The following is a 55,285-nucleotide window of genomic DNA, read 5'->3' on the forward strand; positions in this document are numbered from 1 at the left end:
CACCTGCGGGCCACCGCCGCGGTCGTGCAGTTGCGGGGGGCCAACAGCCTCGCGCTGGCCGAACGTGTGCTGGCCGCACTGGCGGCCGCGGGCTTCAGCGCCGAGGACGGCGGCCACATCCTGTCCATGGTCTCGGGGGTGGCCTATACCGCGGCGCGCGACCTGCTCGGCGGTGATCACTCGCGCAGTCATCACACCTCCGAGGTGACGCGCGTGCTCGGTGAGGTGGCCGCCGGACGGTTCCCTCTGCTCGGCGACGTGATCGCCAACCGGGCGGTCGCCGGAACGGCCGATGACTTCGAGTTCAGCCTCGACGTCGTGATCGACGGACTGCAATTGCGGCTGAGCAGGCAGCAGGGCACCACCTGAGCGGTGGCAACACCGGCGCCGTTGCTGGCCCGATCGCTTTCGTTGCGACCGCGCAAGAAGTCGACCAACCGGACCGCCTGGGCGGCTTTGCCCAGCACATTTCTTGCCGGTGACCTGCGGATCCGCGATTGGCGCCGATCACGAAGCCGCACTAACTTTCTCGTTGTGAAGTCCTCAGCTGCTGGCGCCGCCGTCCGGTGGCTGGCCCCCTTCGTTGCCCTCGCCACCTTTGCCGGGTTCGCCGCGTCCCCGTCGCCGCAGGTCCGCCTCGCCAGTGAGGCCAACCCGTTGGCGGGCAAGCCGTTCTACGTCGACCCCATCTCGAAGGCGATGCGGGCCTCCAAGAGCGCCAACCCGCCGAACCCGCAACTGGACTATGTGGCGAACACCCCGCAGGCCTACTGGCTGGACCAGGCGTTCCCGGCGGGCACGGTCAACAGCACCGTGAGCAGGCTCGTCGGCGACGCTCAGGGTGCGGGCGCCACGCCCGTCCTGGTCATCTATGCGCTGCCGCACCGCGATTGCTACAGCTACGCCGCCGGCGGATTCGGGTCCGCCGACGCCTACCGGCAGTGGATCGACTCCATCGCCGCCGGGCTGGGAGGCGCGCCGGCCGCCATCATCCTCGAACCCGACGCCCTGGCGATGGCCGACTGCCTGTCCGCCGACCAGCGCCAGGAACGTTTCGATCTGATCCGCTACGCGGTGGACACCCTGACCCGCGATCCGGCCGCCGCCGTCTACATCGACGCCGGCCATTCCCGCTGGGTTCCCGCCGACAAGATGGCCGCCATGCTCAACGACGTCGGCGTCGCCAAGGCCCGCGGCTTCAGCCTCAACACCACGAACTACTACACCACCGAAGAGCAGGCCGGCTACGGCGAGGCCATCTCCGGCATGACCGGCGGCGCGCACTATGTCATCGACACCTCGCGCAACGGGCTCGGCCCCGAACACGACGGCGACCTCAACTGGTGCAATCCGAAGGGGCGCGCGTTGGGCACCCCGCCCACCACCGCCACCGCCAGCCCGCACGCCGACGCCTACCTGTGGGTGAAGCGGGTGGGCGAGTCCGACGGGTCGTGCGGTCGCGGGGAACCCGGCGCCGGCACCTTCGTCAACCAGTACGCCATCGATCTGGCGCTCAACGCCGGGAAGTAGCCCGCGAGCGTCAGCGTGCGACGGGTCCGCCGAACCGCCCGTTGGTGGCATCCCGGACCGCACGGTCGATCAGGCCGAGCACTTCTTCCAGGCTCACCGTCTCCTTCTCCAGGATGACCCGGCGGCCGACATCCTCGTCGACGACGCGGAACGCGCCGGTGACCGCGGCGGCGCAGAGCCGGACGGTGAGATCGTCCTCGGGCAGGCCCAGCCGTTTTGCGGCCACGGGTATCAAGCCGCGCTCCATCTCGTCGTGCACCATCAGGTACGCGGCCCGCAACGCGGGCTCGTCGGTCGACATCGTCGCGATCCGCAGCGCGCGGACCTCGTCGGCGATCTCATCCTCGCCGAGGGGATGCGCGGCCATGTCCGCCGCCAGGTGATCGGCCAGTGACAACTCGGCCGGCCAGCGGTCCGTCACCGCGAGGAACCGCTGCACCGACAGCGACAGCACCGGCTCGACACAGCTTTCCTTGCTGCGGAAGTAGCGCCTAATCGTACGGGTGGAAAGGCCTGCGGCGGCGGCGATGTCGTCGCCGCTGGTGGCGGAGACACCGCGCTCACAGAACAGCGCGCAGGCGTATCGGGAGACCGCGAGCCGGGCCTGCTCCTGCTTCGGTTTGTGCGTGCCGCGCTTATCCTGGGTGGCGATGATCAAGGTCTCCTGACACTCAGTGACAACATAGTCTGTCGCCGAGTGGCAGTCGGCGCAAGCTTCGGGGAGGGAGCGGATGGCGGCATCGCAGGACCCGGTCCTTGTCCCCGGTCAGACCTGCCGGGAGTTGGCCCACGCCGACCGCTTCGCCTGCATCGTCGACGGGGCGGATTACCTGCGGTACGTCAAAGCAGCGTTGCTGCGGGCCCGGCACCGAATCATCCTGATCGGGTGGGACTTCGACGCCGGCACCACCTTCGAACCCGGCGGACCCACCATGCCGGGACCGAACCAGTTGGGGGCCTTTCTCTATTGGCTGCTCTGGAAGCGGGCCGGCCTGCGGATCCACGTCCTGAAATCCAACCTGCGACTGCTGTCGGTGTTCGACGACGTGTGGTACGGCATCACACCGGTCTCCATCCTGAATCGCGTCAGCGGTCGCCGCATCCGCTTCGCGGTGGACGGTGCGCACCCCACCGGGGCGGTCCACCACCAGAAGATCATCAGCATCGACGACGCCGTCGCCTTCTGCGGCGGTATCGACCTGACCCTCGGCCGATGGGACACCTGCGAGCACCGGGACAACGACCCGCTGCGCCCGAACGTCACGCCCCGCCACGAAGTTGCCGCCGTGGTGGACGGTGCAGCCGCCCGCGCCCTGGGCAAGGTGGCCCGGGAAAGGTGGGAAGGCGCGACCGGACAGTCGCTGCGCGAAGTCGAGGCGGCGCACACGGCCTGGCCGCGCGGCCTGGAACCCGACCTGCGCGACATCGGAGTGGGGATCGCCCGCACCATCCCGGCGTTACCGGACAACGAGGAAGCGCGCGAGGTCGAGGCGCTCGACCTCGCCGCGATCGCCGCCGCCAGGCAGGTCATCTATCTGGAGAACCAGTACCTGGCCTCGCGCACGCTGGCCGAGGCGTTGATCGACCGGCTGCGCGAGCCCGACGGCCCGGAGGTCGTCGTCATCCTGCCCCGTCGCTCGGAAAGCCGCCTGGAGCAACAGTCCATGGACAGCGCGCGCAGCCTGCTCATCGCCGAACTCTGGGCGGCCGACGAACACCGGCGCCTCGGCGTCTACTGGCCGGTCACCGAACAGGGCACACCGATCTACGTGCACTCGAAGGTCATCGTCGTCGATGACCGGCTGCTGCGGATCGGATCCTCCAACCTGAACAATCGGTCATTGGGATTCGACAGCGAATGCGATCTGGCCCTCGAAGCCACTGAAACGGGCAGTGCGGTCGGGAAATTCATCGCCGGTATCGGGCAGCGGCTGATCGGTGAGCACCTCGGGGTGTCCGCCGACGACTTCCGGGGCGCCGTCGCGGACCACGGATCGTTCCTGCGCGCCCTGGAGGCGCTGCGCGGGCACGGTCGCACCGTCGAGCCGATGACCGCCGAGCTGGTCGCCGGCGAGGCCGGCCCGCTGGCCGAGAACGAACTCATGGATCCCGACCACGTGCCGAGTTCGTTGACCGGCAGCGTGCGGAGGATGCTCAACGAGTTGGCCGGCTGGCCATGATGCGGAGTATCACGATCCTGGCCCGATAATGTGTCCATGACGAAACCGACCGGCACGCTGTGGATCTGCGTGGTGGCGACGTTGGCCGGTGTGGGGATCGGATTCGTCGGCGGTGCTTTCCGTTGGTGTCTGCACGTCGCCGAGCGCTGGCGGGTCGAACTGGTCGAGTGGGTGCACCAACTTGCCGATCCCGGCTGGGTGGTACCGATCGCGTTCGCCGCGGCCGGCGCGACCGCCGCCGCGCTCGTGGTCCGGTGGGTACCGTTGGCCGCCGGCAGCGGAATCCAGCACGTGGAGGCGGTCTACCGCGGCACGGCGCAGCCACCGGGACTGTTGCTGTTGCCCGCCAAGTTCATCGGTGGCGTGCTCGCGATCGGTTCGGGGCTGGTGCTGGGACGCGAGGGGCCGACCGTCCACATGGGAGCGGTGATCGGGACCCAGGCGGCGCGACGAGCCGGACTGGCCGAGCCGGACGTGCGGATGATGCAGACCGTGCTGGGCGGGGCGGGGCTGGCCGTGGCCTTCAATGCGCCGATCGGCGGGGTGCTGTTCACCCTCGAGGAAGCCACCAAGTCGGTTCGGATGCGGACGGTGTTGCCGACGATCTTCGCGGCCGGCACCGCGGTGGCCTGTTCCCGGTGGCTGTTCGGCGATCATCCGGACTTCGGCGTCGAACCGGTTGCGGCACCCGCTCTGGCGCTGCTTCCGGTGTTCGTCGTCTTCGGGCTGGCCACCGGAGGGCTGGGGGTCCTGTACAGCCGGATGGTGCTCACCGTCCTCGACGGCGTGGCCGCGGTTCCCCGGGTCCCGATGATCGCGAAGGCGACGGTGATCGGCGGTCTCGTCGGGTTGGTGATGTTGCTCGACCCGCGCGCGGTCGGCGGCGGCGACACGGTCACGCAGTTGATCGTGGGAGGCGGCGCGCTGGCGTTGCCGGTGGTCTTGTTTCTCCTGGCGGCCCGGCTGGTGGCCGGCCCGCTGTCCTACGCGTCCGCGGTGCCGGGTGGCCTGTTCGCCCCACTGCTGGCGGTCGGTGCGTTGTGGGGCATGCTGTTTGTCGGCGGCCTGAACATCTTGTGGCCCAACGATGGTGCCTCCCTGGTGGTGCCGATGGCGATCGCGGGCATGGCGGCATTCTTCGGCGCGGTGGTGCGAGCGCCCTTGACGGCGGTCGTGTTGGTCATCGAGATGACGGCCACCACGTCGTTGACGGTGCCGATGCTGGCCGCGACCGCCGCCGCGGTTCTGGTCGCCGAACTGCTCAAGTCACCGCCCATCTACGACAGCCTGCGGGCCAAGTTGCCCGTGCGACGGTAGGCCCACGACCGCAACGCTCGTCGCCGAGAATGTCGGCCGGTTGCAACGTCGTCGAAACAGAAACCGGCTACAGTCGGTCCAGCGCGGAGACCGTGGGGGTCAAGGAAAGGGCACCGGCGCCACGTGGTCGACGAATCCAGCCAGGCAAGGACCGTCGTCTTCGCCCTGTACGACAAGGTAACCCTGCAGGACGTGGCGGCGCCGCTGGAGATCTTTGCGCGTGCCAACGATTTCGGCGCGAATTACCGCGTCTTGCTCGCCTCTCCGACCGGTGCTCCGGTGGGCACCACGGCCTACGCGCGGCTGGACGTGGATATCGCCCTGGCCGACGCTCCGGCCGCAATCGACACACTGTTGGTACCCGGCGGGGTGCCGGCTGGGTTTTCCTTCACCCCTGGGTTGCACGACATCCCGGAGGAGCCCACTCCCGACTCGGTCCCGGATGCACTGGAGATGGTCCGCCGGCTCGCACCCCGGTCCCGTCGGGTCGCCTCGGTGTGTACGGGTGCGTTCGTACTCGCCGCCCTCGGGCTGCTCGAAGGCAGACGAGCCACCACGCACTGGGCGCACTGCCAGAAGCTCGAGCGCACGTACCCCAATGTGCGCGTGGACCCGGACTCGTTGTTCGTCCAGGACGGTCCGTTCATCACCGGAGCCGGGATCACCGCCGGCATCGACCTCGCACTGGCGATGGTGGAAAGTGACTACGGACCGGCGGTGGCGCGGCGGGTGGCCCGTTGGATGGTGGTCTTCCTCCAACGCCCGGGCGGGCAGGCACAATTCAGTGTGTGGGCGGAATCCGCGCTACCGGTGTCGGGCGGGCTGCGGGAGATCGTGGACTCCGTCATCGCGGATCCCGGTGCCGACCACTCCCTCACGGCGATGGCCGGCCGGGCCGCGGTGAGTGAGCGGCATCTGGCCCGGATGTTCCACGAACAGGTCAAGATGACTCCGGCCCGTTTCGTCGAGCAGGCCCGCCTCGAGGCCGCCAAAGTGCTCCTCGCAACCGGCGATCAGAGCCAGGAGACCGTCGCCAGGCGGGTGGGCTTCGGAACCACCGACACCATGCGTCGGACCTTCCGCCGAAACCTCGGCGTTTCACCCGGCGTATACCGGAACCGATTTCGTACCACCGGGATCCACCAGTAACGTTCCGGTCTGCAACGGCATCCGGTGTGCCTCCAGATGATCGCGGATGCGTGCTCCGTACCGTAACCCGCTCCGTTGTGCCGCAGCATGGAAGGATTCGCCGGCCAGCACCAGACTCACTGCGTTCTCCAGTCGGATCTCGTGCACGTACTGGCGCAGCGTCATGCCGGTCTGGGCCTTGAACAGCCGGGCCAGGTGCCGTGGACTCATCCCGACCCGCGCCGCGACGACGTCGAGCTCGTACTGTCCGGCCGGATCGACCGCGATGGTAGCCAACAAACGCTCCAGGACAGCATGTTTGGGACGAGGTGTTCGTGCCGCCACGGACAGCTGTGGGTGCCCCTCCATCCTGCGACTGATCATCACCAGGTCCTTCGAAATCTGATGTGCCAGGTCGGCGCCGTAATCGTCGGCCACCAGTGCGAGCGCCAGATCGATGCCGGCGCCGGCACCGGCAGACGTCCAGACCTCACCGTCGCGGACGAACACCGATTCGCGGTCGACGATCGTGTCCGCGCACATCGCTGCGAACGCATCGAGGTGACGCCAGTGCGTGGTGGCCCGCCGGCCGGCGAGCAATCCTGCAGCGCCCAGCGCGAAAGCACCCACACCGACGGCCGCCACTCTGCGTGATCGGGACACATGATCGCGCACCACCTGCTGCAGCTGGACCGGGACACCCTCGGAAACAAGGCTTTCCCCACCCGTGATGACCAGTGTGTCCACGTCGGGCGCCGGCCGGGCGGCTGGCGTGGCGTCGAAAGTCAGTCCCGACGAGCAGCGGATCGTGCTGGCTTCGCCCCAGGTGTGCAGCGCCACCGAGTAGTCGTACCCGAAGGTGCGCGCTTGGTCGAACACCTCCAATGGGCCGGTGACGTCCAGGGTGCGGGCGCCGTCGAAAACCAGCATCGCGATGCGGCGCGATCGCTGCTCGGCATAGTGGCACATGCGATAAGGCTGCGCGGGATGACGCCGACCCGGTGGTGCGATGTCCGGATTTTCGCCCCTCCTGTCCGTCTCGGTCGGTCCACGCATGCGGCGTCCTGTTTCGCGCATCAGATGTCCACCCGGGCGGGCGATCGACAACCGGAGTTAACCGGCCGGAAACACAGCAGTCCGAACGTTGGTGCAGGGCAGGATATCTCGACTGACAAGGCGGACTTGTATGGATTCACGATCGGCTCTGACACTGAGTATCGGTGTGCTCGGCGGGGTCGCGGTGGCCTTCACCGCGTCCGTGATCACCGTTCCCATCTGGGTGGTCTTTCTGGCCTGGGCCTCGTTCTTCTTCGTAGGAGGAGGGCCGACCGGGTGGGTGCGTTCAGTGACCTCGAACCTGGCGGGAGTCCTGATCGCCACCGCGAGCCTGTACGCCGCCTACCTGCTCGGCGGCGGTCTGACCGCCACCGCCATCGCTGTCGGTATCGGCAGCGCGGTCATGGTGCAGGCGTCCTGGATCGGACTGCTCTCGACGACGCCCGCGGTGGTGGTCGGCTTCGCCTCGACCGTGTCGACGGTCGCCGGCACCGGGCAGCTGGTCACAGCCACGAGCATCTCCCACCCGGGGTTGGTCGCCGCCTGTGCGTGCGTACTGGGCGCGACCTTCGGGATCGCCTCGGAATACCTGGCCGATGTCATGACACGTACGGCTCCGGCCGGCCGTACCGGAAAGGAAGGCGCACCCGCATGAAACTGCAGCACTATCTGGGAGGCCTGGAGGGCCTGCCCGAACCGCTGAGCCTGGAGAAGCGGGTGTTCGTCGAGGACTGGGAGAAGCGCATCTTCGGCATCCATGTCGCGATGATGGGGCTGAGCAAGCATCTGGACTCGGCACTGCCGGCATATCCGATTGCCGACGTTCCGACGACGTTCAAGGACGAGTGGACGTGGGCGTCGCTGCGGACCGGCGCGGAAGCGATGAATCCCTTCGACTACTTCAAGTTCCGGTACTACGAGAAATGGCTCGGCGGGATCAGCCAGTTCTTCGTCGATCAGGGCTACGTGACCGAGGAGGAGATCGCGGCGATCATCGCCGATCCCAAGGACGCGCCCGGCGGTGGCGACCCGGCGATCGACGATCAGGTGATCGACTACCTTCGCCGCGGGGACAGCCCGCGCCGCGATGTGGCACACCCGGCGTTCAGCGTGGGCCAGCAGGTCCGAATCGCCGATCTCCCCGCCGGCGCGCATACCCGGCTGCCGGGCTACCTGCGCGCACGCACCGGCACCGTCACCAGGATCTTCGAAGGTGACTACGGCTACTTCGTACACACCGGTGATGGCATAGGCGACCCGATGCCCATCTACATCGTCGAGTTCACCCCCGAAGAGCTGTGGGGAGTGCGCGCCGAACCCGGCGCCAACTCGCTGTACGCGGAACTGTTCGAGGCCTACCTGCAACCCATCGAGGAGGACAAGTGAGTGACCAGTTTTCGTACCCCACCGACCGCGAGGAGTCGAGCGCGGACCGGGTCGGAGCGCTGGAACGGCTGCTGATCGAGAAAGGCGTCATCACCGGCGAGACCGTTGACAAGGTGCTGGCCTACTTCGAATCCGAGATGACTCCGCTCAACGGACAGAAGATCGTCGTAAAGGCCTGGACCGACCCGGATTTCGCGGCACGGGTCGTCGTGGACACCCCCGCCGCACTGGCCGAACTGGACCTGCCCGAAGGCATGGCCGGCGCCGAAGGTGAGCATCTGCAGGCGGTCGCCAATGCGCCCGGCGTGCACAACCTGGTCATCTGCACGCTGTGTTCCTGCTTCCCCTGGCCGGTGCTCGGCCTGCCGCCCTACTGGTACAAGGACCCGGTGTTCCGGGCGCGTGCCGCCCGGGAACCGCGCACCGTTCTCACCGAGATCGGCGTCGAACTCTCCGAGGACACCGAGATCAAGGTCTGGGATTCCAGCGGGCACTCGCGGTGGTTCGTCATCCCGGAACGCCCGGCGGGTACCGACGGGTTCAGCGAGGAACAGCTCATGGGTCTGGTCACCACCGAATCGATGATGGGCGTCGCCCTGGCGGGACAGCCGTCATGAAACTCCACCAGACCTGCACCACCGATCAGGCGGCCCCGTCCTTCGACCACGACTGGCAGCGGCGTGCCTTCGGGCTCGCGTTGGCACTGTCCGAGTTCGGGCACTACCCCTGGAGCGAGTTTCAGCAGAGCCTCATCGACACCATCGGGGCCTGGGAATCCGCGCCCGAACCCGCCCGCGGGGACTGGGAGTACTACGATCACTGGGTGGCGGCGCTCGAACATGTTGTGGATCACCGGAAGATCCTCACCGCGCCGTTGATGACCGACGACGGTGACCACGCCGTCCATGACGACCACCACTGATCTACGAGAAGGGAACACGCGATGCATATCGAGCCAGGGATCGTCGACGGCGCGAAGATCGTTCTGAGTTATGCGACGGCCGGTGGAGCCGGCGTCTACGCCGGCACGCTGGCCTGGAAACACCTCAAGGAACGCGGCCCGGGGTCCATGCTGCTGGGCACCTCCATCACCACTGCGATGACGTTGGCGTTCTTCGAGATCCTGCCGCACTTTCCGGTGGGCGTGTCCGAGGTGCACCTCATCCTCGGTTCCACGCTCTTCCTGTTGTTCGGTGTCGCGCCGGCCGCCTTCGGCCTGGCACTGGGGTTGCTCATCCAGGGTGTGTTCCTCGCGCCGTTCGACCTTCCGCAGTACGGGATGAACCTCACCACCCTGCTCGTCCCACTGTTCGCACTGCAGTATGTGGCCGGTCGTACGATTGCGCCCCAGACTCCCTATACGCGGCTGAAGTACCGTCAGGCGCTGACGCTTTCGACGACGTACCAGGCCGGGATCGTTTCCTGGGTGACCTTCTGGGCCCTCTACGGTGAAGGCTTCAGCGGCCAGACCGTGGCCGGCATCGCGACCTTCGGCGTGGCATACCTGCTCGTCATCGTGGTGGAACCACTGGCTGACCTGGCGGTGCTGGCGGGCGCGAAGTCGCTCGACCGGAACATCAGTGGGTCGTGGCTGGAGCCCCGTCTGTTCAGGCCGGCGATGGTGTGACAATGAACCCATGACCGCAACGCTCGTCGCCAAGGATGTGGCCGGCGGATACGCCCACCGCGTCCTGTTCGAGAACGTCGACCTGACCGTGGCGCCGGGTGATGTGATCGGCGTCGTCGGCGCCAACGGTGCCGGCAAGAGCACCCTGTTGCGGATCCTGGCCGGCGAACTCGCCCCACTCGGCGGCACGGTCAACGTGGCACCCCCGGACGCGTTCGTCGGCTGGCTGCCCCAGGAACACGAGCGGGTGCCGGGGGAGACCATCGCCGGCTACATCGCCCGGCGTACCGGTTGTGCGGCCGCCACCCGGGAGATGGAGGCGACCGCCGCGGCCCTGGACGACACCGCGGCCGGCGCGGACGCCTACTCCATCGCACTGGAGCACTGGTTGGCCACCGGCGCAGCCGATCTCGATGAACGGCTACCCGCCGTGCTCGCCGATGTCGGACTGGACGGCGTCACGCCCGACGAGACCCCGATGACCGCCCTCTCGGGTGGGCAGGCGGCCCGGGTCGGGTTGGCGGCACTGCTGCTGTCCCGCTTCGACATCGTCCTGCTCGACGAGCCGACCAACGACCTGGACCTCGACGGCCTGGACCGCCTGGAACGCTTCGTCGGTGAACTGCGCGGCGGCGTGGTTCTGGTGAGCCACGACCGGGAGTTTCTCGCGCGCAGCGTGACTCGTGTCCTGGAACTGGATCTCGCGCAGCACACCAGCACGGTCTTCGGCGGCGGCTACGAGAGTTACCTGGAGGAACGCGAGGTCAACCGGCGCCACCGCCGCGAACAGTATGAGGAGTTCGCCGACAAGAAGGCCGACCTGGTCGCCCGCGCCCGCACCCAGCGGGAGTGGTCCAGCCAGGGGGTGCGTAACGCCATGCGCAAATCCCCCGACAACGACAAGATCCGCCGCCGTGCGCAGAGCGAGTCCAGTGAGAAACAGGCGCAGAAGGTCCGGCAGATGGAGAGTCGGATCGCCCGTCTCGAAGAGGTCGAGGAACCACGCAAGGAATGGACCCTGCAGTTCACCATCGGTTCCGCGCCGCGGTCGAGCTCGGTGGTCGCGACCCTCGACAATGCCGTGGTGCGACAGGGCGACTTCGTACTCGGCCCGCTGTCCCTGCAGGTGGACGCCGGCGAGCGGATCGGTATCACCGGGCCGAACGGGGCGGGCAAGTCGACGCTGCTGGCCACCCTGCTGGGACGGCGTACACCCGACTCCGGGCGGGCGAGTCTGGGCGCCAGCGTCGCCATCGGCGAAATCGACCAGGCCCGAGCCGAATTCGCCGGCCCGGGGCGTCTGGTCGATCGTTTCGAACAGCATGTGCCGGACTGGTCGACCGCCGAGGTGCGGACGTTGCTGGCGAAGTTCGGGCTGACCTCCGATCACGTGGAACGCGCGGTCGAGGAACTCTCGCCCGGGGAGCGGACCCGCGCCGGCCTGGCTCTGCTGCAGGCCCGCGGCGTCAACGTGCTCGTCCTCGACGAACCGACCAACCACCTGGACCTGCCCGCCATCGAACAGCTCGAGCAGGCCCTGGAGAGCTACGACGGCGCGCTGCTACTCGTCACGCACGACCGCCGGATGCTGCAGAACGTGCGGCTGGACCGGATCTGGCGCGTGGAGAATGGTCAGGTCGTCGAATAGCGGGTCACCTTCTCCGGGTGGATGACCACCCGCAGCAGATCCGCGCCCAGCATGGCCTCCAGTTCGGCGGCCCGGGTCGCATCGCCCAGATCCCAGTAGCGCGCCGCCAGGCGATTCGTAAGTTCATGTGCGCCTTCGGATTCGATGCTGGTCCTACCCGCAACCGACACCCAGCGCTCCCGCTCGCCCACCTCGGTGGTGACCACCAGCGACGCCCGAGGATCGGTCCGCAGGCGCCGGACCTTCGCCGCGCCGGGTTCGGTGATCAACTCGACGGTGCGGCCGGCGGTCACCTCGAACCACACCGGGCGAGGCTGCGGCGGAACCGCACCCGTTGCGACGGTGAAGAATCCATACAGCGGGCGCCCGAGGAACTCGATGTCCTCGGGCGTCAGCGCCGTCACCGCGACCACACTCCGGCGGCGGCGGTGCGCAGCACATAGTCCTCGAATGACCGGGGGGCGCGCCCCAGTACCGACGCCACGGTGTCGGTGGTGGTGGCGATCGGCCCGCCGGACATCAGCACGAACATCTCGGCGACGTGCTGTGCCTCCTGCTCGCCGACGCCCTGCTCGATCAGCAGCGCGGTGTACTCCTGCGGCGAGATCTGCTTGTAGGTGATCTGCCGCCCGGAGGCCTTCGCGATCATGTCGACCGCCACGCCGAAGGTGATGGGTGCGGGTCCGGTCAGCTCGTAGACCTGCCCGGCGTGCCTGCCGGGCTCCGACAGCACTGTTACCGCCACGTCGGCGACATCCTCGATGTCGATGAACGGTTCGGGAACCTCCCCGGCGGGCAGGGCGATCTCACCGGCCAGCAGCGGGGCGTGGAACAGGTCCTCGTCGAAGTTCTGCGCGAAGTTGTTCGGCCGCAGGATGGTCCATTCCAGTCTTGAGCCGCGGACCGCGTCCTCGGCCGACCGCATGTCCAGACCGAAGGGGGAGTCGCCCCACCGGTCGGCCCCGCGGCCGGACAGCAGCACCGCCCGCCGCACGCCGGCCGCCTCGGCCCTGGCGACGAAATCGTGCGCCGGCCCGGGGACCGCGGGTGCGATCAGGTAGAGCGCGGTGATGCCGTCCAGCGCCGCATCCCAGCTATCGGGATCGGACCAGTCGAAGGGGGTCTCGCTGGTTCGCGACGCCGGCCGGGTGGGCGTGCCGCGCAGGCGCAGCCGGGCGGCCACGCGACGCCCGGTCTTACCGCTGGCGCCGAGGACAAGGGTGGTTTCGTTGCTCATGCACTCCAGTGAACGGCGGAAGGCTGGACGATTCCATGGTTCAGGCACCGGTATGCCTGTGAATTCGTCTAATCTCGTGGGGTGGATGTGTTCGGCGACCTGTGCCGCGGTGTGCGTGCCCACGGCTCGCTCTTCGGCAGCTCGCAGCTGACCGCACCGTGGGCGCTGCGCTTCATCGACGGCGCCCCGCTCACCCTGTGCGCGGTCGTCGGTGGGCAGGGTTGGCTGCTGCCGCAGCACGGTGAGCCCATCCGGATGCGGGACCGCGACACCGTCGTGGTGAAGGGTCCGGAGACGTTCACCTTCGTCGATGATGTCGACACCAATGCGGAGCCGGTGGACTGTGGGGAGTTCTGCGCGGTACCGGAACTCGGCGGCACCCGGCACCGGCTCGGATGGAGCGACTGCGCCGGCCCGGCGTCCGGGGGCACCACACTGGTCGTCGGCGCCTACCCGGTGCGCGGTGAGATCAGCCGCCGGCTGCTGGACACGCTGCCGGCCGTGCTGCACCTGCCCGGGGGAGACACCGGCGACGCGGTGCTCGACCATCTGGCCGCCGAGGCGGCGCTGGACGTCCCGGGGCAGCAGGTCGTGCTGGACCGGCTGCTGGACTGGATGCTGGTCTGCACGCTGCGCACCTGGTTCGACCGGCCCGACGGCAGGCCGCCGGCCTGGTGGAGCGCGCAGCGGGACCCGGTGGTGGGCGACGCGCTGCGGTTCTTGCACGCCGACCCGGCGGCGCCGTGGACGGTGTCGTCGCTGGCCGCCGAGATCGGTGTGTCCCGGTCGACCCTGGCGAAACGGTTCAGCGAGCTGGTGGGTGAGCCGCCGTTGACGTACCTCACCGGCTGGCGGATGACGCTGGCGATGGATCTGCTGATCGAGCAGCAGGAAGCCACGGTCCGGGAAGTCGCCCGCGCGGTGGGGTACTCGGACCCGTTCACCTTCAGTGCGGCGTTCAAACGGTACCGGGGGGTGAACCCCAGCGAGTTCCGGCGAATCAACACCGCGTAGAGATGTGCCCCGCGGCCGTCAAGAATGCGTCTGGACGCGGGCCGGGAAGTGCGGGCCGCCGTAGACCTGAAGGCATGACTCTCGCTCTGGATCCCGTCATACCGCAGACCGTCATCAACGTCGGGCACAGTGTGCCCGCCGCCGCGTTGACCGATCGCAGGCTGGCCGAGTGGGCTCGCGCCCATGGTGTTTCGGTCACGGTGTGTGACGACGAGGGCTTGAATGCGGTGCAGCGCCACCGCATCCGCCCGTTCCAGGTGGTGTGCCGATGTGGACCGGTCACCGCCATCAGCCGCCGCGCCGTCGGCCTCGGGGTGCGGCGCTTCATCGTCGACACCGCGCACCAGATGGCCCGCCTCGACGAATGCGCTGCCAAAACTCTGTATCTCTACCTCGACGATCGGGCGCCGCTGATGTTGGGGGACCGGCGGTTGAAGGTCATCGGCCTGCACGCCGACGTGGAAGACGGTGGCACCGGTGCGGACTTCGCGACCGCCGCTCGTGCACTCGTGCGCCGCGCCGCGATCCTGCAGGCCTGCGGGTCGAGTGTGCAGCGCATCGCACTCAGCGGCGGACCGACCGGCGGGTTGCGCGAGGACTGGCTGCGCGCCCTCGACCGGTCCATCTGTGAGGAGTGCCAGGAGCAGCGGATACCCCTGCCGCGCGTGACGGTTCTCACCCGCCCGTAACGGGGAGCAGCCCCGGCGACGATGTACCGCGTAGTGCCGTGGGGAGGGGCTCACATGATCTTTCGTCTGGGAATGGCGGTCGCGGTGGCCGCGACGACGCTGGCCGGACTGTCCGCAGGAACCGCCGCCGCGGCGCCGGCCTGCGCGGACTTCCACTGGATCGGCGCCGCCGGTTCGGGGCAGCGTGACGGCGCGGCGCTCGCCGCCAACGGTGGCATGGGCGATGTCGTCTACCGGTCCTACCGGCAACTGGCCACCGAACTGGCCGCCGGCGGACAGACCATGACGGCCGAGGCCGTGCAGTACCCGGCCGCGCCCGTCCCGCTCGGCGGCGGTCTGGGCGGCTGGATGGACTTCATGGACAGCGTCGAGGACGGCACCGACGCCGCCGCCGAACAACTCGAGGCCTTCGCCGAGCGCTGCCCGCAGACCAAGGTGGTGCTCGCCGGGTACTCGCAGGGCGCGATGGTGATCCACCGCAATCTGCACGACCTGGCCGACACCGGGCACGTGGTGGCCGCGTTGTTGGTCGCCGACGGGGATCGGTTGCCCACCGACACCACCATCAACATGGGATCGACGGCCGTGGTGCCCGGCATGGGCAAGGGGGTCGCCCAGGAACACTCCTTCCTGGCGTCGACCGACACATCGCCGCTGCCGCCGCAGATCGGAGCCCGCACCGTCAGCGTCTGCGATGTGGGCGACCCGGTGTGCGATTACGACGCCGAAGCCGAGGAGATCCCCGCCGCGGCGATCGCGATCCACACCGCCTACGCGCCGGCCACCAGCGGCGCGCACGCCTGGGGTACGCCGCTGTACAACCTGGTGATGAATTCGGCCCATACACCGCTCTGATCTCCGGCGACCCGGATAGGGTCTAGTGCAGCATGGATATCTCAGATGTGTTGCGCCGCTTCAGCAAATTCGGTGTCGCCGGAGTGGCCGCCGCGGTCCTCGTGGCATGCGGCGGGACCGATGATTCGGCAACCACCGAAACGAACCCGGCGATGGCGACGACCACGGAGCCGCCCGTCGTGAGCCCCGCCGCCCTCGACGCCGGCGGCTATCCGACCGCGCGCCGGCCGCCGCTGGGAAATGCGGGCGACCCGACCATCGGCGCGATCGTCGAGGCCCAGCGCATGGCCGACCATGTCGTCGGCCCGTGGGAGGCCGATGCCGATCTGAGCACCCCGTATCTGTCCACCTACTACCTGCTCGACACCGCCCTCGCGCTGGCGCAGTTCGCGCCGGACGGCGTCGCACAGCAGGCGGACCGGCACGGGTTCGTCAACGGGTTCGCCTCGGCCCGGCAGAGCACCGACAAGGCGGTGATGATCAATGCGGTGTTCCGGTTCCCCGACCCCGCGGCGGCGACCGCCGCGGCCGCGGACATGAACGCCGCCGCAGCTGACCAAGCCATCCGCGGGGTCACCCCGGCGCCCGCGACGATTCCGGGCCATCCCGAAGCGGCGGCATCCACGTACCCGTTCACCCCGCACGAATCGGGCCGGGAATGGGCGGTGGTCCGATCGTTCGCGCCGCACGGCCCGTTCGTGTTCATGCAACTCGTGCAGTCCGTGGACGGACTCGACGCGGCCACCGCGCTGGTCCAGAAGGCGATCGACGTCCAGGGCCCGCGCATCGACGACTTCGACCCGGCCCCCGTCGACGCCCTCGCCGAAGTCCCGCTGGACCCGACCGGTCTGCTGGCCAAGACCCTGCCCGCGGCGAACAGCGCGGCCAAGACAAAGAACGCCGTCTACACCCGGCGGGGCGCCATGCATTTCCAGAGCAATCCCACCGCGTCCAAGACGTTGTTCACCGACACCGGTGTATCGACCGTCGCGATGGCGTTGACGAATGTGTACGAGGCGAAAAGCCCCGGGCTGGCATCGATGGTGGTCGGCTCGTTCGACAAGGAGGTCACCGCCCAGGGCGCCACGGCGGCCGCGGCGGTGCCGGGGTTGCCCGACAGCCGTTGCACCGCACGCGGTAAGGGCTTCTACTGTGTCGCTGTCGCCGGCCGGTACGCGGTCGAGGTCAACGCCGAGACCCTGTCCGACGCCCACCAACAGATGTCGGCGCAGTACATCCTGTTGACGGCGGGCTGATCGAGACATTCCCCCGATCGGGGGAAACGTGTTTCACCTGGTGCGCGGCCCGGATGGCCGATATCGGTGGCCTGCGCCGCCAATGTCGGGCCCGGGCCGTCGACTTCCCAGATCGCCGACGCCGGCTACAGCCACACCGCGAAGGCCGGGCTCACCAACGTACGCAACCGCCACCACCACGGCTACCACCACCGCCGCCGCTGATACCCAGCCGGCGCATGCTCACCGGCAGCCCGTCCGCGGGCGTGGGGCCGGTTCCCCACCCCATGCGCGGGTGGTAGCCCTTCGGTACCGTCCACTCGAAGGTTCGGAGTAGTTGGTGCATCACGGCTTTGACGTTCATATCGGCGAACTGTTGGCCGAGGCATTTGTGCACACCGCCGCCGAACGGCGCGAAGGCGTACCGGCCGACCGCGCCGAAATCGGCTCCCGCGGTGAACCGGTCGGGGTTGAACCGGTCCGGCTCGGGCCACCAGTCGGCCAGCCGCATGGAGGCGTACACGTTGATCGCCACCTGCGCTTTGCGGGGGATGTAGTGCCCGGCGACCTCGGTGTCCTTGATCGCCTGCCGGAACAACGTGCCGGCCGGGGCGTACATGCGCAGGGTCTCCTTGAAGGCGCAGTCCAACAGGGGATAGTTCCGGTCGATAGCGTCGAGTCCGAGTTCGTCGGCCGGCTCGGTGTGGGCCTCGTCCCGGAGCGCCTGCTGCCAATCCCGATGGCGGCCGAGTTCGTAGGCCAGCATGGAGATCGCGATGGCACTGGTGTCGTGCGCGGCCATCAGCAGGAAGATCATGTGGTTGACGATGTCCTCGTCGGCGAACCGGTCACCGTCCTCGCTTCTGCTGCGGCACAGCATCGAGAACAGGTCGGTACCCGCGCCGGCACGACGCGCCGGGATCTGCACGGCGAAATAGCGTTCGAGGCGTTCCCGCGCACGCAGACCGCGGGCCCAGGCCCCACCGGGGACATCGGCCCGGATGATTGCCTGCCCGCCGTACACCGTGTGGTGGAAGTCCTCGGACAACCGGTCGGACTCGGCGCCCAGCCGCGCGCCGACGAACACCTCGGCCGCCTGGTCGAGCAACAGCTTCTTGACCCCGTCGTAAAGCGGGAAGCGCCGCGTGGTGGGCCAGCCGCGGACCGTCCGGGCGATGCCGGGCCGCATCAGATCCAGGTAGCCCTCCAGCGCCGAGCGGGTGAACGCCTGCTGCATGATGCGCCGGTGGTCGCGGTGCTCCTCGAAGTCCAGCAGCATGATTCCGCGGTGGAAGAACGGCCCGATCACCGGGGCCCAGCCGCGGGTGCTGGAGAACGCCTTGTCCTTGTTGATCCACACCGTCTCCAGCGCCTCGGGCCCCAGCAACTGCACGACGCGGAACCCGATACCGCCGGCCCAGGACACCGGGCCGTAGCGGTCATAACGCCGCCGAGCGAAATCCAGCGGATCGGCGATCGTATCCAGGATGTGCCCGAGGACCGGGAAACCGTAGTTGCCCATCACGGGTTTGAGCCCGGATCCCGGCGGCGGTGCCGCCAGTGGTTCGACCTGGCTGGGGTAGCGCGATGCCACGGCGGCCGCGGCGGACTGCAGTTGCAGCTTCGCCGACGCGATGGTCTCCGCCGGGAGCGCGACGGTCATCGGCCGATCCGGTCCAGATCCGCGAGGACGGGGGACGTGGTCATGGGCCGGCCTCCTGCACATCAGGAACGATTTCGCACCACCATCTATCTGGTACCGAACCGTGCCAGACTCTCGGGGTGGTGTCAACGGGCAGGTCGCGAGAGTGCGACGATCGTGTCGTGTCCGAGACCCCGCAGCGCAGCTACGGCGGCCAGAGTGCCGAAGCGCGTCGTCTGCACCGCCGCGCTCGGCTGCTCGATGCCGCGCTGGATGCGATGGACGGCAACGGTTGGCGGACCATCACCGTCGACAAGCTCTGCGCCGCAGCGGGTCTGAACAAGCGGTACTTCTACGAGAGCTTCGCGAGCCTGGACGAGGTGGCCACCTCGGCCGTCGACGACATCGCCGACGAGGTGCGCACGACCACACTGGCGGCGGTCGCCGGCGCGGCCGCCGAGCCGCTGGAACAACAGGCTTTCGTGGCCGTCGATGCGTTGGTGCGCACCTTGATCCGAGATCCGAGGCGGGCCCGGGTGCTTCTCGGTTCGGTCTCCAGTTCAGCTGCCGTGCAACAACATCGAGACAACGTGCTGCGCGGACTGACGGGTGTTCTGGTCGGTCACGCGCGCACCGTGCACGATGTGGAACTGGAGAAGGACCCGCTGGCCCTGGTGGCGCCGGCGTTCATCATCGGTGGTACCGCAGACGCGATCCTCGCGTTCGTCAACGGAGCCACCGACGTGAGCGTCGGGGACCTGGTGGCCAGCCTGGCCACCCTGTGGCTGGTCACCGGCAACGGCGCGGCCGAGGTCGCCCGAGCACGGCTCGACACGAGCAGCTGATTACGTCCGCGCGGAGCCGGGTACAGGCACACCGACCAGATGTCGTGAACCGTGAGGAGATCAGCGATGACCAATCCGGAACCGAAGCCGACCGAGGTCCAGGCCGGCGAGGAAGAGGCGCTGGCGCCGGCGACCCCGGGCGCCGAGGCGCTGCCCAGCGAGGACTCCGAAGGACCCGATTCGTAGCGGCAACGCGGGTTCTCGCGCGGGACGGGCCCACCGGTTTCCCCCGATCGGGGGACAGTCGATTCCCCCCGTCCGGGGTCCGGTCGCCCGACAGACCACGACTCCCATCTGCGGCATTGTTTGAGTCATAGCCGGAGCAGACCGGCGCAGAACTCAAAAGCTCAGCAGCATAGGAGATCACGGAATGAAGAGCATCGCCCACCAGTTCGTTGCCGGATTCGCAATGCTCGGCGCCGCGGCCATCCTCGCCATCGGGGCCATGACCACCAACCAGGCCATGGCCGCCACCGCGATCACCCCGGACTCGAACACCGTCCAGACGATCCCCGCCTACCACGCCGGTACGAGCGCATTCAGTCCTGCCGAGGGTGCACTGCACTGACGGTGGACGCCGCATCACGGCACCGCCCTCCCAACGGACGGCTCAGTGCGCGTGCTGGTCGGCCTGTTCGCAGATCCGCAACGTCCGCCCGGCCCGGACTCCCGGCAGCAGGGTGAACTCCGTGTCCGCCAGGACACATCGAGATCCAAGGGTCCTGAGCGCCCAGTAGCCGTCGGTGGCGAAGAACCCGACACCGGTCAGGTCGAGAATCATCCGGCGACACAGCAACAGCTTGCCGAGCGTGTAGTCCAACAACACGCGGGTGTTCGCCGCGTCGATATCACCGGCGACCGTGATGACGGCCAGGTCGATATCGCGCCACTCGGTGGCCATCTCCAATGGCGCCGGCCGCGAGTGGGTGCCGCTGGCAAGGGTGTCCGTCATGGCAGCTTCTCCGCTCCACATCACGTCTGTGGTTTACCTGAAGTCGCAAATGCGACGTGTCTGGCTGCTGCTGAACCACAGGCAATGGTACCCGTGGCGAAAAACAAATGGGAGGTCGCGAATCCACAATCCGAAAACCTGGTATCCGGTGAACGCAGATGGTGGGTCGCTCAGCGCCGCAGGGTCTCGTGCGGGCTTTCCCCGAACGCCCGCCGGTAGATGACCGCGAACCGCCCGGTGTGCGCAAAGCCCCAGCGCGCAGCGGTTGCGGCCACGGTGGTGACACTGCGATCGCTCGCGATGAGCTCCTCCCGGGCCCGCGCCAGCCGGATATCGCGCAGGAAGGCGGTCGGTGTGGTGTCCAGGTGCCGCCGGAACATGTACTGCACGGTGCGTGGCGACAGGTAGAGCGCGGACGCCACATCGCTGACCCCGATGTCGTGGGCGGCGTTGTCCTGGATGAACTCGATGGCCTGACGCAGCAACACCGGCAAGGTGCCGGCGTCCTCCGGGACGTCCTCGGGTGGCAGATCGTTCGGGAACGTGGTGAGCAGCGCGCTGGCCAGCAGTCGGCCGGCCGATGCCAGCAGGATCCGGTTGTCGGTGTCCTCCTGGTCGGTGAGCAGCCGGTACAGGAAACGCTCGGTGGTGCCGAGGGTTCGTGCTGCGCCGGCGTTCACCGGGACGAGACCGGTGAACCGCGGCACCGCGGTCGCGGCCGTGTCGATCGCCGCCACCTCGGTCAACAGGGAACGGGCGACGACCACCGAGCGCAGTTGGGCATTTCTGGCACGGACCCGGACACCCCCCACACCACTGGAGGTGAGGACCCATTGTCCGGGCCCCGCAACACCGGTCAACCTCCCGTGTTCGACCTCGGCATGCCCGCTGACCACGAACAACGCCACGACGGAGGGGACACGGTCGGCGCGTAGCAGTACCTCGCCCGCGTGCCGGATGTCCTCGATGGCGTAGCTGCCGGCATCGATTCGTGTGTGCGCGAGCGAACACGCCCCGGAGGCGGGGCGGGAAATCGCGAAACGCGCGGAGTAGGTCTGATCGAGATGCTTCTGGATCAGATCGGGATCGCTGGACTCGATGCCAAAGCGCTCAGGGAAAACGTCCAAACGGTCGGATTTCATCAGGGCTCCACAAAACAGCGCCGGATGGGCATCGACCTGAACCCACGTTCGCCTGATACTAACCCGGGCTCCGGTGGGTGTGCGCTCCGGACACGTGGTCAGCGATCGCGGGTGCTCACGCGCGATGCCTCGACGACCTTTTCGGCCAGGGATGCGAGGGGGGCGTTCGATTCCTGAGACAGCTTGCGGAGAAGGCCGAACGCGGCGGCGGCATCGATGCCGTAGCGCTCCATCGACATGCCCTTGGCCTGGCGGTATGGGTCGCCAACGTCAGACCCAGTTCCAGGGATTCCTCATCGAAGACGCCGGGGCGGTCGCCGTAGAAGTTCAAGGCGCCCACGGACGCTCGGTTGCTGAACAGCTGAAACGACTGTGCGCAGCGAACCGGGGTGGTCCCGGCGCACATGCACGAGGCTGGTGCTGATTGGCCGCCGTCGGGGGTGGGTATCTCTGCCACATGGCGCACCCCGACGAGGCCGACAGTGCATTGACCGTAACCCGGGAGACATCCGCATCGCGAGATCAGGTGTGGGCGGTGATCGCCGACGGGTGGACCTACTCCCAGTGGGTGGTGGGCAACAGCCGGATGCGGGCGGTGGACCCGAATTGGCCGGCTCCCGGCAGCACCATCCATCATTCCATCGGCGTCTGGCCGCTGCTCCTCGATGATCACACGGTCGTCGAAGACTGCGAGCCCAAGCGACAACTCGTCCTGCTGGCCAAGGGAAGACCGTTCGGCAAGGCGCGGATCACGATGCGGCTGGAGGACACTGCCGATGGTGGCTGCCGCATCGATATGGCGGAGGTCCCGGTGGGCTTCCCGATGGGATGGATCCCGGAGCGCCTGGCGCTGGCCGCCGCGGTGCCGCGGAATCGGGAGTGCACGAAGCGACTCGCGGCGATTGCCGAACGGCGACCGCCGTCCGCTGTCGATCAGTAGCGCGGTGCCCCGTCGCCGCTCGGGGCGCGGCGGCTCGCAGCCTTCGCCGCGGCGAACAGAGCTGCACCGACGGCCAGCAGGATCGCGGCGAACAACCACACCTTTGCCGTCTGCTGGGTGAGCAGCAGCAGACAGGACCCGACTCCCAGCACCGGCACCGCCGTCCACACCCGGAAGTGCGGGTGCGCGACGGTATCGCGGCGTAGCACCAGGACCGCGACATTGGTCGAGATGAACACCACCAGCAGGAGCAGGACCACCGTTTCGGCCAGGGTGGCCAGATCACCGATGAGCGTCAACAGCATCGCCGCAACGGTGGTCGCGACGATGGCGACCCACGGCGTCCGGCGGCGCGGGAGCACGCGGGAGAACACTCGGGGTAGAAGCCCCTGCTCGGCCATCCCGTATGTGAGCCGGCTCGACATGATCATCGTCAGCAGTGCACCGTTGGCGACCGCGATGAGCGCGATCGCGCTGAAGGCCCACTCCGGCACGCCGATCCCGGCCGCGGACACGACTTCCAGCAGCGGGCCGGTGGACTCGGCGAGATCACCGGGCGCCAGTACTGCGGCACTGGCGATCCCGACCAGCACGTAGACCAGCCCGGCGCAGATGAGCGCGCCGAACAGGGCTTTGGGATAGACCTTGCTGGGATCGCGGATCTCCTCGGCGACGTTCGCGGAAGTCTCGAAGCCGACAAAGGAGTAGTAGGCGATGATCGCACCGCCCAGGATGGCCATCGCCGGGACCGAGCCTGCCGGGAACTCCCCGACCCGTCCGACGTCGCCCCGCCCGGCTCCCACCGCCACCGCCCCGGCGATGATGACCAGGAGCAGGCCGCTCAGTTCGATGACCGTCATCACCACGTTGGACTTCACCGATTCGCTGATCCCGCGCGCATTGAGCAGCGCGATCAATCCGAGGAAGACGATGGCGGCGGGCACCGCCGGGACGTCGACGAAGGTGGCGAGGTAGTCGCCGGAGAACGCCAGCGACAGGCCGGCGGCACTGGTGATACCGGCGGCGAGCATGCAGAAGCCGACCAGGAAGGACAGCAGCGGGCGGCCGAAGGCTCGTTCGGCGAAGACTGCGGCCCCGCCGGCCCGGGGGTATTTGGTCACCAGTTCGGCATAGGAGCCCGCCGTCAGCAGCGCCAGCAGCAGTGCCACCAGCAGCGGCACCCACAACGCGCCCCCGACCTCGCCTGCCAGGACACCCATCAGTGCGTAGATACCGGCGCCGAGGACGTCGCCCAGGATGAACAGGAACAACAACGGGCCGGTGATCTTGCGCTTGAGCTTCTCCGGGCTGCCGGTGTCCCGGGAGGCCGCGGCCTGCATCTCAGAGGTCATGGCCTGCTAGTACCCAGGGGACATCGATTGCACTCAGGTTTGAGATTCGGCGAATCGGAGCATCCTGCCGGAAGCGGTCGTTCGTGGCCGATGCGCAATGGATGTTGCGCATACGTGAGCAGCGGGCCGAGACCAGTGCCCCGGGAACACAGACAGTGCAGAGAAACCGATCGGATGACGTCGTGTCATGCGCCGGGAGGAGAACCATGAGTGAGCATCACAAGGCCGACGAGGCCCGCAAGGGTCTGATCGATTCGGTCAAGGGTAAGGCCAAGGAGATCGCCGGTGCGGTGACCGGCAACGATTCACTGGCCGCCGAAGGTCAGTTGGAGCAGACCCAGGCCAAGCACCGCAAGGAGGCGAATGCCGTGGACGCGGTGGCCGACGCAGAGGCGGCCGCCGCCCATGACGAAGCGGCGTCAGGCCGCTCACTCGCTGCCGCACAACGTAATTCAGTGCGTACAACCACTGCGGCGGTCGAAGAGTCGGTCCAAACGCAGCAGGTGGCGCAGGAGCAATCTGCGGCCAGGCACGCCCGCAACGAGGCCGTACAGGAACAGGTGCAGGCGGATCTCGACGCGCAACGCGATGTGGAGGAAGCCAAACGTGACGAACGCGTCGCGGTCCGTGCGGCGGACGCCGAGGTCGTCGACGCCCTTGATACCCACCGTGAACAGGTCGGCCAGGCCGCCGAGGACCAGTCCGAGGCCGACCGCCTCAGGCAGCGTGCCGACCGGTTGACCGATCAAGCCGACCTGCCCTGACACATCTGCGACCTAGGAGTCACGACATGTTCATCATCGAAATCCCGCGCACCGTGTTGCGCGCTCAGTACCGCCTCGTCCGGCTTCCCCTCGATCTGCTGGAGCAACGGGTGCTGGCGCGGATGGACACCGAGGCGCCCGCCCGGCTGATCTTCGAACGCTCCCTGGGCGCACTCGACGCTGCCGCCGGCAATGTCCTGGGCGATCCGGGGTTGCGCCGCAGCGGCGTTGCACTCGCGCAGCGCAGTGCCGACCGTGGACGCGCCGCCCAACTCGATCTGCAGGCCTCGGCGCAGCAGGAGCAGGCGGACACCCAACTCCGCGCGGTGCGCGAGGAGGCGGCCGAGGACCGCAGCGCGGCGCACGCGGCCAAGGCCGACGCCGTCGAGGACGCCGAGGAAGAGGCGCAACGTCGTCGCGTCGACGCGGCCCAGACCGCCCAGAAGCGCACCGCGGCCGCGAAACGGAACGCCGAGGAAACGGCGGCCCAGCGCAAGCAGGCCCGGGAGAACGCCGAGGCGGCCGAGATCAAGCGCATCGACGACGCGGAGAAGAACCGGGAGAAGACGGCTCAGGCGAAGCTGGCGGACGCCCGCGACAAGCAGGAATCAGCGCAGGAGCAGCGCGTCCAGGCCGACCGCATCGAGGACCTTCAGCAGGCCGAGAAGCGTAAGCGCCAGCAGCAGAACTAGTTCGGATCAGGAGACGGGGTGGGGCATCACCGGGGCCGGTGATGTCACCGCCGCCGTGCCGGCAGGCCGGGTCGATCCCTCGGCGCGCAGCACCCGCCGGTTCAGGCGACGATCGTCGCGTTTGGTGATGGTTCGGCTGAGTCGGGCGAGCAGGTCGAGTTGCTGCCAGCTCAGGCCGTCGAGGTCGCCATCGAGGTCGTGGGTGGCGATGACCACGCCGCCGCGCAGCAGCGGCACTGTCTTCGCGCCGAAAGTGGTTGTCGCCAAGAGCAGATCGGTGGCGTTGCGGTTGACGCGGCGCTGGCACCGGCCGGTGGAGGGGCTGAACCAGAAGTCGAACTGCCGGTCGGCGCTGGTGAGTGATTGCAGACCTTGGTCGCACACCAGCCGGGTGATGTCGGCGGTGCTATAGGCGCGGGTCTCGTATGCGGCGCCGCCGGCGCTGAGGTACAGGACGGTATTCATGAGGATGATCCATTCGGCTCTCTTGTCGGTTTCGATGTGCGCGAACACGTCCGCGCTGTGACCAGAGTTACCCGAGTGACAATCGAGGCAAACCTTGATAACGATCGGATATCCGGATGATGCCGACGGTGTCAGCGCACGGGCAGGGCGCCGGTGAGCTTCGACGGCCGGCACAACACCGCCACCACGAGCGCGAGGGCCGCCGCCACGGCGAAGGCCACCTGCACATTCAGCAGGTCGGCCGTCCCGCCGAGCAGTGCCGCGGCAATCGGGCGTGATCCGAGGAAGCCGACCAGCCAGAGCGCCATGATCCGGCCCCGCAGCTCCTGCGGGGCACGTTCCTGCACGACCGTGCTGAGGCCGGTCAGCGCCCATCCGAAGCCCAACCCGGCCAGCGCGAAGCCGCCGATCGCCACGGCGGGAACCACACTGCCGGCCAGCACGCCACAGCCCAGTCCCAGCCCCATCAGGCCGATGAAGGACACCCGCGCCGAGGCGACCCGACCGCCCAGCATTGCCAGTGCCACCATGCCGATCCCGGCGCCGAGGCCGAAGATCGCCGACAGGGTCCCCACCATCCGGGTGCCGCCGCCGAGCGAATCGGCCAGCGACGGCGCCAGGGTGATCGACGGGTCGGCGGCGACCCCCACGGTCGTCACCGCCACCAGGGCCAGTAGCAGCGGGCGGTCCCGCCAGACATATCGCAGTGCCGTCCGTACCCGGAAGTCGGTGTCGGAGGACCGTTCCGGAGGTGAAGGCAGCCGGACGACCACCAACAGGATCGCGAATACCAGATGCATCGCGGCGCTGAACGCGAATCCGGTGGCCGCACCGAAGTGTGCGGCCAGGTAGGCGCCGGCGGCCGGGCCCAGGACCCGGCCGATGGTCATCGGCATGCTGTTGAGCGCCATCGCGGTGGACAATTCGCCCTCGCGGATCAGATCGGGGACGATCGACTGCATCGCCGGGCCGCCGACCACGAAGCCGAAACCCACCAGGGTCGAGCCGAGCAGGATCGGTACGGCCACCGAAAAGCCTTGCAACCCCGGCTCGATGAACATCCAGGTGGCCACCAATCCGGAACCGGCGATACACAGTGCCCGGCCGAGCAGGATCTGCCGGCCCGGGTTGCCGGTGTCGGCCCACTTGCCGCTGATCGGGCTCAGGATGAGTTGCGGCCCGAACTGCACGACACCGACCAGTCCGACCATCAGGGCCGATCCGGTGGCCTCGTACATCACCACCGCGGCGATGATGCTGTGCGTCCACACCGCGACGACCGAGAACATCTTGCCCCAGAACAGGGCGCCGAAGACGGGGTCGAACATCAGGCCCAGGGCCCCCCGGGGCCGGGCTACCGCAGCGGTTGTCTGCGTATTCACCTACCGGTCACCACTTCGAATCGATCGGTCAACCGCTCCAGCAGGCCGACCAGAACGTCGACATCCGCGCTCGGCCAGTCCGCGACGGTCTCGGCGACCAGCTCGCGGCGCCGCTCGGTGACGGTGGCCAGTGCCCGGGTCCCGAGTTCGGTCAGCATCAGCACACTGCGGCGCTGATCGTCGGCGGCGGCGGATTTCGCCAACAGGCCGGCGGCTACCAGGCCGGACACCGTACGGCTGGCGGTGGAGTGCTCGACGGCCAGGTACTCGGCGACATCACCGATCGAGGCCCCCGCGCCGATCTGCTGGTGGTGCTCGACCGCGCGCAGCGCTCGCAGGGTGGCCACGCTGGCCACCGGATCCGCGCCGTCCAGCAGCCGTTCCCGCCAGGCCGGCCGTTGCCGCGCCATGTGCAGGCGGGTCAACAGGTCGTCCAGGTGGTCATAGCGCGTCTGCATATCATCGGGCGCGGCGGGCAGGAACATTAAATATGTTTAGCACATACATCTTTACTGGGTTTATGCCCGGTTACGCCCCAGCAAATCTGGGTACCCGGAGTCGGCAGTTGCCCCGAGCCGGAAGGACCCATGACCACACCTCGTCTGCAGCCCGATCCGGCAGTCGGTCCGGAGGCCGGGGACGTCGTCGCAGCGGTGGCCACAGCCTTCTCGGCAAAGGTCGTGGGACAGGCCGATCTGCGGGAATCGATGCTGCTCGTGCTGCTCTCCGGGGGGCACCTGCTGATCGAGAGCGTTCCCGGCCTGGCGAAGACCACGGCCGCCCGGGTGGTCGCCGAGGCGATCGACGGGGCCTTCCGTCGCATCCAGTGCACCCCTGACCTGCTGCCCAGCGATATCATCGGCACCCAGATCTACGAGGCCGCCAGCAACACCTTCGCGACGCAGCTCGGGCCCGTGCACGCCAACATCGTGCTCCTCGACGAGATCAACCGATCGAGCGCCAAGACCCAGAGCGCGATGCTGGAGGCGATGGAAGAACGCCAAACCACCATCGCCGGCGTCGAGTATCCGATACCGGAGCCGTTCCTGGTCATAGCCACCCAGAACCCGGTGGACCAGGAGGGCACCTACCCGCTCTCCGAAGCCCAGACCGACAGATTCATGCTCAAGGAGCTGGTGCAGTATCCGTCGGTGGACGAGGAGGTCGAGATCATCGGCCGGATGGACGCCGGCCTGTATGACCGCGGCCATCACGCCGCGCCGGTCGTCACCCTCGCCGACGTCCGCCGGGCGCAGGCGGCCGCGCAGGCGGTGCACCTGGACCGCGCGCTGGTGCAGTACGCGAGCCGTCTGGTCGGGGTGACCCGCGACCCGGAACGGCACCTGTCCCCGAATCTCGCCCGGCTGATCGAGTACGGCGCGAGTCCGCGGGCCACCATCGCGCTGTGCCGGACCGCCCGGGCAATGGCCGTGCTGCGCGGCCGCAGCCATGTCCTGCCCGAGGACATCGCCCGGCTCGCACACCGCGTGCTGCGTCATCGTCTGATCCTCGGCTTCGAGGCCGCCAGCGCACGGGTCACGCCCGATGTCGTGATCGACGCTGTGCTGCAGGCAGTTCCGGTGCCGTGAGCTCATCATGGGTAAGCACCTCGATGCCGCCAAGGCATACTTCGTCCGCGATGGTGCGGGCCTGCTGGCCGGTGGGCGGTACGCGCTGGTGCACACCCGCAGCCTGGAATTCGACGAGCTGCGGCCCTACGTACCCGGCGACGATGTCCGCGACATCGACTGGAAGGCCACCGCCCGCACCGGTCACACCCTGATCAAGCAGTTCGTCTCCGAGAAGCATCACAAGATCCTGATCGTGGCGGACACCGGGCGAAACGCCTCGGCTCTCACACCGTCGGGGGAACGCAAATGCGAAGTCGCATCACACATCATCGGCGCCGTCGGGCTGATCACGTTGCCCCGCTCCGACGAGATCGGCATGGTCGCCGGTGACCGGCGCGGCTGCGTCGAGATCCGGTTGCGACGGGGTGAGACCCATATCGAGCGGATGCTGCACCGGTACAGCCAGATGGTCGATGACGATCCCGGCGCCGGCGACATCGTCACCCAGTTGGAGTGGGTGGCCCGCCACCACCGGCATCCGCTGCTGATCGTGGTCGTCTCCGACGAACCGGATATCGACGACCGACTGCGTGACGTGCTGCGCCCGCTGACCGCGCGCCATGACCTGCTCTGGGCGATGGTCGCCGATATGCCCGCGGTGAGCGCCGAGGACAACGGCAGGGGCTACGACGTCGCGGACGGCCGACCGATACTCGCCGCGGACCTCCTCGGCGAGCGGGTGATCACCGCGTACCGGGCGGCGGAACAGCGCCGCCGTGAGCGTCTCTCGGAACTCATGACCGCGCAGCGGATTCCGCACAGCTACATCGCCTCCAGTCGCGGAATCATGCCCGCGTTGGTCGCCATGACGGGGGTGTACACCCGTGCCGGATGATCTTGTCGGCCGGCTCATCGGACCGACCCCGTACTCGTCGTCCTGGTTGTGGGCGGCGGGGGTGCTCATTGCCCTCACGGTGCTCTGGTACGTGGTGGTGTTCCGCTGGACCGCGCCGGGCCGGCCGCCGGAACTGCCGTCGGTGCTCGACGCGGCGCGCATCGCCTTGTTGCGGCGGCGCACCGTGCGTTCCCTCGACGGAATCGAAAGGCGTTTCCGCACCGGTAGTCTGACGCCGGCCGCTGCGGGTGCGGCGCTGGGCTCGGAGCTGCGCCGGTTCCTGCGCGACGCCACCGGCCTGCGCGCCGAATACGTCCAGGTCCCGGACCTCCCGTCGGTATCGGGTGGGAGGCTGGCGCCTGCGGCGCCGATCCTGGCCGATCTGGAGGACGCCCAGTTCAATGCGGACACCGCAGTCGACCTCGGCGCCGCGGGCGCAGCGGCTCGGGAATTGGTGCGGCAGTGGACCTGATCTGGTGGCCAGTGGCGATCGTCGGCTGCCTCGCCCTGGCGGCATGCATCGCCGCGGCGATGCTGCCGCCACGACGAGACCGGCCGGAGACGTTGCGCCCGTTGGCCAATACTCGTCGGCTCACCCAACTGCCCGAGTACACCCGCGCTGCACGCCGGCACCTGCGGTCTTCGGTGCTGGTGGTCGCGCTACTGACCATGGCCTTCGGGGCGGCGACCCTGGCATCGGCGCGGCCGACAGGTCTTCCCGCGCCAGGGCGAGAGACCGCGGCCAACCCGCCCGAGGACATCATGGTCTGTGTCGGCGGTCCGGAAACCGATCCAGCCGTCGACGCGACGCTGCGTTACTTCGCGGCCGCGGTCGGTGAATTCGGGACCGAACGGATCGGACTCACCTCGGCGAACCGCAGGCTGGTCCCGCTCACCCGCGACTACCAGTACGCCGCAGCGCGCTTCGCCGGTACCGCCGCGCCCCTGGTCTCTCCGGTGTCCTACACCGACTACGCGGCCAACATCGAAGATGTACTGGCGCTGTGCCTGACCGGATTTCCCGATACGGAAACCGATGCCGATACCGCGCCGCGCCGATCCCTGATCTACGTCGGGCCGGGGACGCTGGGTGGGGAAGCCGGCCCGACGCTGTTCACCGCGCAGCAGGTGCGCGAGATGGCCGCCGACGCCGGGGTCCAGATCAATGCGATCACCGACGAAACCATCACCGGCGCGGAAAGTCTGCCCGCCGAACTCGCCCGGGCGACGGGCGGACAGGTCCATCACCGCGGCGATGTCACCGCGCAACTCAGCGACATCCGACGTCATCCGCCGCCCGCCGACGCGGACCACAACACGCGAGCCGCATCGGTAGAGACGCCGGAGGTGCTCCTTGCGGCGGCCGCGTCGCTGACGGTCCTCGCGGTGTTCCTGTCGCGCGAATCCGGGCGCAGGTACCTGCCGTTGATCGCCGCCGCACTGCTGCTGGTGGCCGTGCTGCGCCCGGCGATCGGTGACACGGCGCCGGGCCTGACCACGATTGCCGGGGAACGGGAACCGAGCGTCTTCCTGATCGTGGACAGATCCGTCGCCGGGACCGCACAGGCCGACATCGCGGCCGTCGTCGAGCGCCACCCCGGGGCCCGATTCGCCCTGATCGGGTTCGACGACCGCGCGTCGCTGGACTGGCCGCTGTCCGCTGATGCGTGGACCCTGCAACCGATCATCGCCGCGATGGCACCGCAGGCCGATGAGACGACCGCCAATGCCGGCGCGGCGAATACGGTACTGCGGTATCAGTTGATCAGCGCCGTCCAGCAGTTCCCGAAGGCGCAGAACCTGGTCTACTACTTCGGCTCGGGCGCACCGAATTCGACCGTGCCGCAGCGGGAGTTCCAGGTTCCCGACGACGCGGTCGACGGCGGTGCGGTCGTGGGCTACGGCCCGGCCGGCGCGGCACGGCTGCGCGCGGTGGCAGACCAGATCGGTGTCGAGTACCTGCAGCGTGAGCGGACACCGGCGCTGGATGAGGCGATCGCCGATGCGGGCGAGCGATCGTCGGCGGAGACTGCCCCGGCTGGCCGGGGACTCGAGTTGTACTGGGTGCTGTCGGGGCCGGCGGCGGTGATCATCCTCCTGGAGCTTTACCGCGCGCTGGGCCGGTTGCGCCGCATCCACTTCGACCGGATCGCGGTCGGCCGGTGACCGCGACGCGGCGCAGACTGCTGGTGTACTCCGCGCCGGTGGTGGTGATCGTGCTGTTGTTCGCGGTCAAACTGATATCCGCGGTGCTCGCGGGTAATGCCGCGGTGTCACACTTCGCCGAGTCCGACGGTGCCGCCCTCGAGCGCGATGCCGGGGTGTTGGGCATCGTCAACATCATCGAACCGGCCAGGGCGCCTTTCGCGGCCGGTACGGCCGCAGCGCTGCAGGGCAGGTTGGACGACGCCGACCGAGAGTTCTCACAGGCCCTGGCGCGCACAGATCAGCGGGACTCCTGCTCGGTAAGGGTGAACCTGGCAGTGGTACGGGAGGCGCAGGGCGACAATGCCGCCGCGACCTTCGACGCCCAGCCGGCCGTCGATCACTACCTTGCCGCCAAACGCGTGCTCGAGCAGGCGCCGGCCGACTGTCTGGACGCCCACACCGACACGACAGCCCGGCTCGACAGCAAGGTCGCCGCGGTCGCGACACCACCGCCACCCCCGGCGCCAAGGCCCTCGCTACCGCCGCCGGCGACGGTGCCGGCGGCACCGGCCCCGGGCAGTGTGCCGCCGGCCGATCAGGGCAACCGGCTCGACCCGGGGCAGGGGGACCCGATGGAACGGTTGCGCCGGATTCTGCAGGACGCGGCGCGCTGACGCGCCGGATTCTGCAGGACGCGGCGCGCTGACGCGCCGATCGCACCCCACACCGGATTGCTAGCTGGTCTTCGTATACCGTCGGACCCATGAGTCGAGTGACGGTGATCACAGGCGGCGCCGGCGGTATGGGTGTCGCGACGGCCAAGATCGTCGGGCAGGGCAACCCGGTGCTGCTGTGTGACGTCCGGCAGGACCGGCTGGACGACGCGGCAGCCACCATGCGCGATCTCGGGATCGACGCCACGGCGGTGAACTGTGATGTCACCGATCGGCAGGCGGTCGACGAGATGTTCCGGACCGCAGCCGGTCTGGGCCCGGTGGCGGCGGTTGTGCACGCGGCCGGAGTCAGTCCCGCGATGGGTGACGCCGAGTACGTCCTGCGCACCAACGCCATCGGAACCCTCAACGTCAATGAGGCCTTCTTCGCGTCCGCAGCCGACGGCGGGGCCATCGTCAACGTCGCGTCGATGGCCGCGCACCTGATGCCCGAGGAGCTGATCCCGGTCGCTGCGTTCCCGTCCGCGCTCACCGACCAGAAGGCGTTTCTGGCGGACCTGCTGGCCGCCTGCGATATCGCCGGCGCCGAAGCGCGTTCCGGCATCGCCTACGCGGTGAGCAAGAATTTCGTGAAGTGGTACAGCAGCGCGCAGGCCGAGCGATTCAACGGTCGCGGGCTGCGCATCGTCTCGGTGTCACCGGGGTCGGTGGACACCGAGATGGGTCGACTCGAAGAAGCCGGCGGCGCGGGCGCACTCGTGATGGACGCCGCCGTGCCGCGCTGGGGCAGGCCGGAAGAGATGGCAGAACTGTTCGCCTACTGCGTCAGTGACAAAGCCGGCTACCTCACCGGCACCGACATCCTCAACGACGGAGGTGTGGTGGCCTCGTTGCGGGAGCGGGCCAGAGCAGCGGCCGCGACCCCCTGAGCCATCCGCCTCGGCGGTTGGGATCCGCGGGCAGTGGGCATATAGACCGCATGTCAGCGCCGGGAAGCGAAGCATTCGAGAATCTCGTTGCCACACTCGACTATCCGATGTTCGTGGTCACCGCCGGGCCGGCGGATGATCCCGCGGGTTGCCTGGTCGGGTTCGCCAGCCAGACGAGCATCAACCCACCGCGGTTCCTCGTCGGCATATCCAAACGCAACCACACCTTTCGGGTCGCCATGACCGCCACCCACCTGGCCGTGCATCTGATCGATCGCGAGAACGTGGACCTGGCCGAGCTGTTCGGCAGCAAGACCGGTGACAACTTCGACAAATTCGCCCACTGCGCGTGGCACGCCGGCCCGCAAGGTGCACCGATCCTCGACGATGCCGCGGCCTGGTTCGTCGGGCGGGTGCTCGACCGGGTCGAGTTGGGCGACCACGTCGGACACCTCCTGGAGCCGATCGACGGCAAGGCGCCCGAGCGCGACCGGCCGTGGGTGTCCTTCAATGACGTCCGCGACATCGAGCCCGGCAAGCAGGCGTGACCGATGCCCCCGGTGCTCGCGACCGTGGACACCGTGACCGACCTGGCGGCCTTCTACGTGGACCCACCGGACGGTGTGCGGGCCAACATGATCTTCAGCGCTGATGGCGCAGCGGCTTTCGCCGGGCGCGCCGGCCCGCTGTCCAACGCCGTCGACCAGCAACTACTCGCCATCCTGCGCGGATTCGCCGACGTCGTGCTGGTCGGGGCGGGAACCGCGCGCGCCGAGAATTACGGACCGGTAAGGCTTTCCGAGAGTCAGCGGGTACAACGGCGGGTCGAAGGCCGGCCGGAAACACCCCCCATCGCGGTGGTGAGCCGGTCCGGGAATCTCCCGTCCAGATTGGCCGACGATCCGGACCAGCCGCCGATACTGGTGACGTGCGGGCGCACCGAATCGGGCGACGAGGCCGGTGGCGATCGGAGCCTGAGAGTGTTCGATGCGGGGGAGGACAGCGTCGATATTGCCCGGGCGGTGCAGGTGCTGACGGCCGCCGGGATGCCGCGCATCCTGTGTGAGGGTGGACCCACGCTGCTCGATGAACTGGTGGAAAAGGATGCCCTCGACGAACTCTGTGTCACGATCGCGCCCAAACTCGCGGCCAGCCAGCCTGTTCGAGAATCCGCCCGGGTATCGGCGTTGCCCGCCCCGCGAGACATGCGACTGCAGCACGCCCTGACACACGGGGACTATCTGTTTCTCAAATACCGTCGCTGACGGACAGCAGGCGACGTGCGGTCACGGGCCGTCGGCGTTTCGGGCTCGGTGCGGTGGGGAATCCATGCACAATCCCCGAGCAGACAGAGGTGGTGACGATGCCGAACTCGTCGATCAAGAACGAAAAGATGTACGAAGACCTGCGTGAGCAGGGCAATTCCAAGGAGAAGGCGGCCCGCATCTCCAATGCCGCCGCAGCGCGCGGCAAGTCCGCGGTGGGGCGCAAGGGCGGGAAGTCGGGTTCCTACGAGGACTGGACCGTCGCCGACCTCAAGAAGCGCGCCAAGGAACTCGGCATGGAAGGCTACTCGGGCCTGACGAAGGACAAGCTCGTCGACAAACTACGCAACCACTGACCTGGTGGGGAGCACCTGATCACTCGGCGATACCCAACCGGTCGGCGAGGGTCAGAAAGGCCACCGCGAAATCACTGTCGGCGGTGTCGCGACGCAGCGCCGCCCAGTCGACGCGCTCGCGGACCGCGCGGACACCGGGTAGCAGTGCCGCGAAATCGCAGTAGTGCTCATTGAGCGCCCGCAGCTTCTGGGTGAGCACGAACGTCACCGGCAACACCGGCATCCGGATGGCGATCACGTCATGTTCCTCGGCGCAGTCGAGCGTCTCGGCCTGCACCGGCACGCCGTTGATCCGGTGCAGCACGTCGACCAACACCTCGCCGCTGTGGGCCTTGAACAACCAGTCCTCGGGGGGCCGTTCGATCCGGAAGCCCGCCTTGGCCAGTGTCGTCGCCGCCTCCTCCGTGTCCACCTCGGCGACCACGAAGTCCACGTCATGCACCGGTTCGGGGCCACCGGACACCCACAGTGCGTAACTGCCGGCCAGGGCGAATCTGGGCCCGTGCTCCTTCAGTGCCGACGCCGCGGCCCGCAACGCTTCGCGCAATTCCTCATGAGTCGCCATCCAACCTGGGTACCCACCCGGCATGCGGATTGCGACCTTCAACATCCTGCACGGCCGGACAGTCGGCGACGGGGTGCACCCGGCACGCCTGATCGAATGCGTGCGCCGACTCGACCCGGACATCCTGGCGCTTCAGGAAGTGGACCTCGAACAGCAGCGATCGGGCCGTGCGGACCTCACCGCGGTCGCCGCCGAGGCGATGGGCGCGGTCGCCCACCGCTTCGTGGCGGCGATCTCGGGCACCCCCGGTGCCACCTGGATGGCTGCCACGGGGGAGGAACAGCCCGGCACCGCCGGCTACGGCATCGCCCTGCTGTCCCGGTATCCGGCGACCAGCTGGCAGGTACTGCGGCTACCGCGGATCCCGATGCGTTTCCCGATGTACCTGCCCGGCCCGAACCGGGTCATGGTCGTCGACGAGGAACCCCGGGCCGCGGTGATCGCCCAGCTCGACACGCCGCTGGGGCCGATGTCCGTTGCCAATACGCACCTGTCGTTCGTGCCCGGCTGGAATCGCAGACAGTTGCGCCGCCTGGTGCGTGATCTCAAAGGGCTGCCCGGGCCGCACATCCTGGCCGGCGATCTCAATCTCACCCCGGATGCGGCGGCCCGGTGGTCGGGTCTGCGACCCCTGGCGAGCGCGCTGACCTTCCCCGCGGGGGCGCCGTCGCGGCAGCTGGATCACATCCTGACCGACGACCCCGCGCTGTGCACCCGCAACTGCACCGCACCGGTCGTCGGAATCTCCGATCACCGGCCGTTGGCCGTCGACGTCGAACTGGGCTGACCCGCGTGCGCCTTGGCGGCCCGTTCCAGCGTGGTGCCCTCGATATCCAGGTCGGGCACGTAGCGGTCGAACCACTTCGAACGAATCCACATCTTGTCGCCGAGGATGCTCATCACGGCGGGGATGAGGGTGAGTCGGACCACGAAGGCGTCCAGGAAGACGCCGACGGCCAGGCTGAGACCGATGGCCTTGATGATCGGGTCGGCGCCGGCCAGGAAGGCGATGAACACGCCGAACATGATCGCCGCGGCGGCCGTCACCACCCGGGCCGACAAGCCCACGCCGTTGCGCACCGCGTCGCGCGCCTCGGTGGTGTCACTGATTTGTTCCTTGATCCGGGACACCACGAACACCTCGTAATCGCTGGACAGGCCGAAGATGATTGCCAGCACGATGATCGGCAGGAAGCTGATGGTCTCACCCGGGGTTATGCCCAGAAGTCCTGCGCCCCAGCCCCACTGGAACACCGCCACCTGCACTCCCAGGGCAGCGAACACCGAGAGCAGGAACCCGATGATCGAGGTGAGCGGTACCAGCGCCGCGCGGAAGGCGATGGTCAGCAGAATGAAGGCCAGTCCCACGACGACCACCACGAAGATCGGCAGGGCGGCGGCGAGTTTGTCGGAGGTGTCGATGTTCGAGGCGGTAGTGCCTCCAACGAGAATCGTTGCCCCCGTGTCACTCTCGATGCTTTCCCGATCGGCGCGAATCTGCCGGACGAGATCGGCGGTGGCCAGGTCGTTGGGCCCGCTCTCCGGGATGACCTGGATGACCGCGGTGCGATCGTCACCCCCGGCCGGAACGGCCAGGGCCACACCCGGCATTCGGTCGAGGCCGACCGCGATCACCGCGGCGGCATTCGGGTCGGTGGCCCCGGACATGTCGGCGACCACCAGCAGGGGGCCGTTGAATCCGGCCCCGAGATGCTCGGCGGTCAGATCGTAGGCCTGGCGCGAGGTATTGGACGGTGGTTGTGACGCTCCGCTGGGTAGACCCAGATGCATTCCGAGGGTGGGTAATCCGATCACCACCAGCACGCCGATCCCACCGATCAACAATGGGATGCGGAACCGGACCACGAAGCGCGCCCATGCGGCGCCCATGGTGTGTTGCGGTGTGTAAGCGGCGACCTGAGCGACCTGCTTGGCCCGCCCGGGCTGCAGCGGTGTCTCGATGAAGGCGGCGACCTTGCCGCCGGCGAACCCGCACATCGCGGGCAGCAAGGTCAGGGAGATCAGCATCGCGATGAACACCGCCACCGCGGCCGCCGCACCCATGTAGGTGAGGAAGGGGATGCCGACCACCGCAAGTCCGCACAGCGCGATGATCACCGTGAGGGCGGCGAACACCACCGATCCACCGGCGGTGCCGACGGCCAGCGCCGCGGCCTCGTCGCGGGGTACCAGCAGCAGCAGATTGTTGCGGTAGCGGTGCAGGATGAACAGCGCATAGTCGATACCGCATGACAGACCCAGCATGAGCGCCAGCGACTGGGTGGCGGACGGGATCTCCACGAAGGCCGCGACGACGTAGATGCCGAAAAGACCGATACCGACCCCGATTCCCGCGGTGATGATCGGCAGCCCGGCGGCGACGACGGCTCCGAAGGTGATCAGCAGAATGGCGAACGCGGCCACCACGCCGATGATCTCGGCCACCATCGGTGGCTTCACCTGGTACCCGGGATAGACGCTGCCGGAGTACTCGACCTGCAGCCCCGCCTCCTGGGCGGGCGCCATGGCCGCTTGCAATTCGGCCAGCGCCGCATCGCTGACCTCGCCGAGCGGAGCCTTCCACTGCACGGTGCCCAGCCCGACCCGCCCATCGGGGGAGATCTGGCGGGTCTGTGCGGGGCCGGCGGCCGCGGCGATTTCCGGGATGGCGGACAAGTTCGCGACGGCCCGGTCGATGGCGGGCGCGAACGCGGGGTCGGTGATCCGGAGATTCTCCGGCGCGGCGATGGTCAGCTGGGTCTGCGCGCCCGCGAACGCGGGCAGGTTCCGCTGCAACTGCTCGACGGCACGCTGAGACTCGGTGCCGGGGATGGTGAAGTTGTCACTGGGGTCCCCGCGCAGGCCCACGAAGGCGGCTGCCATCCCCAACAGCAAGGCCAGCCAGACACCCAGGACCACCCAGCGGCGGTGGAAACTGAATCTGCCGAGCGCATACAGGTAACGAGACACCAGGACCCCCGGTTGCGAGGACAAGACAACGGCCGGGTCTAGGTATGCCCGCTGACGCAGGCGGTCACACGCTCAGCAGGTGGCGGCCTGCGGATCGCCACTCGATCTTGTGCCGGTATGCGTGATCACGGCAAAGTTCCGTTCGAAAGCATCCGTGCGCCGTGGGCGCCGATCCGGGTACCGGCGTGCGGTGGCCATCGGCCGATCTGGCGAGACATGGCAATCGCACAGTGAACGTAAACATAAGGGTTATCCCCGATGTACGCCGATCGGAGGATCTTTCGGCAAAATTGACGTAGTCGTATCCATCTTCTAACGCTGACGTTAATACTCAAGTCGCTGGATGGTTGCTTCAGCGAACTTTCTGAACAGCACGTGAGCACCGGAGTTAGGGGACCTTCATGGCGGGTGGGCATAGGTTGCCGAAAGGCGCCGAGAAGAATCGATCGGGCAAGGGTGGACGACGCGGTAACCATCGTGCCAAGACCGGCCGCCCGGAACCGTATGCCTGGCTCGGCGCGGGCGCGGTGACGCTCGGTCTGGGGGCTGCGCTGGCCGGTGGTACCGGCGTCGCTTACGCGGACGATGAGACCGGCGCGGGTGCCAACAGCCAATCCGACGGCTCTTCGGGCGCGCAGTCGTCCTCGGGATCCGGTGGTCAGCCTTCGAACGATCCGACCGCCGACTCGCCGAAGACGTCGCTCACCGACGAGGACTCCACGACCGGGAGCGCCACCGGCACGGTGGGCGACGAGCTCACGAACCCGGACCCGAAGGACTCCGGCCCGATCGACGCCGACCCCGACACCCTCGGTGCGGAGGCTGAAGGAGAGGAGGTCGCCGCCCCCAAGAAGAACACCCGGTCCGGCCATCTCCGCGGCGCGAAATCTGGTTTGCAGAACCGGCTTTCGGTCGAGTCCACGGCCGGTGCGGAAACGACGTCCGCGGCAGCTGCCCCGACCGGCGCCGTGGCCGACAGCGCCCAGGTCGAGACGGAGACCGGTTCGGGCGCCCCCGAGGTCACCTCCTCGGTGCAGCGGGCCGCGACTATGCAGGCCGCCTCGCTCAGTGCCTCCAACGTGGCCGCGGCAGCCGAACCCGCGGCATCGCCGATCCCGAAGGCGATCGCGGTCCCCGTGTTGAAATTCGTCGGCGGGATCCTGAACCTGTTCGGGGTCAACACCAATTCGCCGCTGCCGCAACTGGATGTCGGACTGGCCGCGGCATGGACGTGGTTCCGTCAGTTGCAGACCGACTGGGGCGTGGCGCCACCGGTCGCCGGGGTGCCCTCGGCGACCGAGCCGGATCCGGACACCGGCGTGGTCACCGGCAACATCAACGCCTCCAACCAGGCCAATCTGCCGATGACCTACAAGGTGGCGATCGACCCGCTGCTGGGTGAGGTCGTCGTCGAGGCCAAGACCGGCGCGTACACCTACACGCCGTCCGAGGCGGCGCGCTTGGCGGCGATCGTGGCGCCCATCAGCGATATCTTCACCGTCACCGTGTCGAACGGGCTGGCGTCCAACTACGTGCTCGTCACCGTACCGATCGGCGCGGCCACCTCCGCCATCCCGAACGCCCCGACGTCGGTGTCGCAGAGCACGAACACCGCCACCGGCCTGGTGACCGGACAGGTCGGCTCACCCGGCTGGTCGGGTCAGCCCCTCACCTACACCGTGCTCACCCCGACGGTCGGCGGCACGCTGAGCTTCGACGAGACGACCGGCAACTACACGTATCAGCCCTCGGCGTTGTCGATGGCGCTCGCGAGCCTCGGCCTGGCGACCCCGGACTTCTTCACCGTGGTGGCCAACAACGGTGCGATTCCCAGCCTTCCGGCCATCATCACGGTGCCGATCACCGCCATGGACGCGACGCCGACCGCGCCGGTGTCGGTGGCGCAAAGTACCAATACCGCAACAGGTTTGGTCACCGGCAGTGTGAGTTCGACGGATCCGGCCGGGCAGGCGCTGACCTACACGGTGATCACCTCGACACTGGGTGGGGCATTGACGTTCAACAGCTCCACCGGCCAGTACTCCTACCAACCGTCGGCGACATCGATGGCGCTGGCCAGCCTCGGTATCGTGACCACCGACGCGTTCACGGTGGTCGCGACCAACGGGACGTTCATCAGTGTGCCGACGATCATCACGGTGCCGATCACCGCGGTGGATGCCAAGCCCAGCACGCCGGCGGCCGGGCCACTGACCACCAATGCCGCATCGGGTTTGGTCACCGGGAGCGTGAGTTCGACGGATCCGGCCGGGCAACCGCTGACCTACACGGTGGTCACCTCGACGCTGGGCGGCACGCTCACTCTCAATGCGGCCACCGGCGCGTTCACCTACACGCCGTCGGCGGCGGCCCGGGTGGCGGCGAGCGCCGGGGTCACCACCGACGTGTTCACGGTGGTCGCCACCAACGGCACCTTCACCAGTGGTCTAGCCACGATCACCGTGCCGATCGCGCCCAACCCGTCGCCGCCGAGTGCCCCGGTGAAGGGCAGTCACACGATCGATACCGGCAACGGCCGGGTGACGAGCTCGGTGTCATCGACCGATCCGGCCGGCCTGCCGCTGACCTATTCGGTCACCACCGGTGCGGTCAGCGGCACCGTGGTGATGAACTCGAACGGCAGCTTCACCTACACACCGACGGCTGCCGCTCGGGGAGCTTCGTGGGCCGCCGGCGGCCTGAACGACGTTTTCACGGTGACGGTGTCCAACGGTTACACCTCCAACTTCGCCGTCATCACGGTGCCCATCAGCCCGAAGAGGCCGTTCTGATCGATCCTGTCGGGCAGGTTCGGCCACTCCGGCCGAGCCTGCCCGTTCGGCATTCACGGTCGTTACCCTGAGCGCATGCCGACCGAGATCACGGTGCGGGGCGCGTTCTCCGCATTCCACCCGCCCGAACGCGGGACCGTGCGCGCGAGCATCGCCTACGAGGGGCCGGACATGGGTTCGGTCTACGACCGGGTGGCCCACGATTTCGCCGCGGTGAAGGCCTCGGTCACCCGCCTGCAGGGCGGTGACCCGGCGCCGGTGACGTGGTGGTCGGCCGAGCAGCTACGCACCTGGTCGCAGCGGCCCTGGCACAAGGACGGTAAGCAATTGCCACTGGTGCACCACGCGAGCGTGGCGGTCGACGTGAAATTCCGCGACTTTGCGGCGTTGTCGCGGTGGGTGGGTGAGCACATCGCAGGCACCGCGGGATTCCGTGTGGCATCGGTCGATTGGGCACTCACCGCGGCCCGGCGGGAATCCCTGATCGCCGACGCGCGGACCCGCGCGGTGCGTGACGCACTGGCCCGGGCGCAGCAGTACGCCGACGCGCTGGACCTCGGCACGGTACGGCCGGTGGCCCTCGCCGACGCCGGAATGCTCGGGGCGGCACTGCAACCCGAAGGTGGCACCGGCGCGACGTTCCTGCGGGCGGCGGCCACCGCCGGTGGTGGCGGTGACGTCGAACTCATCCCGGAGGACATCGAGGTCGCCGCGACGGTGGACGCCCGCTTCCTGGCGGATTAACCGAAGGCGTTGCGCAGGAACGGCGTCGAATCGACCAGCGAGGCCAGCACCGTGCCGCTGTGATCCTCTTCGGGGTAGATCTGCAGCTCGACGTCCTGATTGTTGGCGTCCAGCTGCTCGTAGAACGCCAGCGTCGAGGCCGGCGGCACGTCGCGGTCCAGCAGGCCCACGCCGAGGAAGATCGGCCGGTCGTATCCGGACACCGGCGTCCCCATGAACTCGTCGAGCGCCTCGGCGATCCCCGGAATCGAGTTCAGCGGCGCATCGAACATGGCGGCCGGGCTCAGGTGCGCCAGTTCGTCGGTGAGCGGGTGCACGCACACCGTCTCGGCGCGCGCCGCCGCGTTCAGGCCGGCCGGGGAGAGCACCCGGTTGACGTCCAGGTCGGGCCGGGCCTCCCGCAGCGCCGCGAGGATGTAGGCGGTGTAGGCGTTGGCGACCGGACCCAACTCGGGCAACTGCAGATCCGGGCCGGCCTGCGCGACGAACTTCTGGATGTTGGCCGGGGTGCCGGTGGCGACCACGCCGCGGTAGTCCAGTCCGCTGCCCTGGCTGAATTCGGTTGCCCAGCGCGCACTGGACACCGCCGCGCCACCGCCCTGGGACTGCCCGACGATGGCCCACTTCGGGGACAGCGCGATATCCATCCGGTGGGCGGCGATCACCGAGTCGATGACGCCGTGTGCGGTGGTCACGCTGTTGAGGTAGCTCATCAGCCCGGGGGTGCCCAGTCCGGCGTAGTCACTGGCGACGATCACGTAACCCTGGTCCAGCCAGTGCGTCAGGTACTCGTTGTCGCGGGGGGTGCGCGGCAGCGCCGACGGGGTGCAGTCGTCGCCCAGGCCGACGGTGCCGTGCGCCCACGCGATCACCGGGTAGCCGCCGGCCGGCGCGGGGGCGTGCGGGACGAACACCGCCGCGGTGCTCACCGCGGGCGCGCCGTGCTGGTCGGTGGTCGAGTACAGGATGCGGTAGGCCGCGCCCGCGCCGGCGACCGACAATTCCGGTGCCAGCGGCACGGTGTCGATCAACGTGCCGGCCGCCGGGATCGGTCCGCTGTAGAAGCGGGCGTCCAGACCGGACCAGTTCGGCGCGGCGGCGGCCTGCGCGAGGCCGGGGACGGCGAGTACAACCGCCAGGACAACCAACAGGGTGGCGCGCAGCGCGCGTCGGAGACCGAACATGCCCGCAACCTTAAGCCCGCCGGATTTCCGGGCGGAAACCGCTCGACGGGATCTGCCGTCGCCCGGTGCGCTTTCGAGATACGTTCGGGGGAGGCCGGTTACGAACGCGTCCACGCACCGGACGCACCGCGATGCTTATCTTGACTAATTCCAGAAAACGGGCATACTGGCTGGGTGACCACGACAGCGGACTTTGCGCAGATGCTGCGGGAAGTCTCGCTACGCGTGACGCGACCCCGGCTGGCGGTGCTCGGCGCCGTAGCCGCACACCCGCATGCCGATACCGATGCGGTGATCCGCGCGGTGCGCACCGATCTGCCCGACGTGTCGCATCAGACCGTCTACGACTCGCTCAATGCGTTGACCGCGGCAGGCCTGGTGCGTCGCATCCAGCCGTCCGGTTCGGTGGCTCGCTACGAGTCACGGGTCGGGGACAACCACCACCACGTCGTGTGTCGGGCGTGCGGGGTGATCGCCGATGTCGATTGCGCGGTCGGGGCGGCCCCCTGCCTGACCGCCTCCGATGATCTCGGGTTCACGATCGACGAAGCCGAGGTCATCTACTGGGGCCTGTGCCCCGATTGTGCTACCGCACAGAGTTTTTCGCAGTAAGTAACCAGTCCGTCAGCCCCGGAGAGGATCCATAAATTGACTGACGCTCGTCCCATCGAAGAGACCCCGCCCATCGGTGAAGCGCAGACCGATCAGACCGAGGGCGGCTGCCCGGCCGGTTTCGGCAAGGTCAAGCCTCCCGTCGCCGGTGGTAGCAACCGCGATTGGTGGCCCGACCAGCTCAACCTGAAGATCCTGCAGAAGAACCCCGAGGTCATCAACCCGAACCCGGGCTTCGACTACCGCGAGGCCGTCAAGTCCCTCGATGTCGCCGCGCTGCGCGCCGACATCGTCGAGGTCATGCGTACCTCGCAGGACTGGTGGCCCGCCGACTTCGGGCACTACGGCCCGTTCTTCATCCGGATGAGCTGGCACGCCGCGGGCACCTACCGCGTGCAGGACGGCCGCGGTGGCGCGGGCACCGGCATGCAGCGCTTCGCCCCGCTGAACAGCTGGCCGGACAACGTCAACCTGGACAAGGCCCGCCGCCTGCTGTGGCCGGTCAAGCAGAAGTACGGCCAGAACCTGTCCTGGGCCGATCTGCTGGTCTATGCCGGCAACGTCGCCCTGGAGGACATGGGCTTCCGCACCGCCGGTTTCGCGTTCGGTCGTGAGGACCGGTGGGAGCCGGAGGAGGACGTCTACTGGGGTCCCGAGCAGGAATGGCTCGATGACAAGCGCTACTCCGGTGAGCGCGATCTGGAGAACCCGCTGGCCGCGGTCCAGATGGGCCTGATCTACGTCAACCCCGAAGGCCCGAACGGCAACCCGGATCCGCTGGCCTCGGCCGCCGACATCCGCGACACGTTCGGCCGGATGGCGATGAACGACATCGAGACCGCAGCGCTGATCGTCGGTGGACACACCTTCGGTAAGACCCACGGCAACGGCGATGCCGAACTCGTCGGCCCCGAGCCCGAGGCCGCCGACCTGACGCTGCAGGGCCTGGGTTGGCAGAACCCGCAGGGCACCGGCCACGGCAACGACACGGTCTCCTCGGGCCTGGAGGTCACCTGGACGCATACACCCACCAAGTGGGACAACAGCTTCCTGGAGATCCTCTACGGCAACGAGTGGGAGCTGTTCAAGAGCCCGGCCGGCGCCAACCAGTGGCGGCCCAAGGACAACGGCTGGGCCAACTCGGTGCCCGAGGCGCAGGGCACGGGCAAGACTCACCCCTCGATGCTGACCTCAGACCTCGCGCTGCGCTTCGACCCGATCTACGGCGAGATCACCAAGCGCTGGCTGGATCACCCCGAGGAGCTGGCCGAGGAGTTCGCCAAGGCCTGGTTCAAGCTGCTGCACCGCGACATGGGCCCGGTCGAGCGGTACCTCGGACCCGAGGTGCCCAGCCAGACCTGGCTGTGGCAGGACGTCGTCCCGGCCGGCAAGACGCTGTCCGACGCCGAGGTCGGCACGCTCAAGGAGGCCATCGCCAACTCGGGTCTGACTGTCCCGCAGCTGGTTTCGACGGCGTGGAAGGCCATCTCGACCTTCCGTGACAGCGACAAGCGCGGCGGCGCCAACGGCGGTCACCTGCGCCTGCAGCCGCAGTTGGGCTGGGAGGCCAACGAGCCCGACGAGCTGGCCCAGGTCATCGCCAAGCTGGAGGAGATCCAGGCGGCGTCGGGCACCGGTGTGTCCTTCGCGGACCTGGTGGTGCTGGCGGGCAACGTCGGCATCGAGACCGCTGCCAAGGCGGCCGGCCACGAGGTCAGCGTGCCGTTCACCTCGGGTCGTGGCGACGCCACCCAGGAGCAGACCGACGTCGAGTCGTTCTCCTACCTGGAGCCCAAGATCGACGGGTTCCGCAACTTCCTGGGCAAGGGCCTGCGCCTGCCCGCGGAGTTCTACCTGATCGACCGCGCCAACCTGCTGAACATCTCCGGCCCGGAGCTCACCGCTCTGGTCGGTGGTCTGCGGGTGCTCGACACCAACCACGGCGGCACCAAGCACGGTGTGTTCACCGAGCGTCCCGGCGCGCTGACGAACGACTTCTTCGTCAACCTGCTGGACATGGCCACCGAGTGGAAGCCGTCACCGGCTGACGACGGCACCTACGTCGGCACCGACCGGGCCACCGGCGCACAGAAGTACACCGGCACCCGCAACGACCTGCTGTTCGGTTCCAACTCGCAGCTGCGGGCCTGGGCCGAGGTCTACGCCGAGAACGGTGCGGAGGCGAAGTTCGTCAACGACTTCGTCGCCGCGTGGGCCAAGCTCGCCAACGCCGATCGGTTCGATCTGAACTAATTCTGCAGCCCTCATTCCAGGCCGGTCCCCAATCGGGGGGCCGGCCTGGATGTGGTTTGGGGGTGGTCCTCACCGCGCGCCGAACGCGAACGAGATCGTCGATGAAGGACGATTCGCGCGATGTTCTCGACGTCCGAGAGGCTAGTGAGCCTTCTTCTTGCCGAACGGCAGCAGGTGCACGATCACCGCGACCACGGCGCCGATCGTCAGGCCGAGAATCGCCGAGATGCCGGTGTTCACGACCCAGCCGATGCCGCCCTCGGCGAAGCCCACGGCGTGCGCAACCCAATGCTCGGCGTCGTGCACCAGGTCATACGGCGGCCGCAGACCGGCTTCGTAGCTCTGCGCGAGCAGGATGTGCCCACCCACCCAGAGCATCGCCACCGTGCCGATGATCGACAGTGCGGACAGCACCCGGGGCATCGCGGACACCAGTCCGCGGCCGAACTTCTGCGCGAAGGCCGATGACCGCTGGGCCAGCGCCAGACCGGCGTCGTCCATCTTCACGATCAGGGCCACCACGCCGTACACCGCGGCGGTGATGACGATGGCCACGACGACCAGGCTGGCGAGCCGCAACCAGAACGTCTGGTTCGCGACCTCGTTGAGCGCGATCACCATGATCTCGGCGGACAGGATGAAGTCGGTGCGAATCGCGCTGGACGTCATCGTCTTCTCGACGTCCCCGCCCGCGACCACGGCCGGCGCGGCGTGCCCGTCATCGCCTGAGATCCAGCCCCATACCTTCTCCGCACCCTCGAAGCAGAGGAACGTCGCGCCCGCCATCAGCAGGTAGGGCAACGCCCACGGCGCGAAGATGCTCAGCAGCAGGGCCGCGGGCAGGATGAACACCAGCTTGTTGCGCAGCGAGCCGATCGCGATGCGCTTGATCATCGGCAGTTCGCGGGAGGCGCTGATGCCCTGCACGTACTGCGGGGTCACCGCGGTGTCGTCGATGACGACGCCCGCGGCCTTCACGGTGGCCTTGCCCGCTGCGGCGCCGATGTCGTCGATCGATGCGGCGGCCAGGCGGGCGAGGACGGCGACGTCGTCGAGGAGTCCGAACAGCCCTGCGCTCATGTACCGCAGGCTAGCGGGTTCCCGGCGGGGATGATGCGTTCGGCGCTGCGCCGCCGGTAGAGGCGCCGGGGTCTGATATCCATTGATCATGGGAACCAATCAGCGCGCCAAGATCGTGATGTCCGATGACGAGATCACCGAGTTCATCGAGCGCAGCCGCACCGCCACCATGGCGACCGTGCTGCCCGACGGCCGGCCCCATCTGGTGGCCATGTGGTACGCGCTGATCGACGGTGAGATCTGGTTCGAGACGAAGGCCAAATCGCAGAAGGCGGTCAACCTGCGCCGCGACCCCACCGTCACCGTGATGATCGAGGACGGTCTGACCTACGACACGCTGCGCGGGGTGTCCATCGACGGCACCGCGGAGATCGTCGACGACCCGGAGACCAACCTGCGGGTCGGCATCAGCGTCTGGGAGCGCTACACCGGGCCCTACACCGACGAGATGAAGCCCTTCGTCGAGCAGATGATGAACAACCGGGTCTGTGTCCGGGTGGTGCCGAGCCGCATCCGCAGCTGGGACCACCGCAAGCTGGGCATGCCCGCGATGCCGGTCGGCGGGAACACCGCGCAGTATCTCGATCAGTGATCCCGGGGGGCGAACCCCGGGCTCAACAACGCGGTGGCCATTCCGCTGCCGATCGGGCCGGACCGGTCGAACAGCGTCGCCGTACCCGTCGCCACGCCGGCGTCGCTGTAATGGGTCAACGCGGACAGGCCGATGTCGGTGCTTTCCGGTAGCCGGCTCAGCGTCAGGGTGTAGTCGGCGTTGATGTAGACCAGGCCGCCGGGGCCGAAATGGGTCAGCGAGCTGACCACATCGCCGGCCATGGCGGCCCGGGTGAACGGTGTCATCGGCTGACCGGCGACCAGCGGGGTGACGTTGTGCACCCAGATGTGTTTGGGGCCGGTGTGCCGCCAGGCGCTCAGATCGATACTGCTGCCCGCGCCGTGGGCCACCAGTTCCATCGGCGTACCGCTGCCCACGTGCTGATCGCCGGGTGGGTCCGGGATGGGCACCGGTGCGGTCCAGATGTCGGTAGGCCCGTCCGGGCCGCGGCGCAGCTGCACCACACTGGCGCGGGCGACCATGGCACCGTCCTGAATCGCATGGGCGTCAACGACTTTGATGCGACGTCCGGCCCGGATGGTTTCGGTGCGCAGGATCAGCGGTGCCAGTGCCGCCGGGCGGAACAGGTCGACGGTCAGCCTGGCGGGCTGCAACTCGGGGTCGCCGTGCTCGCGGTCGAGGACGAATCCCAGTAGCCCGCCCAGCACGTTGCCGCTGATGGTCGCGCCCCACGGCCCCTTGGCGATGGCGGTGGGGGCGAAGGTGTCACCGTCGGCGATGAAGTAGGCCGTCGGTGTCGCGTTCACCCTTGGTACTCGGGGTGTTTGGCGATGTACTGGGTGACCATCGAGCAGTGCGAGGCGATCCGCAGGCCCGATTCGCGGGCTGCGGCCAGCGCGTCGGCCACCAGGATGGTGGCCAGACCGCGCCCGCCGAACGCGGGGTCGACCTCGGTGTGGGTGAAGGTGCGCACACCGTCTCGGTCATAGAAGTCGATCAGGCCCACCTGCTCGCCTTCGACGGAGATGGTGAACTGGTCGTCGCCGGCGCGCACGACTGCCTGGGCGCCGGTCTTGTCGGTGTGCTTATCGGCCACGAGGTTTGAGCCTAGCGTTGGGCAACGCCGGTGCGGGGAGTCGGGGGACGGCGCCGGTGTATCCGGTCACCGACCCGAATCTGTCGTCGCCGGCCTGCCAGCGGTCGCGGTACTCGGCGATCTCGTCGTGGGTGCGGCCGACGAAGTTCCACCACATCAGCAGTGCCTCCCCGAACGGGGGACCGCCCAACAGGACCATCCGGGCCGGTGCGGGGCCGCGGTTGACGATCTCCAGCCGTTGGCAGCCGGGGGACTGATACGCCAGATCACCGCGCTGCAGCACGGTGCCCCCGAACTCGACATCGCCGTCATCGAGCAGCAGCCCGTGCTCGAAGGCCGGGTCCACGTCCAGCGCGGCCGCGGTATACGGGTCCACATCGACCTGGGCGCCCAGCAGCGGGGTGAAGGTGTGCACCGGGGAGCGGCTGCCGGCCAGCTCGCCGAGGAACACCCGCAGGGTGGCGCCGTCGGCGCGGGCGATCTGCGGCACGTGATGCGCGAAATCCCGGGCGGTGTGGCGGTCGGCATCGGGCAGCGCGACCCACAGCTGCACCCCGTGCAACACGGCCGCCGCCGGGGTGGACACCTCCGAATGGCAGATACCGGCGCCGGCGGTCATCAGGTTGAGCTCGCCCGGGCGCACCATCGCGTGCACGCCGTTACTGTCTCGGTGTTCGATCTCGCCGGCGAAAAGCCAACTGACGGTCTGCAATCCGGTGTGCGGGTGGGGCGGGACGTCCATTCCGGCGCGGTCGCGGACGTCATGGGGCCCGTAGTGGTCGGCGAAGCACCACGCGCCGATCATCGAGCGTTGTCTGGCCGGAAGTGTCCGGCGCACCGACATCGCCCTCGGGCCGCCGAGCGGAACGTCGCGGGCGGGTAGAACACCGGTGAAACGCGATGCCCGACAATCGACTTCGTCCGGATCAGGATCCACGTTGCTCACCATGCCGATAGTAGACGCAGGGACGGTGTCGGCATGTCGCCTCTGGCGCAAGTGGTCGCTCGCAGCGACGATTTTCTAGTTGGTCCCCGGGGCATGACCGACACCGTCGATCTACTCAACCCGGGCGTGAGTGGATGTATTCCGGTGCCGATGCGGTGAGCAGCGCCACCCCGGCGCCGGTCAAAATTGACTCTCCCGGAAGGGAGGGCCGCACGGTCGGGGTGCCGCCCCCGCTGCCGGCCCCTCGAAAACGGCAGCGAGGGCGGCCCGTACTAGGCGGACTCCAGGAAGAGTCGGCGCATCCGCACCGGGTAACCGTTGCGTTCGGCCAGCGAGCGGAGTTGGCGCAGCGCGAAGGTGCGTCCCCGGCCGGACTCGGGGACCGAGATCCCGGCCCAGATTCCTTCCGCCCGGGGTAGCTCGCAGGCCTCCCGGGCGCAGGCCCAGCGACGCGGGCACGCCCGGCAGATCGCCTTGGCCTGCTCGTCGGCGGTCGTGGTCCAGAGATCCGGATTGCGGGTGCATTCGCCGATCGGCAGGCCGTCCATCCCCAGTGCAGTCATGGTGTGTCTCCCCCTGTGCGGCGGCAGGACTGCCGCGTTGCAGACGAATGTAGAGCACTAACCGTAGCGATGCAACAGTTTGGCGGAGTGTTGCCGTAGCGCACTCGCCGCGCCCATTGAGGTGCTTATCCGCGTAATCGCAAGTGACGAGGCATTTCTTGTGGCTTTCCCCGCGCGGATGCTGCATTCATGCCATCGCGTTGATACGGTTTCGAACGGCAGGGATGGCGCGTCCGGTCCGCCCAAGCCATAGCAGTGCTCCAGGTTTGGCTAGGATCTTGAGCGTCTGAGTCCGGTTCAGGAGGTGCCGCGCGTGGTCGAAGCCGACGCCGGCATGGTGCGGGCCGGGGCCGCTGCGGCGGCACGGCGGCGTGAACTCAACATCAGCCAGCGCAGCCTGGCCGCCGACGGGGTGATCAACGCCGGTGCGCTGATCTCCTTCGAGAAGGGCCGCAGCTGGCCGCGGCAGGCCACCCGGGCCAAATTGGAGGAAGTGCTGCAGTGGCCGGCGGGGACTATCGAGCGGGTCCGCCGCGGTGAGTCGGTGCGGGCCACCCCGGCGCGCGGCGGCGCCGTGGCCGAACCCGCCGCCGACGTCCCGCTCATCGCCCAGGCGGTGATCGCCGCCGCGAACACGATCGGCGCGACGATCGAGACCCTGCCCGCGCCGGTCGACCCCGGATTCACCGCGCGGGCCACCGCGATCCTGGCCGATCTGCGCCAGCTGGAGGCGGTGGCCTCGCGGGCCGCGCGTATCCAGGTGACCCCGGAGCTGATCCGGGCGTTGAGCACGGTGCGCAGCCGGATCGACGAGCTGACCATGCGCGCGGCGACCGCGCCCACCGCCACCTTGGGGCAGCGGCTCTACGCCGCGCGGCGGCGCGCCAACCTGACGGTGACCGAAACCGGCCAGGCCGCAGGCGTCGTCGAGGACGTCATCGTCGCCGCCGAGTCCGAACAGCCGCTGGCGGACGCCGAGGTGCGCGCTGTCGAACAACTCATCAGTCAGATCGAGTGGCGCTGAACCAGATTCAGAATCGTTCCCGGTGCCGGTCGTCATTGGTCGGGAAGTGTGCGGCCAGCGCGGCCGCGACCTCCAGGAACTTGCGCCGGGTCTGCGTCGACATCACGGCCGTCCCGGCGATCACCCCGCCGGGACGCAGCTGACCGTCGAACGGCACCTCGACGACCGCCTGCCCCTGGCCGCCGAACTGTTGCGCCAGGATGCCGCGGGTGCGTTTGTCGGCGTGTCCGTCGGAGTCGTTGAGCACCACCACGGTGCGCTGCAGCAGGCCGCTGAGTCCGCGGCTGGCCAGCCAGTCCATCGTCTGCCCGGCCGCGGCGGCGCCATCCACCCAGGGCGAGGACACCACGATCAGCGCATCGAGGTCGCGCAGCACCTCCTGGGTCACCGGGCTGTCCATGGTGGAACTGCAGTCGACGATGGAGATGCTGAAGTAGCGGTCCAGCCGCGCCGTGGCCTCCCGGTAGATGGCCGGGTCGAGCACCCTGCGGCGGGCCGGGGTGGCCTCGCCGGCCAGCACGAAGAGTCCGGCCGCATTGTTGCCGACCCGGCTGCGGATATCGGCGAACGACTCCAGGTGCTGATCGGAGGCCAGCTCCCAGTACGAGCCGACCGCCCGGGGGTCCACCCGGCTGCCGAGCTTGCCGAACGCGGTGTCCGCATCGACGGCCACCACCCGGTCCTCCTGTCGAAGTTCGGCGAAAACCGAACCGACGCAGGCGGATACGGTGGTCTTGCCGACACCGCCCTTGCCGAGGACGCCGATCTTGTAGTGCCCGCGCAGCACGCCGCGGATCCGCGCCTCCAACTCGGCCTGGCGCACCTCATCGGGTGAGGGCCCGGGATTGATCAGGCCGAAGGACGCCCGGAACACCAGCCGCCGCCAGCCCCGGCCGGGCGGCACCCGCCGCACGGGCACCAGATCGTGCACCGGTATCCGATCGGCGTAGGAGCCCGGTGGCGGCACCGGATGGTGCCCGCGGCCGGGATGCTGGGACGGGCCCGGATAGGGCGGCGGACCCGGGGGCCGCCCGCGCTGCGGCGGCGGCCCCGCAACATGCGGTCGTTCGGGGGGCGGTCCCGGCTGGGGCCGGTCCGGCCGGTGGGTGGGGATGGGACCGGTATCGGCGCCGTACGGCGGTGGGTGATCGACCGGCGGCCGGGACGGGGCCGGCGGTGCGGACTCTGGAGCGGGGTGCCGTTCGGACGGGGGCTCGTAGTCGGTCTCCGCAGGCCCCGTCCAGCCCAGCTCCCTGCGTAATGCGTCATCGCGATCGCTCACCGCGGGCCTCCTCCGGGGCTGTCGGGTCGGCGTACTACGGCCTGCACCAGTATCAACCACGGATATCCCCGGCCGGTGCCCTGCCGCGCCGCAACCGCGGGTGGCAAAGCCCGGATCCAGCCCGAATCGGGGAGAAATTCGTGCATCGGGGGGTGCCGCGGCGCTGCTACTGTCGTCGGCAGGGGTAGGAAACGGGAGCCGGTAGCCGACTCGCCATGGCGAGCCGGCAACGTGGTGTCAGGGGGGCGAAGTGGTTGTACTCGGAGTTTCGACCCGGCCGACCATGTCCGACGGCCGGTGGGTGGCATAGCCGATGACCAGCTCCTTCGCCGGGCACGGTGAGCCCACGCACTATGACGATGTCGTCGCCGTCGAGGTCACCATCGATGGCATGTTGGTCATCGCCGACCGGTTGCAGCTCGAGGAGTTTCCGCCCGCCCTCGGTATCCGGCCGAACATTCCGCAGCCGGAATTGCGGGACAAGGTCTGGGACATGGTGGCCCGCGATCTCACCGAACAGGGCGTGCTCGATGCCTTCGGCAAACCGCATCCCGAGGTCGCCGCGATGGCCGACACGCTCTCGCGTTCGGACCGGACGCTGGAGGGCCGGTGGTGGCGCCGCGACGCCGGCCCCAAGATGGTCCGCTTCGTGGTCTGCCGCAAGGGCGACCGGCACGTCATCGCCGCCCGGGACGGCGACCTGCTGGTGTTGCAGCGGGTGGCGCCCCAGGTCGGGCTGGCAGGCATGGTGACCGCGGTGCTCGGGGCGGCCGAACCGGCCGAGGTGGAGCCCATGACCGGGGTTTCGGCCCGCCTCGCCGAGTCGAGCACACCGAATCAGTTGGCGCAGTTCGGAATCGCGCCGGCCTCGGCGCGGATCTACGCCGAGGCGACCGCCGATCCGAGCAGCTGGGTCGAGATCACGGCCACCGAACGGCACTCCGGGGGCACCTTCACCCAGGCCGATGTCGCGGCCGGGGTACTGGACTCGCCGCTGGGCCGCATCGTGTCGATTCCGCGGAAGGTCAACGGCGAGCTGTTCGGCAGCTTCCTCGCCGGCACCCAGGACAACCTGCAGCGGGCGCTCGACGAGCTGATGACCTTCCTGCCCTCGGGGGCGTGGTTCGAGGCCAGGACCGACACCGACTTCTACTACGACGGCGATTGAGGGCTTGGATGGGCAACCCGCCGTATGACGACACCGACACCGACACCGACGCCGGCGACCACGGGCTCGAGGCCTTCGACGACCATCTGCCGGCCCTGCCCGAGGACACGGCCGAAACCGGCGCCGTCGCCGACATCGGTGAGACCTTGTTCGCTGTCACCAATCCCCCGGGGACGGTGACGGTTTCGGCGTTCTTCGACGGGCGGGTGCACCGCGTCGAGTTGTCTCCCGAGGTGACGGGCGTGCCGGAGGACCAGTTGGCCGCCGAGATCGTGGTGATCGCCGGTCTGGCAACCCGGCGCGCCAAGGCCGCCCAGTTCTCGTACATGCTCGAAGGTATGCAGGGGCACGGGTACGACACCGTCGACACCCGGGACTTCTTGCACCGCACCGTCGGGCTCCCCTCCCCGGAGGAGGCCGACGCCGCGCAGGCCGAGGTCTTCGCGACTCGATATGCGGGTGACCATGACTGAACATCTCTCCAGCCTGTTCGGCACCGCGGTCGGCATGCTGCCGACCGCCCCGGCCCGATCCCTGGAGCTCTTCACCGAGATCACCTCGGCCGACGAGACCGCATGCGACGCCTGGGTCGGGAGGTTGCGCTGCGGTGACACCGACCGCGCCACCCTGTTCCGGGCCTGGTACTCGCGCAACAACTTCGGCCAGCTGGCCGGCAGCGCCGAGATCTCGATGAACAGTGTCAACGCCCGGATACCGATCGGCGGGTTGTACGGCGACATCACCTACCCGGTGAACTCGCCGTTGGCGATCACCATGGCGTTCGCGGTGCGGGAGGCCGCCGAGGGCAACTTCGCGGATGCGATGGAGGCTCTCGACGACGCGCCGGCGATGGGAGCCGAGTACCTGGTGTCCTGGATCCGGGCGGTGATCTACGGTGCGGCGGAACGCTGGACCGACGTGATCGACGAAGTCCGCGCGGCGTCCGGGTGGCCGGACAAGTTCCTCGGCGCCGCCGCCGGCGTCGCCCACGGTGTCGCGGTGACCAACCTCGGCCTGTTCACCGAGGCCGAACGGCGGCTCACCGAGTCCAATGCCTCACCGGCCGGAGAAGCCTGCGCCCCGGCCATCGCCTGGTACCTGGCGATGGCGCGCCGCAGTCAGGGCAACGAGGAGGCCGCCGTCGCGCTGCTGGAGTGGCTGCAGGCCACCCATCCGTCACCGAAGGTATCGGCGGCGCTCAAGGATCCGTCGCACCGGTTGATCACGACCACGGCCGAGAAGATCGCCGCCCGGACCGACCCCTGGGACCCGGCCAGCGTGCAGGCCGACAACTCGGGGAGGGAGAAGCTGCTCGCCGAGGCTCAGGCCGAACTGGACCGCCAGATCGGCCTGAGCCGGGTCAAGGAGCAGATCGAGAAGTACCGCGCGGCAACCCAGATGGCCAAGGTGCGGGCCGCCCGTGGGATGAAGGTGGGCCAGCAGTCCAAGCACATGATCTTCACCGGCCCACCCGGAACCGGTAAGACCACCATCGCCCGGGTGGTCGCCAACATCC

Annotated in this window: 60 protein-coding genes (2 of these 60 cut by a window edge); 39 read left to right on the forward strand and 21 right to left on the reverse strand. The window is 68.5% G+C overall.

All coding sequences use genetic code 11. From position 1 onward, the window contains the following. Both K0O62_RS00795 and K0O62_RS00800 read left to right on the forward strand, forming a co-directional pair. Positions 1–369: the 3' portion of a TetR/AcrR family transcriptional regulator gene (locus tag K0O62_RS00795; RefSeq protein WP_073859099.1), read on the forward strand. 303 nt of this gene lie to the left of the window's left edge; 369 of the gene's 672 nt are visible here — the last part of the coding sequence; the start codon falls outside the window, past its left edge; the stop codon is at positions 367–369. 114 nt (positions 370–483) lie between these two features. Beyond that, positions 484–1,530: a glycoside hydrolase family 6 protein gene (locus K0O62_RS00800; protein WP_372512885.1), complete on the forward strand. Its 1,047-nt coding sequence runs from the start codon at positions 484–486 to the stop codon at positions 1,528–1,530. Between the two features lie 10 nt (positions 1,531–1,540). Here the strand turns inward: K0O62_RS00800 and K0O62_RS00805 are convergent, their stop codons facing one another. After that, positions 1,541–2,188 (reverse strand): TetR/AcrR family transcriptional regulator, encoded by a 648-nt coding sequence (locus K0O62_RS00805; protein WP_491562380.1) that lies wholly within the window; start codon positions 2,186–2,188, stop codon positions 1,541–1,543. A gap of 73 nt (positions 2,189–2,261) precedes the next feature. On the opposite strand from K0O62_RS00805, the gene K0O62_RS00810 reads away from it, so the two are divergent. From K0O62_RS00810 to K0O62_RS00820, 3 genes are all read left to right on the forward strand, one after another. After that, positions 2,262–3,710, forward strand: a complete 1,449-nt coding sequence (locus K0O62_RS00810) for a phospholipase D-like domain-containing protein (protein ID WP_073859101.1) — start codon at positions 2,262–2,264, stop codon at positions 3,708–3,710. Positions 3,711–3,746: 36 nt separating this feature from the next. Then, positions 3,747–5,027 (forward strand): H(+)/Cl(-) exchange transporter ClcA, encoded by a 1,281-nt coding sequence (locus K0O62_RS00815; protein ID WP_073859102.1) that lies wholly within the window; start codon positions 3,747–3,749, stop codon positions 5,025–5,027. Positions 5,028–5,150: 123 nt separating this feature from the next. Then, the gene (locus tag K0O62_RS00820) at positions 5,151–6,176 is read left to right on the forward strand and encodes a GlxA family transcriptional regulator (protein ID WP_073859103.1); all 1,026 of its coding nucleotides are present in this window, start codon (positions 5,151–5,153) and stop codon (positions 6,174–6,176) included. On the opposite strand, the gene K0O62_RS00825 is transcribed toward K0O62_RS00820, so the two are convergent. Next, a complete protein-coding gene (locus tag K0O62_RS00825) occupies positions 6,126–7,124 on the reverse strand; it encodes a GlxA family transcriptional regulator (protein ID WP_073859104.1) in 999 nt (332 codons plus the stop codon). The two genes, K0O62_RS00820 and K0O62_RS00825, sit on opposite strands and share 51 nt — an antisense overlap. A 217-nt stretch (positions 7,125–7,341) precedes the next feature. Between K0O62_RS00825 and K0O62_RS00830 the strand changes: the two genes are divergently transcribed. From K0O62_RS00830 to abc-f, 6 genes are read left to right on the forward strand one after another with little or no spacing between them, the layout of a single operon-like run. Beyond that, on the forward strand, positions 7,342–7,866 hold the full coding sequence (locus K0O62_RS00830; RefSeq protein WP_073859105.1) for a DUF1097 domain-containing protein: 525 nt from the start codon (positions 7,342–7,344) through the stop codon (positions 7,864–7,866). Beyond that, positions 7,863–8,597 (forward strand): nitrile hydratase subunit beta, encoded by a 735-nt coding sequence (gene nthB, locus K0O62_RS00835; protein ID WP_073859106.1) that lies wholly within the window; start codon positions 7,863–7,865, stop codon positions 8,595–8,597. Before K0O62_RS00830 ends, nthB begins: the two co-directional genes overlap by 4 nt. After that, entirely contained in the window at positions 8,594–9,214 is a 621-nt protein-coding gene (gene nthA / locus K0O62_RS00840) for a nitrile hydratase subunit alpha (protein WP_073859107.1), read from the forward strand. Before nthB ends, nthA begins: the two co-directional genes overlap by 4 nt. After that, complete coding sequence (locus K0O62_RS00845; RefSeq protein WP_073859108.1) at positions 9,211–9,519, forward strand: nitrile hydratase accessory protein; 309 nt, start codon at positions 9,211–9,213, stop codon at positions 9,517–9,519. Before nthA ends, K0O62_RS00845 begins: the two co-directional genes overlap by 4 nt. Positions 9,520–9,540: 21 nt before the next feature. Next, on the forward strand, positions 9,541–10,224 hold the full coding sequence (locus tag K0O62_RS00850) for an energy-coupling factor ABC transporter permease (protein ID WP_073859109.1): 684 nt from the start codon (positions 9,541–9,543) through the stop codon (positions 10,222–10,224). Between the two features lie 10 nt (positions 10,225–10,234). Further along, entirely contained in the window at positions 10,235–11,872 is a 1,638-nt protein-coding gene (gene abc-f / locus K0O62_RS00855; RefSeq protein WP_073859110.1) for a ribosomal protection-like ABC-F family protein, read from the forward strand. On the opposite strand, the gene K0O62_RS00860 is transcribed toward abc-f, so the two are convergent. Together K0O62_RS00860 and K0O62_RS00865 are read right to left on the reverse strand one after the other, a co-directional pair. Next, positions 11,857–12,285, reverse strand: a complete 429-nt coding sequence (locus K0O62_RS00860; protein ID WP_205870635.1) for a pyridoxamine 5'-phosphate oxidase family protein — start codon at positions 12,283–12,285, stop codon at positions 11,857–11,859. The two genes, abc-f and K0O62_RS00860, sit on opposite strands and share 16 nt — an antisense overlap. Continuing rightward, the gene (locus K0O62_RS00865; protein ID WP_073859111.1) at positions 12,273–13,109 is read right to left on the reverse strand and encodes an NAD(P)H-binding protein; all 837 of its coding nucleotides are present in this window, start codon (positions 13,107–13,109) and stop codon (positions 12,273–12,275) included. The genes K0O62_RS00860 and K0O62_RS00865 overlap by 13 nt, the downstream gene beginning before the upstream one ends. A gap of 81 nt (positions 13,110–13,190) precedes the next feature. On the opposite strand from K0O62_RS00865, the gene K0O62_RS00870 reads away from it, so the two are divergent. The 4 genes from K0O62_RS00870 (at position 13,191) to K0O62_RS00885 (ending at position 16,923) form a co-directional block, all read left to right on the forward strand. After that, on the forward strand, positions 13,191–14,123 hold the full coding sequence (locus K0O62_RS00870) for an AraC family transcriptional regulator (RefSeq protein ID WP_073859112.1): 933 nt from the start codon (positions 13,191–13,193) through the stop codon (positions 14,121–14,123). A 74-nt stretch (positions 14,124–14,197) separates the two neighbouring features. Next, complete coding sequence (locus tag K0O62_RS00875) at positions 14,198–14,812, forward strand: hypothetical protein (RefSeq protein WP_073859113.1); 615 nt, start codon at positions 14,198–14,200, stop codon at positions 14,810–14,812. Between the two features lie 54 nt (positions 14,813–14,866). Next, positions 14,867–15,667, forward strand: a complete 801-nt coding sequence (locus K0O62_RS00880; RefSeq protein ID WP_073859114.1) for a cutinase family protein — start codon at positions 14,867–14,869, stop codon at positions 15,665–15,667. Between the two features lie 32 nt (positions 15,668–15,699). After that, positions 15,700–16,923, forward strand: coding sequence for a DUF7373 family lipoprotein (locus tag K0O62_RS00885; protein ID WP_073859115.1), 1,224 nt, complete (start codon positions 15,700–15,702; stop codon positions 16,921–16,923). A 151-nt stretch (positions 16,924–17,074) separates the two neighbouring features. Here K0O62_RS00885 and K0O62_RS00890 read toward each other — a convergent pair whose 3' ends face one another. Beyond that, positions 17,075–18,565 (reverse strand): cytochrome P450, encoded by a 1,491-nt coding sequence (locus K0O62_RS00890; protein ID WP_073859116.1) that lies wholly within the window; start codon positions 18,563–18,565, stop codon positions 17,075–17,077. Between the two features lie 161 nt (positions 18,566–18,726). Between K0O62_RS00890 and K0O62_RS00895 the strand changes: the two genes are divergently transcribed. Continuing rightward, positions 18,727–19,389: a TetR/AcrR family transcriptional regulator gene (locus K0O62_RS00895; protein ID WP_073859117.1), complete on the forward strand. Its 663-nt coding sequence runs from the start codon at positions 18,727–18,729 to the stop codon at positions 19,387–19,389. A 370-nt stretch (positions 19,390–19,759) separates the two neighbouring features. Beyond that, positions 19,760–19,957, forward strand: a complete 198-nt coding sequence (locus K0O62_RS00900; RefSeq protein ID WP_073859118.1) for a hypothetical protein — start codon at positions 19,760–19,762, stop codon at positions 19,955–19,957. 42 nt (positions 19,958–19,999) lie between these two features. Here the strand turns inward: K0O62_RS00900 and K0O62_RS00905 are convergent, their stop codons facing one another. From K0O62_RS00905 to K0O62_RS00915, 3 genes are all read right to left on the reverse strand, one after another. Beyond that, entirely contained in the window at positions 20,000–20,341 is a 342-nt protein-coding gene (locus tag K0O62_RS00905; RefSeq protein ID WP_131817467.1) for an STAS domain-containing protein, read from the reverse strand. A 170-nt stretch (positions 20,342–20,511) separates the two neighbouring features. Further along, positions 20,512–21,483, reverse strand: a complete 972-nt coding sequence (locus tag K0O62_RS00910; protein WP_073859120.1) for an AraC family transcriptional regulator — start codon at positions 21,481–21,483, stop codon at positions 20,512–20,514. A gap of 98 nt (positions 21,484–21,581) precedes the next feature. Next, on the reverse strand, positions 21,582–21,722 hold the full coding sequence (locus K0O62_RS00915) for an ANTAR domain-containing protein (protein ID WP_079244478.1): 141 nt from the start codon (positions 21,720–21,722) through the stop codon (positions 21,582–21,584). Positions 21,723–21,940: 218 nt separating this feature from the next. On the opposite strand from K0O62_RS00915, the gene K0O62_RS00920 reads away from it, so the two are divergent. Then, a complete protein-coding gene (locus tag K0O62_RS00920; protein ID WP_073859121.1) occupies positions 21,941–22,423 on the forward strand; it encodes an SRPBCC family protein in 483 nt (160 codons plus the stop codon). On the opposite strand, the gene K0O62_RS00925 is transcribed toward K0O62_RS00920, so the two are convergent. Further along, positions 22,417–23,775: an APC family permease gene (locus K0O62_RS00925; RefSeq protein ID WP_073859122.1), complete on the reverse strand. Its 1,359-nt coding sequence runs from the start codon at positions 23,773–23,775 to the stop codon at positions 22,417–22,419. The genes K0O62_RS00920 and K0O62_RS00925 overlap by 7 nt on opposite strands. Before the next feature lie 206 nt (positions 23,776–23,981). Between K0O62_RS00925 and K0O62_RS00930 the strand changes: the two genes are divergently transcribed. Together K0O62_RS00930 and K0O62_RS00935 are read left to right on the forward strand one after the other, a co-directional pair. Further along, positions 23,982–24,539 (forward strand): CsbD family protein, encoded by a 558-nt coding sequence (locus tag K0O62_RS00930; RefSeq protein ID WP_073859123.1) that lies wholly within the window; start codon positions 23,982–23,984, stop codon positions 24,537–24,539. Between the two features lie 26 nt (positions 24,540–24,565). Then, on the forward strand, positions 24,566–25,231 hold the full coding sequence (locus tag K0O62_RS00935; protein WP_073859124.1) for a hypothetical protein: 666 nt from the start codon (positions 24,566–24,568) through the stop codon (positions 25,229–25,231). 6 nt (positions 25,232–25,237) lie between these two features. Here K0O62_RS00935 and K0O62_RS00940 read toward each other — a convergent pair whose 3' ends face one another. From K0O62_RS00940 to K0O62_RS00950, 3 genes are all read right to left on the reverse strand, one after another. Next, positions 25,238–25,696, reverse strand: a complete 459-nt coding sequence (locus tag K0O62_RS00940) for a hypothetical protein (RefSeq protein WP_073859152.1) — start codon at positions 25,694–25,696, stop codon at positions 25,238–25,240. 131 nt (positions 25,697–25,827) lie between these two features. Beyond that, a complete protein-coding gene (locus K0O62_RS00945) occupies positions 25,828–27,024 on the reverse strand; it encodes an MFS transporter (RefSeq protein ID WP_079244453.1) in 1,197 nt (398 codons plus the stop codon). Between the two features lie 50 nt (positions 27,025–27,074). Continuing rightward, positions 27,075–27,563, reverse strand: a complete 489-nt coding sequence (locus K0O62_RS00950; protein WP_079244452.1) for a MarR family winged helix-turn-helix transcriptional regulator — start codon at positions 27,561–27,563, stop codon at positions 27,075–27,077. A 102-nt stretch (positions 27,564–27,665) separates the two neighbouring features. Between K0O62_RS00950 and K0O62_RS00955 the strand changes: the two genes are divergently transcribed. The 9 genes from K0O62_RS00955 (at position 27,666) to K0O62_RS00995 (ending at position 34,916) form a co-directional block, all read left to right on the forward strand. Further along, complete coding sequence (locus K0O62_RS00955; RefSeq protein ID WP_073859126.1) at positions 27,666–28,667, forward strand: AAA family ATPase; 1,002 nt, start codon at positions 27,666–27,668, stop codon at positions 28,665–28,667. A gap of 7 nt (positions 28,668–28,674) precedes the next feature. Beyond that, on the forward strand, positions 28,675–29,544 hold the full coding sequence (locus K0O62_RS00960) for a DUF58 domain-containing protein (protein WP_073859127.1): 870 nt from the start codon (positions 28,675–28,677) through the stop codon (positions 29,542–29,544). Next, positions 29,534–30,016: a hypothetical protein gene (locus tag K0O62_RS00965; RefSeq protein ID WP_073859128.1), complete on the forward strand. Its 483-nt coding sequence runs from the start codon at positions 29,534–29,536 to the stop codon at positions 30,014–30,016. Before K0O62_RS00960 ends, K0O62_RS00965 begins: the two co-directional genes overlap by 11 nt. Beyond that, positions 30,007–31,710 (forward strand): vWA domain-containing protein, encoded by a 1,704-nt coding sequence (locus K0O62_RS00970; protein ID WP_073859129.1) that lies wholly within the window; start codon positions 30,007–30,009, stop codon positions 31,708–31,710. The genes K0O62_RS00965 and K0O62_RS00970 overlap by 10 nt, the downstream gene beginning before the upstream one ends. Beyond that, positions 31,707–32,366, forward strand: a complete 660-nt coding sequence (locus K0O62_RS00975) for a hypothetical protein (protein ID WP_073859130.1) — start codon at positions 31,707–31,709, stop codon at positions 32,364–32,366. The genes K0O62_RS00970 and K0O62_RS00975 overlap by 4 nt, the downstream gene beginning before the upstream one ends. Positions 32,367–32,455: 89 nt before the next feature. After that, positions 32,456–33,295: an SDR family oxidoreductase gene (locus tag K0O62_RS00980; protein ID WP_073859131.1), complete on the forward strand. Its 840-nt coding sequence runs from the start codon at positions 32,456–32,458 to the stop codon at positions 33,293–33,295. Positions 33,296–33,345: 50 nt separating this feature from the next. Then, positions 33,346–33,843: a flavin reductase family protein gene (locus tag K0O62_RS00985; RefSeq protein ID WP_073859132.1), complete on the forward strand. Its 498-nt coding sequence runs from the start codon at positions 33,346–33,348 to the stop codon at positions 33,841–33,843. A gap of 3 nt (positions 33,844–33,846) precedes the next feature. Then, the gene (locus K0O62_RS00990; RefSeq protein WP_073859133.1) at positions 33,847–34,560 is read left to right on the forward strand and encodes a pyrimidine reductase family protein; all 714 of its coding nucleotides are present in this window, start codon (positions 33,847–33,849) and stop codon (positions 34,558–34,560) included. Between the two features lie 98 nt (positions 34,561–34,658). Then, positions 34,659–34,916 carry a DUF7218 family protein gene (locus K0O62_RS00995; RefSeq protein WP_073859154.1) on the forward strand — a complete coding sequence of 86 codons (258 nt, stop codon included), beginning with the start codon at positions 34,659–34,661 and terminating at the stop codon, positions 34,914–34,916. Between the two features lie 19 nt (positions 34,917–34,935). Here K0O62_RS00995 and K0O62_RS01000 read toward each other — a convergent pair whose 3' ends face one another. Continuing rightward, positions 34,936–35,481 (reverse strand): nucleotidyltransferase family protein, encoded by a 546-nt coding sequence (locus K0O62_RS01000; protein ID WP_234800281.1) that lies wholly within the window; start codon positions 35,479–35,481, stop codon positions 34,936–34,938. A gap of 22 nt (positions 35,482–35,503) precedes the next feature. Between K0O62_RS01000 and K0O62_RS01005 the strand changes: the two genes are divergently transcribed. Then, positions 35,504–36,268 carry an endonuclease/exonuclease/phosphatase family protein gene (locus tag K0O62_RS01005; RefSeq protein ID WP_073859135.1) on the forward strand — a complete coding sequence of 255 codons (765 nt, stop codon included), beginning with the start codon at positions 35,504–35,506 and terminating at the stop codon, positions 36,266–36,268. On the opposite strand, the gene K0O62_RS01010 is transcribed toward K0O62_RS01005, so the two are convergent. Further along, positions 36,232–38,451, reverse strand: coding sequence for an MMPL family transporter (locus K0O62_RS01010; protein WP_097933683.1), 2,220 nt, complete (start codon positions 38,449–38,451; stop codon positions 36,232–36,234). The two genes, K0O62_RS01005 and K0O62_RS01010, sit on opposite strands and share 37 nt — an antisense overlap. Before the next feature lie 401 nt (positions 38,452–38,852). On the opposite strand from K0O62_RS01010, the gene K0O62_RS01015 reads away from it, so the two are divergent. Together K0O62_RS01015 and K0O62_RS01020 are read left to right on the forward strand one after the other, a co-directional pair. Next, positions 38,853–41,243: a cadherin-like domain-containing protein gene (locus tag K0O62_RS01015; protein ID WP_131817475.1), complete on the forward strand. Its 2,391-nt coding sequence runs from the start codon at positions 38,853–38,855 to the stop codon at positions 41,241–41,243. A 75-nt stretch (positions 41,244–41,318) separates the two neighbouring features. Further along, positions 41,319–41,987 carry an SIMPL domain-containing protein gene (locus K0O62_RS01020; protein WP_073859434.1) on the forward strand — a complete coding sequence of 223 codons (669 nt, stop codon included), beginning with the start codon at positions 41,319–41,321 and terminating at the stop codon, positions 41,985–41,987. Here K0O62_RS01020 and K0O62_RS01025 read toward each other — a convergent pair. Then, positions 41,984–43,171, reverse strand: a complete 1,188-nt coding sequence (locus K0O62_RS01025; RefSeq protein ID WP_083603736.1) for an alpha/beta hydrolase family protein — start codon at positions 43,169–43,171, stop codon at positions 41,984–41,986. The genes K0O62_RS01020 and K0O62_RS01025 overlap by 4 nt on opposite strands. Positions 43,172–43,372: 201 nt before the next feature. On the opposite strand from K0O62_RS01025, the gene K0O62_RS01030 reads away from it, so the two are divergent. Both K0O62_RS01030 and katG read left to right on the forward strand, forming a co-directional pair. Beyond that, positions 43,373–43,783: a Fur family transcriptional regulator gene (locus tag K0O62_RS01030; protein ID WP_205870634.1), complete on the forward strand. Its 411-nt coding sequence runs from the start codon at positions 43,373–43,375 to the stop codon at positions 43,781–43,783. Between the two features lie 36 nt (positions 43,784–43,819). Beyond that, positions 43,820–46,036, forward strand: a complete 2,217-nt coding sequence (gene katG, locus K0O62_RS01035; protein WP_073859432.1) for a catalase/peroxidase HPI — start codon at positions 43,820–43,822, stop codon at positions 46,034–46,036. Between the two features lie 141 nt (positions 46,037–46,177). Here katG and K0O62_RS01040 read toward each other — a convergent pair whose 3' ends face one another. Then, positions 46,178–47,116, reverse strand: a complete 939-nt coding sequence (locus K0O62_RS01040; protein WP_073859431.1) for a DUF808 domain-containing protein — start codon at positions 47,114–47,116, stop codon at positions 46,178–46,180. Positions 47,117–47,204: 88 nt separating this feature from the next. Between K0O62_RS01040 and K0O62_RS01045 the strand changes: the two genes are divergently transcribed. Beyond that, positions 47,205–47,708 carry a pyridoxamine 5'-phosphate oxidase family protein gene (locus K0O62_RS01045; protein ID WP_073859430.1) on the forward strand — a complete coding sequence of 168 codons (504 nt, stop codon included), beginning with the start codon at positions 47,205–47,207 and terminating at the stop codon, positions 47,706–47,708. Here K0O62_RS01045 and K0O62_RS01050 read toward each other — a convergent pair. The 4 genes from K0O62_RS01050 to K0O62_RS01065 form a co-directional block, all read right to left on the reverse strand. Then, positions 47,702–48,496, reverse strand: coding sequence for a thioesterase family protein (locus tag K0O62_RS01050; RefSeq protein WP_073859429.1), 795 nt, complete (start codon positions 48,494–48,496; stop codon positions 47,702–47,704). The genes K0O62_RS01045 and K0O62_RS01050 overlap by 7 nt on opposite strands. Further along, positions 48,493–48,786 carry a GNAT family N-acetyltransferase gene (locus K0O62_RS01055; protein ID WP_073859428.1) on the reverse strand — a complete coding sequence of 98 codons (294 nt, stop codon included), beginning with the start codon at positions 48,784–48,786 and terminating at the stop codon, positions 48,493–48,495. Before K0O62_RS01055 ends, K0O62_RS01050 begins: the two co-directional genes overlap by 4 nt. Next, positions 48,776–49,732, reverse strand: coding sequence for a pirin family protein (locus tag K0O62_RS01060; protein WP_073859443.1), 957 nt, complete (start codon positions 49,730–49,732; stop codon positions 48,776–48,778). Before K0O62_RS01060 ends, K0O62_RS01055 begins: the two co-directional genes overlap by 11 nt. A 272-nt stretch (positions 49,733–50,004) precedes the next feature. Beyond that, on the reverse strand, positions 50,005–50,295 hold the full coding sequence (locus K0O62_RS01065) for a WhiB family transcriptional regulator (protein WP_073859427.1): 291 nt from the start codon (positions 50,293–50,295) through the stop codon (positions 50,005–50,007). A gap of 334 nt (positions 50,296–50,629) precedes the next feature. On the opposite strand from K0O62_RS01065, the gene K0O62_RS01070 reads away from it, so the two are divergent. Next, a complete protein-coding gene (locus K0O62_RS01070; protein ID WP_073859442.1) occupies positions 50,630–51,319 on the forward strand; it encodes a transcriptional regulator in 690 nt (229 codons plus the stop codon). A gap of 7 nt (positions 51,320–51,326) precedes the next feature. On the opposite strand, the gene K0O62_RS01075 is transcribed toward K0O62_RS01070, so the two are convergent. Then, on the reverse strand, positions 51,327–52,601 hold the full coding sequence (locus tag K0O62_RS01075) for a MinD/ParA family ATP-binding protein (protein WP_073859426.1): 1,275 nt from the start codon (positions 52,599–52,601) through the stop codon (positions 51,327–51,329). A gap of 313 nt (positions 52,602–52,914) precedes the next feature. On the opposite strand from K0O62_RS01075, the gene K0O62_RS01080 reads away from it, so the two are divergent. The 3 genes in view from K0O62_RS01080 to eccA are tightly spaced (at most 8 nt apart) and all read left to right on the forward strand, a layout consistent with a single transcriptional unit that may run on beyond the window. Further along, on the forward strand, positions 52,915–53,769 hold the full coding sequence (locus K0O62_RS01080) for an ESX secretion-associated protein EspG (RefSeq protein ID WP_073859425.1): 855 nt from the start codon (positions 52,915–52,917) through the stop codon (positions 53,767–53,769). Between the two features lie 8 nt (positions 53,770–53,777). Next, a complete protein-coding gene (locus K0O62_RS01085; RefSeq protein ID WP_073859424.1) occupies positions 53,778–54,242 on the forward strand; it encodes a hypothetical protein in 465 nt (154 codons plus the stop codon). Further along, positions 54,235–55,285 carry the 5' portion of a type VII secretion AAA-ATPase EccA gene (eccA, locus tag K0O62_RS01090; RefSeq protein ID WP_073859441.1) on the forward strand. The gene runs 671 nt beyond the window's last position, so the window shows 1,051 of its 1,722 coding nt (coding positions 1–1,051); the start codon lies at positions 54,235–54,237; the stop codon falls past the right edge of the window. Before K0O62_RS01085 ends, eccA begins: the two co-directional genes overlap by 8 nt.

This window comes from Mycolicibacterium diernhoferi, assembly GCF_019456655.1.
Lineage (GTDB): Bacteria > Actinomycetota > Actinomycetes > Mycobacteriales > Mycobacteriaceae > Mycobacterium > Mycobacterium diernhoferi.

What these genes read in the sequence shown, in the direction of transcription:
- K0O62_RS00810 (WP_073859101.1), top strand. Translation starts at nt 2,262, where the DNA reads ATGGCGGCATCGCAGGACCCGGTCCTTGTCCCCGGTCAGACCTGCCGG.
- K0O62_RS00815 (WP_073859102.1), top strand. Translation starts at nt 3,747, where the DNA reads ATGACGAAACCGACCGGCACGCTGTGGATCTGCGTGGTGGCGACGTTG.
- K0O62_RS00825 (WP_073859104.1), bottom strand. Translation starts at nt 7,124, where the DNA reads ATGTGCCACTATGCCGAGCAGCGATCGCGCCGCATCGCGATGCTGGTT.
- K0O62_RS00830 (WP_073859105.1), top strand. Translation starts at nt 7,342, where the DNA reads ATGGATTCACGATCGGCTCTGACACTGAGTATCGGTGTGCTCGGCGGG.
- nthB (WP_073859106.1), top strand. Translation starts at nt 7,863, where the DNA reads ATGAAACTGCAGCACTATCTGGGAGGCCTGGAGGGCCTGCCCGAACCG.
- K0O62_RS00845 (WP_073859108.1), top strand. Translation starts at nt 9,211, where the DNA reads ATGAAACTCCACCAGACCTGCACCACCGATCAGGCGGCCCCGTCCTTC.
- K0O62_RS00850 (WP_073859109.1), top strand. Translation starts at nt 9,541, where the DNA reads ATGCATATCGAGCCAGGGATCGTCGACGGCGCGAAGATCGTTCTGAGT.
- abc-f (WP_073859110.1), top strand. Translation starts at nt 10,235, where the DNA reads ATGACCGCAACGCTCGTCGCCAAGGATGTGGCCGGCGGATACGCCCAC.
- K0O62_RS00865 (WP_073859111.1), bottom strand. Translation starts at nt 13,109, where the DNA reads ATGAGCAACGAAACCACCCTTGTCCTCGGCGCCAGCGGTAAGACCGGG.
- K0O62_RS00875 (WP_073859113.1), top strand. Translation starts at nt 14,198, where the DNA reads ATGACTCTCGCTCTGGATCCCGTCATACCGCAGACCGTCATCAACGTC.
- K0O62_RS00880 (WP_073859114.1), top strand. Translation starts at nt 14,867, where the DNA reads ATGATCTTTCGTCTGGGAATGGCGGTCGCGGTGGCCGCGACGACGCTG.
- K0O62_RS00885 (WP_073859115.1), top strand. Translation starts at nt 15,700, where the DNA reads ATGGATATCTCAGATGTGTTGCGCCGCTTCAGCAAATTCGGTGTCGCC.
- K0O62_RS00890 (WP_073859116.1), bottom strand. Translation starts at nt 18,565, where the DNA reads ATGACCGTCGCGCTCCCGGCGGAGACCATCGCGTCGGCGAAGCTGCAA.
- K0O62_RS00900 (WP_073859118.1), top strand. Translation starts at nt 19,760, where the DNA reads ATGAAGAGCATCGCCCACCAGTTCGTTGCCGGATTCGCAATGCTCGGC.
- K0O62_RS00905 (WP_131817467.1), bottom strand. Translation starts at nt 20,341, where the DNA reads ATGACGGACACCCTTGCCAGCGGCACCCACTCGCGGCCGGCGCCATTG.
- K0O62_RS00910 (WP_073859120.1), bottom strand. Translation starts at nt 21,483, where the DNA reads ATGAAATCCGACCGTTTGGACGTTTTCCCTGAGCGCTTTGGCATCGAG.
- K0O62_RS00915 (WP_079244478.1), bottom strand. Translation starts at nt 21,722, where the DNA reads ATGTCGATGGAGCGCTACGGCATCGATGCCGCCGCCGCGTTCGGCCTT.
- K0O62_RS00920 (WP_073859121.1), top strand. Translation starts at nt 21,941, where the DNA reads ATGGCGCACCCCGACGAGGCCGACAGTGCATTGACCGTAACCCGGGAG.
- K0O62_RS00925 (WP_073859122.1), bottom strand. Translation starts at nt 23,775, where the DNA reads ATGACCTCTGAGATGCAGGCCGCGGCCTCCCGGGACACCGGCAGCCCG.
- K0O62_RS00930 (WP_073859123.1), top strand. Translation starts at nt 23,982, where the DNA reads ATGAGTGAGCATCACAAGGCCGACGAGGCCCGCAAGGGTCTGATCGAT.
- K0O62_RS00935 (WP_073859124.1), top strand. Translation starts at nt 24,566, where the DNA reads ATGTTCATCATCGAAATCCCGCGCACCGTGTTGCGCGCTCAGTACCGC.
- K0O62_RS00940 (WP_073859152.1), bottom strand. Translation starts at nt 25,696, where the DNA reads ATGAATACCGTCCTGTACCTCAGCGCCGGCGGCGCCGCATACGAGACC.
- K0O62_RS00945 (WP_079244453.1), bottom strand. Translation starts at nt 27,024, where the DNA reads ATGTTCGACCCCGTCTTCGGCGCCCTGTTCTGGGGCAAGATGTTCTCG.
- K0O62_RS00950 (WP_079244452.1), bottom strand. Translation starts at nt 27,563, where the DNA reads ATGTTCCTGCCCGCCGCGCCCGATGATATGCAGACGCGCTATGACCAC.
- K0O62_RS00955 (WP_073859126.1), top strand. Translation starts at nt 27,666, where the DNA reads ATGACCACACCTCGTCTGCAGCCCGATCCGGCAGTCGGTCCGGAGGCC.
- K0O62_RS00960 (WP_073859127.1), top strand. Translation starts at nt 28,675, where the DNA reads ATGGGTAAGCACCTCGATGCCGCCAAGGCATACTTCGTCCGCGATGGT.
- K0O62_RS00980 (WP_073859131.1), top strand. Translation starts at nt 32,456, where the DNA reads ATGAGTCGAGTGACGGTGATCACAGGCGGCGCCGGCGGTATGGGTGTC.
- K0O62_RS00985 (WP_073859132.1), top strand. Translation starts at nt 33,346, where the DNA reads ATGTCAGCGCCGGGAAGCGAAGCATTCGAGAATCTCGTTGCCACACTC.
- K0O62_RS00990 (WP_073859133.1), top strand. Translation starts at nt 33,847, where the DNA reads ATGCCCCCGGTGCTCGCGACCGTGGACACCGTGACCGACCTGGCGGCC.
- K0O62_RS00995 (WP_073859154.1), top strand. Translation starts at nt 34,659, where the DNA reads ATGCCGAACTCGTCGATCAAGAACGAAAAGATGTACGAAGACCTGCGT.
- K0O62_RS01000 (WP_234800281.1), bottom strand. Translation starts at nt 35,481, where the DNA reads ATGGCGACTCATGAGGAATTGCGCGAAGCGTTGCGGGCCGCGGCGTCG.
- K0O62_RS01005 (WP_073859135.1), top strand. Translation starts at nt 35,504, where the DNA reads ATGCGGATTGCGACCTTCAACATCCTGCACGGCCGGACAGTCGGCGAC.
- K0O62_RS01015 (WP_131817475.1), top strand. Translation starts at nt 38,853, where the DNA reads ATGGCGGGTGGGCATAGGTTGCCGAAAGGCGCCGAGAAGAATCGATCG.
- K0O62_RS01020 (WP_073859434.1), top strand. Translation starts at nt 41,319, where the DNA reads ATGCCGACCGAGATCACGGTGCGGGGCGCGTTCTCCGCATTCCACCCG.
- K0O62_RS01025 (WP_083603736.1), bottom strand. Translation starts at nt 43,171, where the DNA reads ATGTTCGGTCTCCGACGCGCGCTGCGCGCCACCCTGTTGGTTGTCCTG.
- K0O62_RS01030 (WP_205870634.1), top strand. Translation starts at nt 43,373, where the DNA reads ATGCTGCGGGAAGTCTCGCTACGCGTGACGCGACCCCGGCTGGCGGTG.
- K0O62_RS01040 (WP_073859431.1), bottom strand. Translation starts at nt 47,116, where the DNA reads ATGAGCGCAGGGCTGTTCGGACTCCTCGACGACGTCGCCGTCCTCGCC.
- K0O62_RS01045 (WP_073859430.1), top strand. Translation starts at nt 47,205, where the DNA reads ATGGGAACCAATCAGCGCGCCAAGATCGTGATGTCCGATGACGAGATC.
- K0O62_RS01065 (WP_073859427.1), bottom strand. Translation starts at nt 50,295, where the DNA reads ATGACTGCACTGGGGATGGACGGCCTGCCGATCGGCGAATGCACCCGC.
- K0O62_RS01070 (WP_073859442.1), top strand. Translation starts at nt 50,630, where the DNA reads ATGGTGCGGGCCGGGGCCGCTGCGGCGGCACGGCGGCGTGAACTCAAC.
- K0O62_RS01080 (WP_073859425.1), top strand. Translation starts at nt 52,915, where the DNA reads ATGACCAGCTCCTTCGCCGGGCACGGTGAGCCCACGCACTATGACGAT.
- K0O62_RS01085 (WP_073859424.1), top strand. Translation starts at nt 53,778, where the DNA reads ATGGGCAACCCGCCGTATGACGACACCGACACCGACACCGACGCCGGC.